Below are 57,671 nucleotides of genomic sequence, written 5' to 3'. Positions count from 1 at the left end.
TTAATTCTAGGCTGAATTTGTTTTGAGGTTTTTGGTATTTTGTGTTTCCAATTATCTTGCGTTGCACCTTGCATAAGTAGTAGGCTTCCATGCGCTAACGGAATAGAAATCCGTTTTAAATCATGACGTGTGGCGTGTTTTAATTGAAACGGTCTTGTGGCTCCAAAAGTCACCGAACCAATAACGGTATTTTTCCGTTGACTTTCTTCATAATCTTGATGCCAATCGACACTATCCTTTCCGTCTCTGTAGTAATTAAGTAAGCAGCGTGTAAATTTAACATCGACCTCCTGCTCTATGCGTTCCTTAATTTTTATTAACTCCGCAGTCCAAGGACGTAGCTTTGCTTTTTTTCCAACATAAGCGACTTCTAAATCCGTATCGCCATACCATGCCGTAAGTCTTGGTAAATTTACTTGTTTGCCATAAATGGTCATGGCATCTTGCTCCCAAGCGGTGTGGTTTAAGAGAGCTGTATATAGCGCATTGCTTTCTGCTTTAGTGAAAAAGTTTTCAAATAACGTTACATCAGCACCTGGTAAATCAAATGTTGTTTTACGAATTTCATCAGTAGAAAATAAATCGGTTTGATGCAATAGATCCATGTTAATACCCTCCAAATAGTTGGTCTGTTAATCGCATAAAAAGTCAAAACCTAACAGAAAAGAGGTGTTATTTTCTTTCTTGAACGTTATGTGTCCTAAGATCTTTAATAAAAAAGGCAAACATAATAATGATAAAAAAGGCAAAAGGTAATGAGGTTATAATTAAGAGGCGCTGTACAGCTTCTAAAACATTAATATTAGCTTTTACATTTCCTAATAAGACTAAAGCTATGGTAGCTAACAAAATGAAAATAGACCAAATGATACGATGTGTTTTACTCGGGTTTTTAGCTCCCTTATCCGTAAACATACTTAATACAAATACGGCAGAATCTACTGAGGTGATTAAAAAACTGATTAATAAGAAAACCGATGTTATGTTTAAAAAGGTTGCATACGGGTAGTGTTCAAAAAAGACAAATATGGAAGAAAATACGTTACCGAATTCATTGTTATAGGCTCCCCATCCTTCAATTAAATTAAAAGCAGCAGTCCCAAAAACAGAAAACCAGAAAAAGGTGCCTAAACAAGGGATAATTAAAACCCCTAATAGCAACTGCCGTATGGTGCGTCCTTTAGAAATGCGAGCAATAAAAATGCCTGTAAAAGGTGCCCAAGATAACCAGAATGCCCAATAATAGAACGTCCAACTTGTTAAAAACTCTGTTCCGGGATTATAATCGCCGATCGCCAAACTCATAGGGGTAAAATCTATGATGTAATAAAAAGTAGCAGTAGCAAAAGACGTTAAGATAGCGCTCATATCGCTGGTAGCAAAAATAAATATGAGGATGGCAAGCGTGACTATAATATTTAATTTAGAAAATATTTGAATCCCTTTGTTAACCCCTTGCCAAGCAGAATAACAAGCCACAGCAGAAATAAGTACACAAAGTAAAATAGTTGTTGTTAAGCCAAAGTTGGCATCAGTTATATGATTAATACCTCCTTTTATTTGCGTTGTTCCCAAGCCTATGGCGGCAATTAGGCCAAAAACGGTTGTTATAATAGTGATGACATCGACGGTATATTTAACAGTATTACTTTTAACATGATCTTCTATTGTGGCACTGATGCTTACTTTTCTTTTTTTAATATACAAGCCGTAACCAATAATTAAGGCAAAAAGACCATAAAAGGCCCACGCAGTTAATCCCCATTGGTAAAACGTAAACTCTAGTGCTAACGTATCTGCGGGTAAATTAGAACTGTATGGTGAGTTTTGTTGCATATAAACAGGCTCTTGTACGGCTCGCAATAAAATACCAGACCCCATGCCCGCACTGTATAACATGGCCGTCCATGCCCAAAGCGAATATTCAGGTTGGGCTGTAGGTTGACCTAATTTTAGGTTTCAGTAACGCGAGCAGGCTATTGCTAACAAAGCTAAAACACAAGCAAAACCTAAGTAGAGGTAGAAATATCCAAAATAATTCCGTACCCATAAGGATGCAATATCTATGGCGTTGTAACTTGCTTCAGTAGCAAAAAATACCAATACAGTGCAGGTGAAAATAATGGCTATTGAAAAGGATAAAATGGAGTGTTTTTGAATGAATTTAAACATTAGAGATCCGTTGTGTTTTTACAAAAATAGGAATTAGAATGTGAATTTTAAGTTCAGAAGAATACATTATAAAAACCAAACTTAAATTATTAGAAGTCCGTTTATTAAATGTCGTTTTTACATTATCCCACATTACAATTACCATCCGTAAATTAACAATAAATTATTAAAAAGATTTTTTGAATTGTTATCTTTGCAGTACGTATGAAACAAGCTTTCCATAAAATAATGTCTTTTGCAATGGCTTTTGTAGTGTTATGCTCTACGATGTCGTTTACTTTGAACATGCATTATTGTGGAGATACTTTAGTAGAGACAGTATTATTCCATAAAGCAAAAGGTTGTGGCATGAAAATGGAAAAACCTTTAGCTGAAGGTTGTGCCATTACAAAAAAAGATTGTTGTAAAAATGAACAGTCTGTCGTTGATGGTCAAGATGAACTGCAACTGTCTTTGGAAAAGGTGACTTTAGAACAACAGCTTTTTATTGCTTCATTTGTTTACACTTACATTAATATTATTGAAGATCTTGAAGAAAAAACACCTTCTTACAAGACTTATAAACCGCCATTGGTCCGAAAGCAACTCTTTAAGCTAGACGAGACTTATTTAATCTGATTTTTTAAACAATAGACTGTATTATCCTGTGATGTATTTCATTAGGATGATGTCGCTGTATTCGGTGTTTTTCTAACACTACTTTCTAATTGTTTTAAATATCAAGCGTCATGCTAAATAAGATTATTAAATATTTAATAGAACATAAAATCGTATCAGTTTTATTATTGGTCCTTTTTATTGGATGGGGAACTGTAAACGCTCCTTTTAATTGGGATACTGGCTTTTTACCAAGCAATCCCGTAGCTGTAGATGCGATCCCAGATATTGGCGAAAATCAACAAATTGTATTCACAAAGTGGGATGGTCGTTCTCCACAAGATATAGAAGATCAAATCACCTATCCGCTCACCACTTCCCTATTAGGAATTCCAGGAGTTAAAACCATTCGTAGTTCATCGATGTTTGGCTTCTCTAGTATTTACATCATTTTTGAAGAAGACATCGAGTTTTATTGGAGCAGAAGCAGAATTTTAGAAAAACTAAACTCCTTACCGAGTAATTTATTACCAGAAGGAATAAATCCTGCTTTAGGGCCAGATGCCACAGGTTTAGGACAGATTTATTGGTACACTTTAGAAGGTAGAGATAAAGACGGAAACGTAACTGGTGGTTGGGATTTACAAGAATTACGCAGCATACAAGATTATTATGTAAAATATGGTTTGTCTTCTGCTAGTGGGGTTTCTGAAGTGGCTTCTATTGGTGGGTATGTACAAGAATATCAAATTGATGTGAATCCAGAATTGATGCGCCAATACAATATTGGGTTAAACCAAGTTGTAAAAGCGGTTAAGGATAGTAATACAGATATTGGTGCACAGACATTAGAAATTAATAAAGTTGAATATTTAGTTCGTGGTTTAGGTTATGTAAAATCAATTGAAGATATAGAAAATGCAGTCGTCACTTCTAAAGATTTTACGGCTATTAAAATTAAAGACATTGCTAAAGTTTCTTTAGGACCTGCCGCTAGACGCGGGATATTAGACAAAGAAGGCGCAGAAGTTGTTGGTGGTGTTGTCGTAGCAAGATATGGCGCAAACCCAATGGAAGTGATTACGAATGTAAAAGCCCAAATAGAAGAATTAAAAGATGGTTTACCTTCTAAGGTTTTAGCAGACGGACGTACATCGCAATTAACAATCGTTCCTTTTTATGATCGTTCTGAACTGATTGTAGAAACCTTAGACACGCTTAGTGAAGCTTTAACCTTAGAAATTTTAATTACCATTTTGGTGATTATTGTAATGGTCTTTAATTTAAGAGCTTCTCTTTTAATTTCTGGCTTGTTGCCTGTGGCTATTTTAATGGTGTTTGTTACCATGAAACTCTTTAATGTGGATGCCAATATAGTGGCATTATCTGGTATTGCCATCGCTATTGGAACCATGGTTGATGTTGGCGTCATACTCGCCGAAAACATGATTCGCCATCTCGACGAGGAAAGTGAAAAGTGGAAAGTGAAGAGTGAAAAGGTAAAAGTGGAAAGTGAAAATGAATACGATAATGTCATTCCGACAGAACGAGGCACGAGCGACGAGGAATCTCAGAACAAGAAATTATCCACAAACGAAGTTATTTACAATGCTACTGCAGAAGTTTCTGGCGCTATTTTAACAGCGGTTTTAACTACTATTATCAGTTTTGTGCCTGTATTCACAATGATTGGTGCAGAAGGTAAATTGTTTAGACCTTTAGCGTTTACAAAAACGATGGCATTATCAGCTTCTTTAGTGATTGCTTTGTTTATCATTCCGCCTTTAGCAGCTTTTTTATTCCGTAAAACAACCCTAAAAAACGCGTTTAAATACATTGTAAGTGCTGCTTTAGTTCTTGCAGGAATTGTAATTGTGATCAGCGGATTTTGGTTAGGAACTATTTTAATCACCTTCGGAATTTTGTCTTTATGGAGTTTGTATTTTAATAAAACTGAAATTAACTTTTCATTTTTCACTTTTCATTTTTCGCTTTCTAAAAACTTTGTAAATATCATTATCTCATCAATTGCCATTGTATTTCTATTGGCAGAATATTGGAGACCTTTAGGTTTTAATCGCAGCATCTTTATCAACCTTATTTTTGTGTCTATTATTTGCTTCGGAATTTTAGGAATATTCTCTGTTTTCAGAAAATATTACGGCCGAATATTACAATGGGCTTTAGCGAACAAAATGTTGTTTTTAATGATTCCGATAATGGTTCTTATTTCTGGAATATACATTATGAACAACACAGGAAAAGAGTTTATGCCTTCTTTAAATGAAGGTTCTTTTCTACTCATGCCTACTTCTCTTCCGCATGCTGGAGTTGAAGAAAACAAACGTGTGTTGCAGCAATTGGATATGGCGGTTGCGACCATTCCAGAAATTGAAACAGTGGTTGGAAAAGCGGGTAGAACAGAATCGCCTTTAGATCCTGCGCCTTTATCGATGTACGAAAACATGATTCAGTATAAACCGGAATACATGCGTAATTCCGAAGGAAAAAGACAACGTTATAGAGTAAATACTGATGGTTTGTTTGAGTTGAAAAACGGAATGTCATTGCGAGCAGAACAAAGTGAAGCGTGGCAATCTCTTAATGCAAAAGAACAACTTATCGAAGATAACAACGGTGAATATTACAGAAACTGGCGACCAGAAATTAAAAGTCCAGATGATATCTGGAAAGAAATTATTAAAGTTACCAAGTTACCAGGTGTTACTTCTGCTCCGAAATTACAGCCCATAGAAACACGATTGATCATGTTACAAACTGGTATGCGAGCGCCTATGGGAATAAAAGTAAAAGGACAAGATTTAAAACAAATTGAAGCTTTTGGTTTAGAGTTAGAACGCTTTTTAAAACAAGCGGAAGGTGTTAAAGTAGAAGCTGTTTTTGCGGATAGAATTGTTGGGAAACCTTATTTATTAATAGACATTGATAGAGAAAAAATAGCACGTTATGGCATTTCTATAGAGGATGTACAAAGTGTGCTAAAAGTTGCTATTGGTGGTATGGATTTAACCCAAACGGTTGAAGGCCGAGAACGTTACGGCGTTCGCGTACGTTACCCAAGAGAATTACGTGGCAATCCAGAAGACATTAAAGATATTTATATTCCTGTAGAAGAGGGAAATCCTGTTCCTTTAAGCGAGTTAGCGACGATTAAATATGAACAAGGTCCGCAAGTGATTAAAAGTGAAGATACTTTTTTAGTAGGTTATGTTTTGTTTGATAAAATAGATGGTTTTGCAGAAGTAGATGTGGTAGAAAATGCGCAAGCTTTGTTTCAACAAAAAATAGATTCCGGAGCATTAACGGTTCCTAAAGGCATCAGTTATAAATTCACGGGTACTTATGAGAACCAATTGCGAGCAGAAAAAACACTAGCAGTTGTAGTTCCTTTAGCATTAGCTATTATTTTCTTGATACTGTATTTTCAGTTTAAATCGGTAACCACTTCTTTAATGGTATTTACCGGAATTGCGGTTGCATTTGCCGGTGGTTTTATTATGATTTGGTTGTACGGACAAGATTGGTTTTTCAATTTTAGTGTCTTTGGCGAGAATATGCGAGATCTTTTCAATATGAAAACCATCAATTTAAGTGTGGCCGTTTGGGTGGGGTTTATTGCCTTATTTGGTATTGCAACAGACGATGGCGTTGTCATGGCAACCTATTTAACGCAAACTTTTGATCGTGAAAAACCATCAGATAAAATGAGCATTAGAGTTGCTGCTTTAGAGGCTGCTAAGAAACGTATTCGTCCGTGTTTAATGACAACGGTAACTACTATTTTGGCATTATTACCCGTTTTAACATCCACAGGAAAAGGAAGTGATATTATGATTCCGATGGCAATACCGATTTTTGGAGGTATGGTAATTGACATTACCTCCTACTTTATCGTTCCGGTGTTATATAGTTGGAGAGAGGAAATGAAGTTAAAAGTGAAAAACTAATAATGAAAAGTTTAAAGTGAAAAATTAATAGTAAAAACTAAAATTATGGCTAAAAGTATTTTAAAAGATAAAAGTTATGCCTTTGCTATTTTAATTGTGAAATTATCTCAATTATTAGTTACAGAAAAAAAGGAATATGTGTTAAGTAAGCAACTTTTAAGAAGTGGTACTGCTGTTGGTGCATTAATTCGTGAAGCGGAATTTGCACAGAGTAAAGCCGATTTTATTCATAAAATGAGTATCTCTCTTAAAGAAGCGAATGAAACTTTGTATTGGATAGATTTATTAAAAGACACCAATTATATTGATAAACAACAACATGAAAATCATTATCAATTAAATAAAGAATTGGTAGCTATGTTGGTGAGTTCCATAAAAACATCAAAATCTAGATTGTAATGACGAATTCTATAAAAAAAGTACTGTATTTCATTATTGTTAGTTTTTCACTTTTCATTATTCACTCTGTAAATGGTCAAGAACTAGAAACCTACATTAATATCGCTTTAAAAAACAATCCTGAAATTCAAAAATTCGAGTTGCAATATAGCATTGCTTCAGAAAAAATAAATGAAGTCAACACCTTACCAAACACCGAATTTAGTGCTGGGTATTTTGTATTAGAGCCAGAAACACGAACAGGAACGCAACGTTTTAAAGTATCTGCAAAACAAATGCTACCTTGGTTTGGAACCATTACTTCTCGTGAAAATTATGCGAGTGCTTTGGCAGATACCAAGTACGAAGACATTGTAATCGCCAAACGAAAACTGATGGTTTCCGTATCACAATCATACTATAAATTATATGTAAACAAAGCCAAACAAGCTATTTTAGTTGAAAACAGCAAACTCCTTAAAACCTATGAAGCCTTAGCATTAACATCGATTGAAGTCGGTAAAGCCTCCGCAGTAGATGTTTTAAAATTACAAATGCGTCAGAATGAATTAGAACAACTCAAATTGGTTTTAGAACAACAGTATTTAGCAGAACAAACTGCTTTTAATAAGCTTTTAAATAGAGAAAATACGATTAAAATTGATGTTGTAGATGCTTTGTTAATGTCTTCTAAAGATTTTGACATCAACACTAATAATTTAGACTTACACCCTGAATTATTAAAATACGATAAACTGTTTCAATCCGTAGCACAATCCGAATTAATGAATCAAAAAGAAAGTCAGCCTTCCTTTGGTTTCGGATTCGATTACATCAATATTAATGCAGGACCTGACATCACTTTTAGTGAAAAAGGAAAAGATATTTTGATGCCAACGGTGTCGTTATCCATTCCGCTTTTTAATAAGAAATATAAATCGAAAACGAAGCAAAACGAATTACAACAACAAGAAATTGAAGCGCAAAAAAAAGAACGTTTAAACACTTTAGAAACCTTTTTAGACAAAGCAATAAACGATAGAATTTCGGCAAGAATTAGTTATAATACACAAGTTAAAAACTTACAACAAGCTAAGGCCGCAGAAGACATTTTAATTAGAAGCTATGAAACCGGAACGATTGATTTTAATGACGTTTTAGATATTCAGGAATTGCAATTAAAATTTCAAATGAACCAGATTGAATCCATCTATAATTATTATATTCAAACCACAAATATTAACTACTTAATTCAGTAAAAATGGGACATACATTACTTATAAAAAATATGGTTTGTGCAAGGTGTAAATCAACAATTGTAGACCTTTTAAAACGATATAATTTTGATATTGAATCCATCGAATTAGGAAAAGTGGTTGTAAAACAAGAGTTGAAAAACAACTATGATGCGATTAAAACGGGACTTAAAGATTTAGGCTTCGAATTGATTGAAGAGGAATCTAAAGTTTTGATAGAAAAAGTTAAACTAGTGGTTATTCAGTGTATTTCAGAAAATAATGTCGACCATATTATTTCAAAAATCACAAAAGAAATTGGCAAGAATGATTCGGCTATAAGCAAGCTTTTTAGCAAATCAGAAGGCATCACACTTGAGAAATATATCATCAATTTAAAGATTGAAAAAGTCAAAGAATACATTCAATTGAATCAATTAAACTTTTCTGAAATCGCATACAACCTCAATTATAATACGAGTAGTCATTTAGCAAAACAATTTAAATCAGTAACAGGAATGTCGATGTCTGAATATAAAAAAATACAAAATTGGGATCGGAAAGAGTTAGACCAAATTGTATAAAATATAACCAGAATTAGAAAAACTTATGCTTTAAAACAGCAATACATTTGTTGCTAAATTATAAAGAACACATAAAATGAAACATACATATCACATACACGGAATGACTTGTAACGGTTGCCGCGGTCATGTTGAAGAAACACTTTCTAAAATCAACGGTGTTGTAAAAGCAACCGTAGATTTAGACAAAGCAGAAGCGACTATAGAAATGGAATCTCATATTTCTTTAGAAACCTTCCAAAACGCGTTAAAAAACGATGGTGACAGATATAGCATTCATAAATTAGGCGATCATAAACATATCGAGAAGAAAGTTTCCACTTCCGAAGAAACCGGAATGAAACACAGCTATCACATACACGGAATGACTTGTAATGGCTGTCGCGGTCATGTTGAAGACATCCTTTCTAAAGTCAATGGTGTTATAAAAGCAACCGTAGATTTAGAAAAAGCAGAAGCGACTATAGAAATGGAATCTCATCTTTCTATTGAAAAATTTCAAGACGCGTTAAAAAAGGATGGTGACCGATATAGTATTCATAAATTAGGAGAACATCACCATATTAAAGAAGTAAAAAAAGAGCTTCCAAAAGGAAAAGGAACCGGTGTATTTTATTGTCCCATGCATTGTGAAGGTGATAATACCTATGACAAACCAGGCGATTGTGCCGTTTGTGGAATGGATTTAGTGGAAGAGCAAAACTTAGCCATTAATACTGCAGAACAATACACTTGCCCCATGCATCCTGAGGTTATTAAAGACGAACCTGGGGACTGCCCTATTTGTGGTATGGATTTAATACCTATGAAACCAGATCTTTCTGCTGAAGAGAAAACCTATAATAAGTTACTAAAAAAGTTCTGGATAGCAGTCGCATTTACATTGCCCATATTTTTAATTGCGATGAGTGAAATGATCCCTAATAATCCATTGTATACCATATTAGAACAAAAACAATGGAACTGGATTCAGTTTGCACTCTCTATTCCAGTAGTGTTTTATGCCACTTGGATGTTTTTTGAACGCGCTTACAGAAGTATCAAAACTTGGAACCTAAATATGTTTACCCTTATCGGAATTGGTGCTGGGATATCTTGGCTATTTTCGGTATTCGGCATGTTTTTCCCTGATGTTTTTCCTGCGCAATTTAAAACAGAATCAGGTGCTGTACATGTTTATTTTGAAGCAGCAACGGTGATTTTAACATTGGTGCTTTTAGGTCAATTATTAGAAGCGCGTGCGCATAGCAAAACAAATTCAGCAGTAAAAGAATTGCTAAAACTAGCACCTAATAAGGCGATAAAAATAGTAAATGGAGAAGATGTAGCGGTCAGTATTGATAAAATAGAGTTACACGATATTCTAAAAGTAAAACCAGGAGATAAAATTCCTGTAGATGGAATAATAACTGAAGGAAACACCACTATCGACGAATCTATGATTTCTGGAGAACCGATTCCTGTAGATCGCTCAGTAGGCGATAAAGTAAGTGGCGGAACCATTAATGGAAATCAAGTTTTTTTAATGAAAGCAGAGAAAATTGGTAGCGATACCCTACTCTCTCAAATTATTAAAATGGTAAATGATGCGAGTAGAAGTCGTGCACCCATTCAGAATTTAGCCGATAAAGTCTCTGGTTATTTTGTACCAGTTGTGGTTTTTATTTCAGTAATCACTTTTGGAGTTTGGGCCATTTGGGGACCAAACCCTGTTTATGTGTATGCCTTTGTAAATGCCATTGCGGTATTAATTATTGCCTGTCCTTGTGCATTGGGTTTAGCAACGCCAATGTCTATAATGGTTGGTGTTGGTAAAGGCGCACAAAATGGTGTATTGGTTAAAAATGCCGAAGCACTAGAAAGAATGGCAAAAGTAGACACCTTAATTATTGATAAAACAGGAACTATTACCGAAGGAAAACCTACGGTAGAAAAAGCAACTGCTTTCAATACAATTTTAAGTGATAAAGAAGTGCTGCAATATATTGTGTCTTTAAATTCTAATAGTGAGCATCCTTTAGCTGAAGCTACTGTAAAATATGGGAAAGCCCAAAATGTAACTATTTTAAAATCGGAAGAATTTAGTGCCATTACAGGAAAAGGTGTTGAAGCGACTATAAACAGTAAAAAAGTTGCCTTAGGAAACCCTAAAATGATGGCTTATGTCCATGCAGAAATCACTTCTAAAATGGAAGAAGAAGTTAAAGCCTATCAAAAACAAGGTAAAACGGTTTCTTATTTATCAGTAGATAAAAAAGTTGTTGGTTATGTGGTTATTGGTGATAAAATTAAAACAACGAGTGCAAAAGCAATTAAAGCGCTTCAAGATAAAGGCATTGCGGTAATCATGCTTACTGGTGATAATTATGATACAGCACAAGCTGTTGCAACAGAATTGAATCTTGCCGATTTTAAAGCAAGTATGTTACCCGAAAATAAACTAGAAGAAGTGACCAAATTACAACAACAAGGAAAAGTAGTTGCGATGGCCGGAGATGGCATTAACGATGCCCCAGCATTGGCAAAAAGTGATGTTGGTATCGCTATGGGAACAGGAACAGATGTCGCTATTGAAAGTGCCATGATTACTTTAGTTAAAGGCGATTTACACGGTATTGTAAAAGCACAACATTTAAGTGAAGCGGTTATGAAAAACATCAAACAAAACTTATTTTTTGCCTTGATTTATAATACCATAGGAATTCCTATTGCTGCCGGTGTTTTATTCCCAATTTTCGGTATTTTATTATCTCCAATGATTGCAGCTTTAGCCATGAGTTTTAGTTCGGTGTCTGTGATTTCGAATGCCTTACGATTAAGAAGAATTAAAATATAAATAATGAAGAAATATAGCATTTACATAGCCATTTTAGCTATTGGTTTACTTTTAGGTTGGATGCTTTTTGGTGGGACATCAAAGACTCAAGCAGCACATCATCATGAAGCTGTTGAAGGTACAAGTCAAATGTGGACCTGTTCTATGCATCCACAAATTATGCAACCAGAGGCTGGCCCCTGCCCTATTTGCGGTATGGATTTAATTCCTGCTGCAAGCAGTGCAGAAGGATTATTGGTAGATCAATTTAAGTTATCTGAAAACGCGATGGCTTTGGCAAATATTCAAACATCCGTTGTAGGTAAAAGTGTTTCGAATGAAGATTCTGGTGTTATTTTATCAGGAAAAATTACCGAAAACGAAAATGAAACAGCCACTATGCCTGCCCATTTTGATGGAAGAGTTGAAAAACTATATGTGAATTCCTTAGGAGAACGTGTTAACAAAGGACAAGCGATTGCGCAAATATATTCACCAGCTTTAATTGCAGCACAGCAAGAATTAATTACAGCCTATAAATTAAAAACATCACAACCTCAATTGTATAATGCAGTTAAAAACAAGTTTAAGAATTGGATGATCCATGGTAAGCAATTAGAGGAAGTGGAACAAACCGGACAAGTGAAAACGAGTTTCACAATTTACTCCCATGTATCTGGTGTGGTTACCGAAATTGCTATCAATGAAGGGTCGCATATCATGGATGGAAAACCAATTTTTAAGGTTTCAAATCTAAATACGGTTTGGGCAAATTTTGATGTCTATGAAAATCAAATTAGCCAATTTAAAAAAGGACAAGATATCATAATCAATACAAATGCCTATCCAGATAAAACATTCAAAGGAAAGGTCGATTTTATTGATCCTATTTTAAATACCAAAACAAGAACGGTAAAATTAAGAGTCGTATTGAATAATAAAAACGAACTTTTTAAACCAGGCATGTTTGTAGAAGGTAAAATTAACGGCGTTGATCCTTCAATTAAAAAGCAAGTTTTATCCATACCTGCTTCTGCAATTTTATGGACGGGAAAACGCTCTGTAGTGTACATAAAAACAAATCCAAATGAACCTGTTTTTCAAATGCAAGACATAACATTAGGAAACCAATTTGGAGATAATTATCAGGTTTTAGAAGGTCTAAATAATGGAGATGAAATTGTAACCAACGGAACCTTTACTGTAGATGCGGCTGCGCAATTACAAGGCAAAAAATCGATGATGAATAAAAAAGGAGGCAAAGTAATGACGGGGCATGAAGGACATTTAGGTATGGAAACAAATACGACTGATTTTAAAAAAACGTTAAATAAAAATGAGCGAATAGAAGTTTCTAAAGAGTTTCAAAATCAATTAAATACCGTTTTTAATAGCTATATTGAATTGAAAAATGCTTTGGCAACAGATAATACTCAGAAACTTAAAACACAATCTAAACAATTAATAGCTAATTTAGGGAAAGTGGATATGAAGTTATTAAAGAGTGAAAATGCACATCAGCATTGGATGCCATTAGAAAAGGAACTAAAAACAACTACTAATTTGATTTCAAATACAGACGATATTAAAGTTCAAAGAACCTATTTTAAGCATTTATCATCAAATATGGCCACCGCGTTAGAAGTGTTTGGTGTCCATGAAAAAGTATATCATTTATACTGCCCAATGTCTGATAATAACAAAGGGGCTTATTGGTTAAGTAAAGAAGAAAAAGTAGTGAATCCCTATTTTGGAGGCGCCATGTTAACCTGCGGAGAAGTAAAACAAGTCATAGAATAATTAAAAACCAAATCATAATAATTAAATTTTAAAAGAATGAATAAAGTAATTTTAAGTCTAATAGTAATAGCATCGATAGGTTTTACAAGTTGTAAAAATGAAGACAAACAAAAAACAGAAACAGCAACGACAGAAGTTTCTAAAGAAACAGCTACCGCAGATATTTCTTTTGGAGTAAGAGGAAACTGTGGTATGTGTAAAAGTACCATTGAAAAAGCGGCTAATAGTGTCGAAGGTGTTGCTAACGCAACCTGGGATGTCGATAAAAAGAAAATAGATATATTTTTCGATGATAGCAAAACAGATGCTATGGAAATTCATAATGCCATTGCCGCATCGGGTTATGATACTGAAAAGGTTGAAGGAAGCGAAGATGCTTATAAAAGTTTGCCTGAATGTTGTAAATATGAGCACAATATGGTCATGAATCAATAAAGTGTGATAAAAAAGTCAAACGATTTAACTTGCTGTTTATGAAAAATAATTCATTAAAATATGTGTTATAATGGGGTCTTCTTTGTTGAAAGCATGAGCATATATTTTTATTTCAATACACTTAGTGCACTATTTTAAGATTTATCATTTCAAAATAATAGTATCATTAGGTATGTTTATCTATCACCTCTACCCTATAATTTCTAGTTTAATGAACAAAACCCTATATTTTTTTATTATAAAAGTGCGTAATTTTGTACCTTGGTATAATAATTGTTTTATAAAACATATAAAACCATAACATTATGAAAAACACCATTTATACTGCCATCTTATTTTCTTTAGTAAGTTTTATTGGCACTGCACAGGTTAACGAGGAATTAGTACCAGATCAAAATCCTAATTATAAAGTAAGTTTAGATAAATATGCAACAGCAAATAACGTTGATAATCTTACGTTAAAACAAGGGACAACAGTACAGGATACTTATACAGCCATTGATCCTATGGAAGCTAAAAGAGAACGTAAAGAATTAAGACAATACTACAGATCTCAAAGACCCTTATGGAGACAAGAAGTGAGGCTTGAACGTGCTAAAAACACAAGATATTATAGCGGAATTAGCAGCAACTTTGGTGCAAACTACTATAATAACCTTCATAGTAACTATCATAGATCGTATTACAACCTTAGCAATAGAAGATTTTACGCACGGTCTTTATTTAACTTTGGCATAGGAGGATCTTTTAGATTTAGATAATTTAATCAAAAAAATAAAATACATATATAATAGAAAGATGAGAAAACAAATTATTATTCTAGGGTTAATTTTAGTAGGTACAATGAGTTTTAATTCTTGTGCACGAAAAATTACACGTGTAGAGTCTGACACACAAATAGATATTAGTGGACGATGGAATGATACGGATTCTAGATTGGCTGCAGAAGCACTTACAGAACAAATTTTATCTGGAGATTGGTTAACCGATTTTATGCAAGCTAATGATGGTGAAAAACCCGTTTTAATTGTTGGTTTGGTAAGAAACAAATCTCATGAACATATTGAAGCCGAAACCTTTACAAAGGATATAGAAAAAGCTTTGATTAAAAAGCAATTAGCAAGAATTGTTTCTGGTGGAGAAATGCGAGAAGAGTTAAGATCTGAACGTGCTGATCAGCAAAACAACGCATCGAGTTCTACTATAAAAAAATTCGGTTTAGAAACAGGTGCAGATTATATGCTTCAAGGAAACATTAACTCTATAGTTGATGCTTACAAAAAAGAAAAAGTAACTTATTATCAAATCGATTTAGAGCTAACTAATATTGAAACCAATGAAAAGGTTTGGATTGGAGATAAAAAGATAAAAAAATACATTAAAAACTAACAAGAGTCAAAGCTTCCCTAAAATAAAAGGACGAAAACGGAATGAAAAATATCTTTTATTGTGTCTATACATTTCTAATCCTTTCCTTATTTAATAGTTGTGCGACTTATAATACCAAAGCACAAAAATTTCAATCTGCTATTCAACGAGGAGATTTTAAGGAAGCTTCTACTTCTATAGAATCGAATAAATTTTTACACAAAAAAAGAAATCTTCTTTTATATTATTTAGAAAAAGGTAAAGTCGCCTACTTAAATAAGGATTATGAATTAAGTAATTCTTTTTTTAATAAAGCAGATGTTATTATTGAAGATAATAAAGCTAATTTAGGAGGAAAAGCTTTGGGTGTACTTTTAAACCCGGAAGCAGAAACTTATACTGGTGAAGATTTTGAAAAAGTAGCCATTCATTATTATAAAGCCTTAAATTATATATTTCTTAATAAGTTTGATGATGCCTTAGTAGAAGCAAAACGAATTAATTTACAATTACAAGCTATTAATGATAGCTATCCTCTAGGTAAAAAGAACCGGTATACTTCAGATGGATTTGCTTTAAACCTTCAAGGTTTTTTATACGAAGCTTCGGGCGATATTAATAATGCCTTTATTTCTTACAGAAATGCTGTTGATCTCTATTTAGAAAACCAAGGCTCTTTCTTTGGTGCACCTCTACCCGATCAGTTAAAGCAAGATGTATTAAGAACTGCTGCTGTTTTAGGTTTTACAAATGAACTTGAACGCTACGAAAAGCTATTAAATACAAAATACATTGCCCCTCAAACAACTCATGAAGGAGAACTTATTCTTTTTTGGGAAAATGGTTTAGTACCTTATAAGGACCAAACATTTTTTAATTTTATTGTGTTGCCAGGGAGCAATAACGGAATTGTATCTATTTACAATGAAGAATTAGGATTAACATTGCCCATCCCTATTCCTAGTGGGAATGGAAATAAAAATGACTTTTCGGATATTAATGTTTTTAATGTAGCCTTTCCTAAGTATGTTGAAAGATCTCCAGCTTTTTCAAAAGCTACTATTAGCTCTGATGCTATTGGTCGTACTGATTTTCAATTGGCGCAAAACTATGATGAAATAGCTTTTAAAACCCTAAGAGACCGTACACTACGCGAAATAGGAAAAGCAGCGATAAGGTTAGGTACTAAAAAAATATCAGAGTCTTTAGTTAAAAATCAAAACGCAGATATAGGTGCTGCATTAGGTCTATTTAATGCACTAACAGAACGTGCTGACACACGTAATTGGCAAAGTCTTCCTAATCGTATTTACTATGCTCGTATCCCTTTAAATAAAGGAGAAAATACCATCCGTGTTTCTATACGTTCTTCTAATAATACGTCTAAAGAAGAAGTGATTACTATTCAAGGTAAAAAAGGCATACAGTTTAGAAACATATCAACTTTTCAATCTTTATAATCTTATTATCATAATATCTTTAGTGATAATGGGGTGTAATTCTATTCAATTTATTCAGAATAGAGTTTACAGATCAGATCTAAGTAATTCCTCTTATTTCACAAGTAAATTCTTCATTTAACTCATTTAATAGCTTGAAGGCTATTATTTTTTTTTACTAAATATGAAACAAAATAAGTATTTTTGTTAACTACCGATATATGAGTTATATAGTATGAAATTATGCTTTGTTCCTCATAATCAGACTTTTTAAAAAAGAATACATTGCTTTAGTTTTATATAAAACTGAATAATTTAGGGCTATTTAATAATAGTTCTATTTGTGGTATAAAAAATAATAAGTCCATTTATTGGTGATTATCTTTTTTTATGTCAATTTTTTTAATAATATTTGAAAAAAATAAACTAAAAAATAACAAATTGATAATTATGAAACAATTAATATTATTATGTGCAGCCTTATTAATCGGCTCTGTGTCTTACGCTCAATTTCAAATTTCGGCTAGTGGTGGTTATGCTATTGGTAGTGCAGGAATGAAAACAGGAGAAACAATAAGTACTACACAAACAGAAAATGCTTACGGTAGTTACGGAGAAGGTTTTAATGGTCAAATTAGAGGAACTTATTTCTTTAATGAAACTTTTGGTGCTGATTTAAGTCTTGGGTATTTACATGGTTCAGATCAAACAATCTCTGAAGTTAATGTACCAGGAACAGAAATAGATGCTGTTGCTAGAGCTCGTGCTTTTGGTGCAGCGATATCTTTAGTATATAAATTTAACAATAACATTTATGGTCGTTTAGGGGCTTTAGTAAAATTAGGAGGTAAAACAGAAGCTGTTGTGAGTCAAAAACAAACGTTATCAGATGGAGAAGCTGCTGCTTTTGGTTTAGATCCAGGAGCTTATTCTCAAACTAATTATGTAGAAGATTTTCATGGACAATTTCCTTTAGGTTTTGTTGCTGCTATTGGTTATGAATATCCTATAAATGATAATTTTAGTGTTTTTGCTGAAGCAGAATATTATGGAATTAGCTTAAAACGTAAAGATTCTGAATTACAAGAGTTCAATACTAATATCGTTGCAGCAGACGGTACAGTAGCTTTTGAAGGTTTTTACTCTTTAGATAATTTACCAGAAGGTAGAAACAAAAAAACAACTTATGTTGATGAATTGTCTCATGCAAATACAGATGATTCAAAAGAATTAGCCGTAAAAGTACCTTATTCTTCATTCGGTATTAACTTTGGAATTACTTACAAATTCAAAGGTTCTAGTTCTAAAGACATGTAGTACTAAAACAAGTTTTATAAAAAAGCTCTCATTTTATTATGAGAGCTTTTTTTATGTTCATTTTATAACTGATAAAGCAATCCTATAACGGAAAAATAGGTCTATTTCGTCTCCTACTCAGTGCTGTAGTTTCAATAATAAATTATATATTTTTCCGCTTATTCGATGACTGACACATAATTGTTGCTTAAATTGTTATTTTTGTTAGACTTAACCTACAAATCAAAAATAATGAAAGCAAAAATTGTACTATTCAGTTTAGCGGTCGGCTCCTTATTTGCAAATGTTACCAATAATTTGGAAGCCCAAACATCCCCAATTAATCCAACGGTAGCAGCAAATAACTTTAATGTCTTTACCTCTGGCGATGCTATAGCTATAAAAACAGAATCGGAAGGTTCTTGGGCCGTTGGTGGAGATTTAACTTTAGACGGTACCCTAAATATTTTTGGCGGTATAAATTATTATAACGGCGACTCACAAGCAACTGCTCTTGTTGTTAACGGAAAAGTAAATTACAACTCAGGTAAATTACAGATTCTACAAAGCAATTATATTAAAATAGGTGATCTATCTACAAGTGCTGTTTTTGAGTTAGACCAAAACAATGTACTTAGTAATACTAGAATTACTCCTATTGATGGTAATTTTGATACTAACCCTAGGATTGAATTATCTACAAATCAAACTATCACTTCAATTTCAGGAAATCCTCAAATAGATTTTAATGAAGCTTTTAATCAGTTTGAATCTATTTCTAATTATTTAGGAAATCAAATCACCAATGTAACTTGGAATGCTGATGAGTTTACTCAAGGAAAGTTATGGATCAATTTAATTCCAAATACAACTAACGTTATTAATTTAACAGTTGCAGAATTCAATGGATTTAGTGAAATAAAATTCAATGACTTAGTGCCTTCAGAAACAACTCCATTAATCATTAATCTTACAGATATTAGTGTTACTCCAGATGTTGTTTCAATTCATAGCTGGCCAAATATCGTTGGAAGTTCATTAAGTTACGCGCCTTATATCTTATATAATTTTGCTAATGTAAGTTCTACCATTAATTATACTGGTGGTGCTCAAGTTTATGGAACTATTTATGCACCAAATGCTCGTTTTAATAACCGAAGTAATTTTAATATTGATGGACAAATTATTGCTGAAGTATTTGAGCAAAACTCAGGGGAAGTTCATCCTTATTTATTTGATACGACTATAGATTTTCCACCAACACCTTCAGAAGAAATTTGTGATGGTATCGATAATAACGGTAACGGTGTTATAGACGAAGGTTTTACAGATACAGATGATGATGGTGTGGCTGATTGTATAGATAATTGTCCTGAAGTTGCAAATCCAGATCAAGCAGATTTAGACGGAAACGGTATTGGTGATGTTTGTGATGAACCAGAAGTTGAAGAAATTTGCGATGGTATCGATAATAACGGTAACGGTCTTATAGACGAAGGTTTTGCAGATACTGATGGTGATGGTGTTGCAGATTGTGTAGACAATTGTCCTGAAGTTGCGAATCCAGATCAAGCTGATTTAGACGGAAACGGTATTGGTGATGTTTGTGAAGAACCAGAAGTTGAAGAAATTTGCGATGGTATCGATAATAACGGTAACGGTCTTATAGACGAAGGTTTTGCAGATACTGATGGCGATGGTGTTGCAGATTGTATAGACAACTGTCCTGAAGTTACAAATCCAGATCAAGCTGATTTAGACGGAAACGGTATTGGTGATGTTTGTGAAGAACCAGAAGTTGAAGAAATTTGTGATGGTATCGATAATAACGGTGATGGCGTAATTGATGAAGGTTTTGCAGATACTGACGGAGATGGTGTTGCGGATTGTGTAGACAATTGTCTTTATTATTACAATCCAGACCAATCAGATACTGATGGTGATGGTATTGGAGATATTTGTGGAGGAGCAGGACCTTCTTACAGAAGTAGTTTAGGTATGGATGTATATCCAATCCCTTTTAGTGGTACAGTAAATGTAAAATATACCACTAGCCTAGACACTAGCAATGCGACTATAGAAGTATTTGATATTAGAGGAAGTATATTAAAACGTGTAAATAAAAAGATTAGTAAAGATGATGAGAACTCTGTTATAGAGCTTGATTTATCTAGAGAATCTAAAGAAAATAAAATCTTATTTGTACGATTTATTACAAGTGAAGGAACTATTGTAAAACAAATTATGTCTAAGTAATACGAGACTTATTATTTTATAATATAAAAAGCCAGATGAAATCTATTCATCTGGCTTTTTTGTTTCATCTACAGCGTCGTTTAATCTGTTTTGTAATTTTTCAACATCTAAGTTTTTCAAAAGAATTAATAAATGCGGATACATCTTAAAATGATAACCTAAGTTGTCATTCTGAAATTCTTCAATAGCAAGTTCCTTAGACCAATTCTCAACAACCATTCTATAAGCTGCTATAATGGTGCCTGTTCTATCAGAGCCATGCCAGCAATGGACTAAAACAGGTTGTTCTGAATTTTGAATAACCAGCAAGGCGTTTAAAATATCGTCTTTATTAAGTGCTTTTGTTTTAATAGGTTGATGCACTAAGTTAAAATTGAAATCTTTGGCTTTCTTTTTATTATTCCAACGGCGTCTTAAGTTTAAGATGGTCTTCACTCCTATTGAATCTATGTCCTTAAACCCTTTTTTACTAGGCTGTTCTGATCGATACAAAACAGAATTCACTTTATAAAGATTTTTAAAATGTTTAGATTCTATTTGCTTTAATGCTACTTCTTGTGCATAATTAAAGCTTATAGCACTTAAATAAAACATTATGAATATAGTTGTTCTTTTCATTTTGTTAGTTTCTAAAAGTTAATCAAAAGTAATATTATATAATATATTAATGATCTACTTTTTCTTATTATAAATGCATAAAAATGCATCAGTTTATTAGCGAAAGCTTATATCATTCATATTATAAATTTATCTTTAATTGTGACTATATTTACAATAAAATAATACCAATATATTTTGTTTTTATTCTTAACAATAAGAAAAGATAATCACTCAATATTTAAATGAAAGTTTTTGAATAATATTGTCATAAACATCAGATTTAACGAATAATTCAATGTTAAAACCTCTAAAAGTAATTGTGTTTTTAAAACCCTTTCTATTAATTTTATTAATGATTGGAGTTTCTCCAATTTTTGCTCAAAATAAAAAGCCTAAAGTTGCTTTAGTTTTAAGCGGTGGTGGCGCCAAAGGTGTTGCACATATCCCTACATTACAAGCCTTAGATTCATTAGGTATTGTACCCGATTTAATAGTTGGTAATAGTATGGGGAGTATTGTTGGTGGTTTATATGCCATGGGATATTCTGGTGATAGCATTGCAAGCATTGCTTTAAATGCTAAATGGGATGAGCTTATTGGTGGAGGTGTTTCTTTAAAAGATGTTAGTGTTGAAGAAAAAAGTGAATACAATAAGTATTTAATAAGCTTAGATTGGAAAAAAGGAAAAATTAATCCAGGAGCTTATTTACTCAATGATCAAAATATAAGAGAATTTATATCATCGCTCACCTACCCTAGTTACAACATTAATAATTTTGATGATTTATCTATTCCATTTAGAGCCATAGCAACCGATATTGTAAATGGTAAAGAAATCATATTTAACAAAGGTTCCTTGGCTTTTGCTATGAGAGCGAGTATGTCTATACCCGGAGCTTTTTCTGCAGTTCCATACCATAATACACTTTTAGTAGATGGTGGCTTATTAAACAATTTCCCTGTAGATGTAGCTAAAGCATGGGGAGCAGATATTATTATAGGAAGTGATGTAGGAAGTGGTATGGTAACCAAAGAAAAACTAAATAATATTAGTGCTTTACTTTTTCAGGCTGGTATGATGGGAAGTAATCTTAAAACACCAGAAAATCGTAAACTGTGTGATATTTTAATCGATCACAGTAATAATTTAACTTATACTACCGGAGATTTTTCTAAAATTAATCCAATATATGAAGAAGGTAAATTAGCAGTCAAAGAAAATATTGCTGCTTTATCTGCTTTATCAGAGCGCTTAAAGGGATTTAAGCAAAGGACACATGAATTACCTGAAATAAAAGATGAATTTGTTTTAAACAATATTACTTATGGTGGAATAAGTAAAGAAAATCTCGCTCTTGTTAAAGCAAGAATGAATATAAAAACGAATAAAAAATATACACGTAAAGAAGTTGTTAGTGGTGTAAACAGAGCAATGGGAACGACTATTTTTAGTCAAGTTACTTTTTTACCTATAATTAAAGGAGATAGTTTAAGGTTAAAAATTAACGGTCTTGAAAAATCGAAGCATCAAGTTAAAGGATCTCTTCATTATGATGATACTAATGGCGTTGGTCTTATTCTTAATTATACAGGAAGAAATATTATAGGAAATGCTTCTCGATCACTTGTTACCATTGATATTGCAGAACAGCCAAAGTTTCGTTTACAACATCAGAAAAATTTCAGTCACGATAGAGATTGGTGGTGGCGATCTGAAGCTTTTGGGCAACAATTAAAGCAAAAGGTATTTATTGGAGGTGAAAATGTAGATAATTTAAAATATCGGTATTTCGAATTTGATAATCAAGTCAATAGAAACATCAATTCTTTAAAAAACTATATAGGAATGGGTGTTAAATATCAAAACATTACTTTGAAACCTACAATTGATCCTGAATTTAACGAAAATATATTTAGCCTAGAAAAGTATAATTTTAATGATTTTGAGGTTTATTTTCATTATGTCTATAACACCTTAAATGCTGTTTATTATGCTTCAGATGGAAGTTTTTTTAAAGCAGCTTTAAATAGATCATTAAGCAATAATATAAATATTAATTTTTCAGATGAAAACATTTCTGATATTAATGGCTCTACCAATAATTTCACGAAAATAAATTTAGATTTTGAAAGAAGATTTCAACTAACCCCTAAAACTGTAGGTATCGTTGGCTTTAATACTGCTTTTATTATTGAAGATGCCGTTAGTGCTAATGATATTACGCTTTCTGAATTTGGTATCGGTGCTAATTACTTTCTTGGTGGTAACATCTCTAATCCAAGAAATGACAGTTACATTTTCCCTGGATTAAACGAAAGTGAGTTAAATGCAAGTCAATTTATGAGAGTAAATTTAGGGTTACAAATAAATACTATGCATAAATTTTATGTAACCCCTCATATAGATATTGCTTCCGTTGGATTTGGTAATTTTGAAGATTATGCAAAAGAAGCTTTTTTATCTAAAGGAAATTGGTCTGATTCTAATGAAGCTAGTATACTAGTCTCTGCGGGTACTACATTCTCTTACAATTCAATTTTAGGACCTGTAGATTTTGATGTTTCTTGGGTTAATAATACTAATAAAGTTCGATTTTTTATTGGTATAGGCTTACATTTTAATCGTACTAATTAAGCTTAAAATAAGATTTTTATATCTCTTTCCTTTTACTAAGAAAGCTATTCTGGGGTTTCAGAATAGCTTTCTTAGTAAAAGTACATGTCTTTATAAATTGATATTATTCATTTAGCTCATTCATTATTTCTGCAAACAATTCATAGGATCGAATACGACTATCAATATCGTAAATATGTGCTACAGCTATTAATTCATCCGCTTTAGTAAGTGCTAAAAATGATATAATCTGATTTTTCACAGAGGCTTTAGTTCCAATAAATGCATATTTAAGCATTTCACTAACCTGTGGATTTCTCATAATATCTTTTAGATCCTCGGTCATCTCTGTTGGTGGTTGTACTTTTGCACGTCTACCTGTAAATATACCAACAATCATTCTTATTAAAGAGGTTGCTAATCTTTGTGCTTCCTCGTCTGTTTCTGCAATAATAATATTAACACCAGCCATAACATATGGTTCTTCTAATATTTTAGAAGGCTTAAATTCTTGGCGATAAGTTGTTAAAGCTCTCCATAAATGTGTCGTTGCAAAATGACTTGCAAAAGCGTAAGGCAAGCCTTTTTTTGCTGCTAAATGTGCACTGTCTGTACTAGATCCTAAAATGCAAAGTGGTACATCTACACCTTCTGCAACTGTAGCTCGTATTTGAGCATCTTCATTTTCTATAGAAAAATAGGTTTGTATTTTTTCTACTTCATTCGGAAACGAATGTGCAGCTTGCATAAAGTCAGAACGTATTGCTTCGGCTGTTTCTCTGTCTGTTCCTGGAGCTCTTCCTAAGCCTAAATCGATTCTATTTGGGTATAATACTCCTAAAGTTCCAAACTGTTCAGCTACAATTAATGGCGAATGATTTGGTAACATAATACCTCCGGAACCCACACGAATTGTTTTTGTGCCTTGAGCCACATAACCAATCAATATAGAAGTGGCGTTACTTGCTATGTTTTCTGCATTATGATGTTCTGCTAGCCAATAACGTTTGTACCCATAGGTTTCTGCGTGTTGTGCTAATTTTAAAGTATTACCAAAAGTTTGCTTTAATGTATGTCCTTCAGAGACTAATACAAGGTCTAATATGGAATAAGCAGTCGCTTTGGTTTTCATGATTATCTGTTATTGAGAAGTTTAAATTAAACTAAAGAAGCTTGTAGTTTCTTAGTCGCTTTTCTTAAAAGATTTTTACAAAAATACAGACATTTCTGAGATAGAGGTTCGTTATAATAATAAAAAAATAGTGCCAATTAAAAAAGATTTTATTAAACGCACTTTGATTCTTATAATTTGGTTTGGGGTAATAATAGCACAAAAAAAGACGATCTGAAAAGATCGTCTTTTTTATAATTTATTTAAAAAACTATTTAAACATGTAATGCTCTATCATCTGTAGCAGCTAAAGCAGCTTCTTTTACAGCCTCTGCAAATGTTGGGTGTGCATGAGACATACGTGAAATATCTTCTGCAGATGCTCTAAATTCCATAGCAGTAACTGCTTCTGCAATTAAATCAGCACAACGTGCGCCAATCATATGTACACCTAAAACTTCGTCTGTCGTTTTATCTGCTAAGATTTTTACAAAACCATCAATATCTCCACTTGCTCTAGCACGACCTAAAGCTCTAAAAGGAAACTGACCAACTTTGTATGCAACGTTATCTGCTTTTAATTCTTCTTCTGTTTTACCAACAGCAGCAACTTCTGGCCATGTATAAACAACTCCAGGAATTAAATTATAATCAATATGAGGTTTTTGTCCGGCTAAAGTTTCAGCAACAAATGTTCCTTCTTCTTCTGCTTTATGAGCTAACATGGCTCCTTTAATAACATCACCAATAGCATAAATATTAGATGTAGAAGTTTGTAAATGATCATTGACATCTATTTGGCCTCTATCGTTCATTTTAACGCCAGCAGCTTCAAGATTTAAACCAGCTGTGTAAGGTTTACGACCAACTGAAACTAAACAATAGTCACCTTTAAATTCTACAACTTCACCTTTTTTGTTTTCAGCTTTAACAACAACCTCTTCACCATTACGCTCAACAGATTGTACTTTATGAGAAAGCATCATTTTACATTTTGCTTTCTTAAATACTTTATTTAATTCTTTAGACAAACCAGCATCCATAGTTGGTATAATTCTGTCCATATATTCAATAACAGTAACTTCTGCACCTAAACGACGGTACACTTGTCCTAACTCTAAACCGATAACTCCACCACCAATAATAATTAAGTGTTTTGGAATTTCTTTAAGTTTTAAGGCTTCTGTAGACGTAATAACACGTTCTTTATCTAAAGTGATAAATGGTAAGTTAGAAGGTTTAGATCCTGTTGCAATAATAATTTTCTTTGCTTCAATATCTTGGGCATCCTTCCCTTCTATCTTAATATGTGTAGCATCTATAAAAGATCCTAAACCTTCAAAAACATCAATGTTGTTTTTTTTCATTAAGAAATCAATTCCTCCTGTAGTTTGATCTACAACAGCTTGCTTACGACCAATCATTTTTTCTAAATTCACTTTGATCTCTCCAGGAATTTCAATTCCGTGATCTTCAAAATGTTTTGTTGCTTCTTCATAATGATGAGAAGAACTTAGTAAAGCTTTACTAGGAATACAACCTACGTTTAAGCAAGTTCCACCAAGTGTAGAATATTTTTCAATGATTGCAGTTTTCATGCCTAATTGTGCGCAACGTATTGCTGCTACATATCCACCAGGTCCAGAACCTATTATTGCTACATCGTATGATTTCATGAGATTTTTTTTTCGTTGATTAAAAACGCTAACAAAAATACAATTTAGATTAATATTTTACGAATTTTAAAACATTATTAAGTCAATCATTACTCACTTTTTTGATTTAAATCTTCTAAAACCCATTCTAATTCAGGATCGTTACCATTTATTCGGTCTTTATAAGTCGGTATAATTTCAATATCAGGCTTTACACCATAACCATCTGGTGTGCTTTTATATTGTGCACCAATATGTGCGAGTCCTATTCTAGCTACTACTTTGGTATTTGGCATTTCGTAGGTTTTATAAAAACCAGCGACTGTACCATTATAGGCTCCACCTGTTTCTTCTCCAATAAAAGTAGCACGGTGATTCCCTTGTAATTTTGTAGATAGTATTGAAGAGGCTGAAAATGAATTACCATTAATAAGAACATATATTTTACCTTTAAAGTTTAAAGGTTTAGGCTCTTGTTCTTTTGATGATTTAAATTTATAATATAGTTTTCCGTCGTGCTTACTTGTCTTTAAAATATCTATCGTTGCCACAACAGGTGAAAATAAACCTAATAATATTTTAATCCCCGTAGGTGTTGTATTAGCCATAGAACTTTTTAAAATTGGAAATCTTCTATTAATTTCACTGCGATCAATTAATGTAAAATCTTGATCTGTTAAATACGAGTATAAATAGGTGATTTCATTCAATCGTCCTCCAAAATTATTTCTTAAATCAATAATTAAAGCTTTTGATTTTAATGAATCTATTTTTTTAAAACTCTCGTCATAGAATTCTTCATAACTCCCTCTAGAAAAACCTCTGATTTTTAATAAGGCAACAGTACTATCTTTTCCTATAAAATTAAGATTTCTGGTGTATTCTTTTCTAATATAATCATAACCATAATTCCAATTATGTTTTCGCTTCGCTTTTGATTTCTTTCTTTTTGCTTTGCGTTCTGCCTTGGTTAATTTGGCAATTTCCTTGTTAACAGTATTTATGGAATCTTTTCTCAGAGAATCTTTTTTTATTGCGGCAGCAGTGGTATCTTTTTTTAAAACACGTCTGTACATTTTTACAAATGTTGAATCTGATGTTTTCAATTTTAAATTAATACTGTCAAAACGACCTTTATCTTTTACGTAATAATTCATAAAACGGAAACCAGCCACTCTTTTATGAAAAGTGGTATTATAACCGTCTGATGCAATTATTTTAGTGTATTTATTAATTAAATTTTCTGTCTTTTCTCCATCAACTTCAAGAACTTCTGCATGGGTTAAAAGTGAATCTTTTCCTCTAGCATTAACTATTAAAAGTTTATTATTTACATATTCGAAATCAAGATTGTTAATCTCAAATTTGGTTTTTAAGAGTGCTTTTCTTTCTTTTTTGTTGAATTTTAAACTTGGTGGAGATACTGACATATGGCCTTGCCCAATATACTTAGTTACAGCAGCTAATTGCTTGTAAAATGTACGACTATCCATAGGTTTAGTAATGGATTTTTTTAAGCTATCGAATTTAAAATCTAAAACTTCTTTTGAAGTAAACTGATATAAATGTGGGTGATTTTTTTGCAATTGTTTATAAACATCATCGATATCATCTTGTAAATCTTCAATAGAATGCAATTTTGTAATTTGCTTATTATGCTTTTCTACTGTAGCACATGATACTAATAAAAATGAAAGACCTAAAACAAATAGTAGACTTTTGTTTTTAATAAAGTTGTGTAATTTAAGGTGTGTGTAATTTTGCAATTTCATCCAAATATTAATTAAAGGTTTATATTAACAAAGACGTAAAAATATTAAGAATGGTTGCTTATGCGTTATAAAATATCTTTTATTTATTGAATTTCAGGACTTCAGAAATAGAATAAAAAACTATTATAAACATTAAAAATAAACTTATTCATTTCATTTTATGGCAAAAAAAACAGACTAAATTTAGGCGTTGTAATTAAACAAATATAAGAATGGACATACACTATCTTCTAAAGTATAATAGCAGTTCTAAATTGCGATTTAATTAATAGATCGATCTACAGTACTCAATTTTAAGTATTTCTTGTTGCTTTAAGATGTTTTTTCAATGTGTATCAACAGTATTAAGGTATATGGTTAATTTATAATGAAATCTCTGTGGTGTGTTTCACTTCATTGATCATAAACATACTGTGTGTGCTTCCTATATGATTAATTTTAGTCAATTTCTCGACCATAAAAATCCTAAAAGCTTTTATATCTTTTACTAAGACTTTTAATAAATAATCGTAATCGCCACTGATATGGTAACACTCTAAAACTTCGTTAAGTTCATTTACTTCCCGCTCAAAACGTATCACATAATCTTGTGTATGCTGTACTAATTTAACATGACAGAAAGCTACAAAATCCTTTTCTACTTTAGTCTTATCTACCAAAGCAACATAGTTTTTTATAATCCCACTTTTCTCGAGCTTTTTAATACGTTCATAAACCGCAGTAACAGATAAATTTAAATGGTACGCTAAGGCTTTGTTCGTTTGTTTACTATCGGTTTGAAGTAAGTGAAGGAGTTTTTTATCAATAGCATCAAATGTCATACTTATATTTTTTCGGAATAAACTTAATTATGATCAAAATTAAAGAATTAAAAACTATTTAATTAATAAATAATAGTTATATAATCTAAATATTATGCTTAGTGTTGATTATAAGTCTAAATCTGTCGAGATTTGAAAAACAAAAATCAATAGAACATTATGGCATTTAAACCTGCAAATAATATACAAGACTTACAATATTTTGGTGAATTCGGAGGTGTTAACCCTTCAATTTCAGACTCATCAACTTATACTTTTTTATCCGCAAAAACTATGTTCGATACTTTTGAGGGGAATGCCGAAGGCTGTTACCTGTATTCGCGTCATTCATCGCCTTCAAATTTATATTTAGGTGAAGCTTTAGCTGCTATGGAAGGTACAGAAACGGCAACAGTTACAGCATCTGGTATGGGAGCAATTACAGCTGTTTTACTTCAGCTTTGTAGTGCTGGCGAACATGTTGTTAGTAGTAGAACAATCTATGGCGGAACTTATGCCTTTTTAAAAAACTTTACACCGCGTTTAGGTATTAACACCACATTTGTAGATATCACGCAACTTGATGTTGTAGAAGCAGCTATTACTCCAAAAACTAAAGTTTTATACTGCGAATCTGTTAGTAACCCTCTATTAGAAGTTGCTGACATAAAAGGTTTAACGGAATTAGCAAAAAAATACGACCTTAAACTAGTGGTAGATAACACCTTTTCTCCATTATCTATTTCACCAATTATTTTAGGTGCCGATGTTGTAATTCATAGTTTAACTAAATTTATAAATGGATCTTCTGATACCGTTGGCGGTGTGGTTTGTGGGACTAATGAATTTATTAATGACCTACGAAATGTAAATAATGGTGCTGCCATGCTGTTGGGGTCTACAATGGATAGTTTACGTTCGGCTTCCGTATTAAAAAACTTAAGAACATTGCATATTAGAATGATGCAACACAGTTATAATGCCACGTATTTAGCTGAAAAGTTTGAAAACGACGGTTTAAAAACAGTGTATCCAGGGCTTGCCTCTCACCCATCACATGAGTTATTTAAATCTATGATGAATGACAAATATGGTTTTGGTGGAATGCTAACCATTGATGTAGGATCATTAGATAAAGCCAATGCGCTAATGGAATTGATGCAAGAAGATAATTTAGGCTATTTAGCGGTGAGTTTAGGCTTTTATAAAACCTTATTCAGTGCTCCAGGAAGCTCTACATCTTCAGAAATTCCTGAAGACGAACAAAAATCAATGGGATTAAGTGATGGCTTAATTCGTTTTTCAATTGGGTTAGATGCCGATATTGAACGTACATACATGATGATGAAAGCTTGTATGAAGAAATTAAATATTTTATAATTTTAATATTTTAGTGTTAATTATATTGAGGGTTAGGTTTTTCAGAAATGAAAACCTAACCTTTTTATGTTCAAAAGTTATCAAGCAATCATAATCAATTTGCAAATGAGTTAACAAAATCGTAACATTACGACACTAAACTCAACTAAAATGCCAGATAAGCCCGCTCAAATAGACTTAGAAGATCAAAACATAATAGATAATAAAGAACTAAATCTACTTGAAGCCCTTATCCCAGTGATTATTTTAATGGGGATGTTGGCTTATAATATCTTTTTTGTAGAAAGCCAAGAATGGTTTGGTGCTTATACCAATCAAATTATCTTATTATTAGGAGGTGCTGTTGCTGCAGGTGTTGGTTTCTTTAATAAAACAACATTAAAAACCATGCTTACAGAAGTATGGGAAAACCTTAAAACGGTTTTTGTTCCTGTACTTATTTTATTTTTAGTTGGTGCACTAGCAGGTACTTGGTTAGTTAGTGGGGTTATTCCTGCAATGGTTTATTACGGATTACAAGTTTTAAGTCCTGCAATATTTTTACCAGCCTCAGTGATTATTGCCGCTATTATTTCGATTGCAACTGGAAGTTCTTGGACAACTTCTGCTACCGTAGGTATTGCTTTAGTGGGGATCGGTACTGCCTTAGGAATTAATCCAGGTATGATAGCAGGTGCTGTTATTTCTGGTGCTTATTTTGGAGATAAAATGTCACCTTTAAGTGATACAACAAATTTGGCTCCGGCAATGGCAGGGACAGATTTATTTACACATATTAAATACATGGCCATTACCACAGTGCCAACACTTATTATCACTTTAATATTCTTTGGGATTTTAAGTGCAAATATTGATACCGCTGGTAATTCTGATACTGGTTTTATTTTAGATACTATAGATAATTATTTCAATATAACACCATGGTTATTTTTAGTTCCTGTAGCTGTTGTTGGTCTTATATTATTAAAAACTAAACCATTAGTAGCTTTGGTTTCAGGTGTTGTTTTAGCAATTGTGTTTGCTTTTATCTTTCAACCAAAACTTATAAACTCTATTACAGACTCTCCAGTTAATACAATAACGACCTCAGTATTAACGGATATAAATATTACGATTTCAGAAGACAAATATCTTACGGCTTTATCTAAAGCTGATATAGAGAGAATAAATAATGATGAGAATAGATTAGAAAACCTATTCTCTGATGACGATTTAAAAGGAATATATACTAAAGACGATTTAAAAAAGTTTTTCGCAGCAACATATACTCAACCTGAAATTATTAAAACTAAAGTTGATAATTTAGATAAATTAATCACCATTAAAAGACTTAAAAAATTATTTAGTTCTACAGGTATGAATGGTATGCTTTGGACAATCTATTTAATATTATGTGCCATGATTTTTGGAGGTATTATGGATGGCATTGGTGCACTTGCCAGAATTACTAAAGCCCTACTCTCTATTGCAACTTCTGTGTTTGGATTATTTGCAAGTACTGTTGCCAGTTGTTTAGGTTTAAATATTGTAGCTTCAGATCAATATTTAGCCATTGTAATTCCTGGGAAAATGTTTAAACAAGCTTTCCATGATAAAGGCTTAGCTCCAGAAAACTTAAGCCGTACCTTAGAAGATTCTGGGACAGTAACTTCAGTTCTTATTCCTTGGAACACTTGTGGTGCTTACCAAAGTGGTGTTTTAGGTGTTGGTGTTGGCGAATATTTTATCTACGCAATTTTCAATTGGTTAAGTCCAATTACAACCTTAATTTTTGCAGCTTTAAACTTAAAAATAAAGATGCTTAAGGATAAATAATTTTTATTTTTTAATCTAAAAACTTTTACCATAGCTAAAGTCTATTTACTTATAAAAAATTAGAATTTGATTAACGTTTAAATCTACTAATGAGAAGTATCTTTGCCATAGAAATCAATTAATAATCTTAAAAATTATAATAACATGGCATTAGTAGGAAAACAATTCCCTGATTTAGACGTAAACGCAATGAACGATATGGGCGACACTTTTAAAGTGAACGTTCTTGAAGAAGCGAAAAACAATAACAAAAAAGTAGTTTTATTTTGGTACCCAAAAGATTTTACTTTCGTATGTCCAACAGAATTACACGCTTTTCAAGCGGCTTTAGGTGAGTTTGAAAAAAGAAATACAGTTGTAATCGGTGCTTCTTGTGATACTGCTGAAGTACACTTTGCATGGTTAAGTACGTCTAAAGATAATGGTGGAATTGAAGGTGTAACTTACCCAATATTAGCAGATTCTAACCGTAATTTAGCTTCTGCATTAGGAATTTTAGATATTTTTAATGAGCAATTCGATGAAGAAACAGGACTTGTAACTGTTGAAGGTGATAACGTAACGTTTAGAGCAACTTACATCATTGATGAAGAAGGAACTATTCAACACGAAAGTGTTAACAACATGCCATTAGGTAGAAACGTAAATGAATATTTAAGAATTGTTGATGCTTTAACTCACGTTCAAAAAAACGGTGAAGTTTGTCCTGCAAACTGGGAAGAAGGAAAAGATGCAATGCAAGCTAACGCTAAAGGTACTGCAGCTTATTTAGCAACGCACTAAAATCTTAACGTCATTGCGAACAGAGTGAAGCAATCTCAAGAAACCGACAGATTACGGTGCTTTGATCGCAATGACTTATAAAATACAAAACTTATGATTCAAGAATTAGAACAAGACAATCTACAAGAGATTATTAATAGTAATGATACTGTTGTAGTTCAGTATTCAGCGACATGGTGTGGCAATTGTAGAATTATGAAGCCTAAATTCAAGAAATTAGCAACAGAAAACGAAGGTGTTTCTTTCGTTATTGCAGATGCTGAAAAATTTCCAGAATCTAGAAAATTAGCAACCGTAGATAATCTACCAACATTTGCTACTTTTAAAGGTGGAAAATTAGTGAAGCAAGTACAAACTAACAAGTTCGATGTTCTAAAAGAACTTGTAGGAGAAGCTATATAATACAAGTTGAAGACCTTTCCGCGAAAGCGAAACAAAAACCTATAATAATGAAATTACCAGTAATAAAACATTTAACTCAATTTATTGAAGATAACGACGAAGATTACGTTGTTGAAACTATTGAAACATTAGAAGCTTTAACCGAGGTTCCTTCTCTAAAAGATGAAGAATTAGATGTTATTGGTGAGCTTATTTCTAATATGTACGGCGCTATTGAAGTGACTAAAATGATAAAAGAAGGCACACCTAAGAAAGAAGCCGTAAATGGTTTTATGAAACGTGTTTTAGGGTCTATCGACAAATAAAAAAGAAAAAGAAAAATTACCAGAAAAAACCACTTTGCGAAAGCATAGTGGTTTTTTTGTTTATAGAAACTGATGTCTTAATTGAAGCGCTATTTGATGACCTCTATAAATAGCGCCTTCCATATAACCTCCATAACTTGGAGACGTTTCAGAACCTGCAACAATAAATTTACCATTCAAATACGCCTTTTGAAAAATAGGATGGCCATTATTGGCATGCGGCGTTAAATACGTGTCAGTTGCTGTAGTCGTTAGTCGCTCTTGACTCCAAACCTTGTCTTCGTAAGACAAGTAGTTTTCACCATCGTCTCCAAAAAACTTTAATAGCTGGGTTTTAACCAGTAATTCCCTTTGAGCTTTGGTTTGTGCAGCTAAGTTCCCATTCAAAAACCCCATGAGGGCAAACCTTTTATGTTCTATATCAGAATGATCGTAAATTTCTGTAAACGGACCAACATGACTAAAGCCAGTGCCAGATAAGTCTTTCGTTTTCCAGAAGGGTGTGTTATAAACGACTGCAAATTTTATAGAATCTTTCATCCAAGTATGGCAGTGGTTAGCTACTTCTACAAGAGCTTTATCTAATGCTACAGGAAAATCAATAGAATGCACTAAAAGCTGAGGCGGTATTGTAGATACCACACAATCGGCTATAAATGTCGATTGTGCCGTAATAACCTCAATACTGCTACCCTGCTCCTTAATGGTATTTACGGTGGCATTCAGTAGGAGTTCGTCTTCAGAAAAATGAGCCGCTAATTGCTCTAATAGCACTGCCGTACCTCCTGCAATTCTATAACTGATGTCCTGATTTTCAGGAAGCTTAAAACGTTGCACAGTAGCTGCTACTGTGGCCTCAAACAAAGCTTCTCCAGCCATAGCTTGTTCAAATAGAGTCAGCTTTAACTCCTGGCACAACGCCATTAAATCCTTGTTATACCTCCAAAGCCAAGTGGCTCCTAATTCCACAGAGGTGTCATGGGGCTTTTTTGTAAAAATACGGCCACCAATGCGATCATTTGCTTCTAATATTTTAATAGTAAAACCTGCTTTTTTAAGAAGATAACCTAAGTATAATCCCGAAAGCCCTGCTCCTATGATAACGATGCTTTTATTCATTATATCAAAGATAGATAAGTTAATGGCAATCCATCAATAATTTTTATGGATGAACGTCTAGTCGTATGCAACCTAAACCTTATATATCAAAAATGTCTGGTTGAGCGCAGTCGAAACCTCTATAACAGGTTGAACACAGTCGAAACATATATGTCAGGTTGAGCATTAGCGAGATCAAAATATATTTTGAGTGAAGATAGCTTACAACGTAAGTCGAAACCTCTTAATAACACAAAACACCATCAACAAAGAAATGACCTGCAATCAAACACCTAAGATAATTCATAGAAAACACTTACAAAGACTATAGTATTGAAGCTACTAAAACGACGTTGCATAAACAAGATGAGTTTTAGTTTTTATAGGGTTTCTATTTTTATGAATTAGCTATTACGGGTTACCGTAAATGATTTAGAATAGAAGGTATTAACTTAGCCATTGACGAAGCGCAACTGTACGTAACCTTGCGTATAGATTTTTTTAGAAATAGAATTAACTTTGGGACTCGTGACTTTAAATATTTAAAACACTTGTTATTACGTGATTAATTTGTGGGATATGAGTGATAGAAGTTATAATATAACACGTTGTATGCAATTAAAACAAAAAATAATAATATGAAAAAAACAATTACAATTATCACAATGATTTTACTCTCTATGGGAATTTCTGCTCAAGAGAAAGCCGTAACTATGAAAGGAGATACAATTATTGTTTATGAAAACGGAACTTGGGAAAAAATAAACAAGGTAGAAAAAGTAGTTGACATTGAAAGTACAGTTGAGGCAACTGTAGAAGTTGACGAATTTTCTAAATCAAAAAAAACCAGAACTGAAAGTTGGACAAAATTTGGAAAAAATAAACTTGGCAAAACAATTAACGGAAGTTTAATAAAAGTTGACGACATAACTGTATTTACAATCTCATATTATGGAGATTTAGGTTGTTTATCAAAATATGATTCTACAATGAAAGTAAAACTTACAAACGGAGAAATAATAGAATTTTCTCAAATAAGTGATACTGACTGTGGAGATTATCCGACAGCAAGTTTTATTCCCATAACAAAAGAACAAACTAAAGACCCGAATTTTAAAGATTTACTCGCAGATAATATAGAAATACTAAAACAGTTTGATTGGGAAACAATAAGAATACAAGGAACAAAATATTATACAGATATTATTCCTAATGTTTCTCGAAAAATGGAAAAGCCTGAACAATTTTTTAGACAACATTTAATTTCAGCGGATAAAAAATAACTGCATACAACACCGTATATTATTTATTGCTAGTTCTAGCCTACTTACGAAAATCCTCGCGGACTTCATTTTCTATTCAGTTTTTATTTACTAAATTAGGTGTTTAAACCACGCAACAAACCATATACAAACACGGTAACAATAATTCCAAATGAATCTCAATAACGACATATTTAAAGCAGATTGCATTCATTTGAAAAATGAAAATTACTTACACATTATTCAAATTGATGAAATCAATGTAAGAATAAAGAAATTTATTGACGACAACATTTCAAAAATTTGTAATGGAGATATTGATGAAAACATTTCAATTACAAAACAAGAAATAATAAACTTCCTAGAAACTAAAAAAAAAAGTAATACCGAAAAAGGAGCTATTGCAGAATTTTTTATCCATTTATATCTTAATCAAAAAGGATTTAATCAAGAATTTCTATATTTAAACTTAGAGGAAAAATCTATTAAGAAAGGTTTTGATGGCTACTATACTTTTAATAATAAAGAATGGGTTTATGAAAGTAAATCAAGTTCAATTTCTACAAAGAATACATCTCATAACGCAAATGTTAGTGAAGCCTATAACGATTTAAAAAATAAAATATCAGGAAACTCAACATCTAAAAACAATCCATGGAAAAATGCATGGCAACATGCAAGAATTGTAAATACGGAAAAAGATGTATTAAACAACATCAAGAAGCTATCTGATTCTTATGTTAAAGGTATCTATCACAAAATAGATGATTTTAATATAATACCTAGTTCAACTATATTTTTAGAAAATACATTTATAAAGAATGATTCAATTGAGTTGAAGAAAAAAATTGAGTCACTAATTACAAGGTATGCTTTCAAAAACATGAACATTATTTGCTTAAATAAAAAATCTGTCAATCTATTTTGGGAATATTTAAAAAAAAATAATTAATGTTAACAGAAGCTCAAAAAAAATTACTCCATGTTGGAAAAGACAAAAAATTTAATTCTGTCTTTAAAAAACTATGTATAAATGAGGATTTAAAGTTTGAAGATAAATCTTATATTTTATCTACTGGCATTTTATTTTTAAAGCATTTTCAAAAAGATAATAGACATACGACATATGCCGATTTAGCATATTTTATAATCTTGAAATACTCTTTAACATATAAGGACTTCTATCCATTATATGATTTTTCATTAAATTTTGGCTTCTACCCTATTTCAAATTCGTTAATAAAAGAAAACCTTATTGAAATAGAAAATATTCAAAATGCTATTTCAAATTCTAACATCATAAAGTTTAAGAATAAAAACAATTACATAGAAACTCTAGAGCAAAATCTTATAAGTAATAGCTTTTTAAATGATTCTATTAATGAAAAAGGGTACTTAGCTCCTACTTCTTTTGGTAAAAGTAGTTTAATCTTAGATTATATAGAAATAGAGAAAAGTAATGAGAAAATTGTAATTATTGTTCCTACCAAATCTTTGTTAATTCAAACTTATCAAATGATTAAAGAATCTAAAATTAAGAGGAAAATAATTATTCATGAAGAAATGTATAATGATGAGAAAAATTTCATAGCTATTTTCACCCAAGAAAGAGCTTTGAGATTATTAAGAAATAAACAAATTCATTATGATATCCTTATAATAGATGAAGCACATAATATCCTAAAAAATGACAATAGAAGTATTTTATTATCTCGTTTAATTTCTAAGAACAAAAACAGAAATCCAAATTGCAAGATAATATACCTTTCTCCATTAATAAATAATATTAATAACTTGAAAATTGAAAATTCTCAAAATTTATCTTCACATATTATACATTTCAATATTAAAGAGCCTGAAATATTTGAATTTACACTTAATAATGAAAAACGTTTATATAATAGATTTATCAATTCATTTTTCAAAATAGACACTTCAGAAAACATCTTAGACTATATAATATCAAATTCTAATCACAAAAATTTCATTTACAATTATCGCCCAATTAAAATTGAAGAAACTGCTAAGAGAATTTCGAGTAAATTAAAAGACATTGAAAACTCCCAGAATATAAATTCTGTTATTAGAATACTAGAAAAAGAAGTTCATCCTGATTTTTATGCAATTAATTATGTAAAAAAAGGACTTATATATTTACATGGTAATATACCAGAAATAATAAAAGAATACTTAGAACATAAATACAGAACTTTAGATGAGTTTAAATTTATTGTGGCTAACTCTGTAATTTTAGAAGGAATAAACATGCCTATTGATTCTTTATTTATTTTGAACACATATAATCTTCATGGTAAAGAATTAATAAATTTAATTGGTAGAGTAAACAGGTTAAATGAAGTTTTCACACAAAAAGGAAGTAATCTGGAAAAATTATTGCCTCATGTTCATTTTGTAAATAACAAAGAATATAATGGTGAAAAATCAGATATGTCAAATAAAATTCAAATTCTAAGAAGCAGAATATTTGAAGATAAAATTGACAATCCTACACTAGATTCATTTGATATAAATGACTTAAAAGGTAAAGAGGAAGAGTTAAAGAAAAAGAAAACAAAAATTGAAAAGATAATTGAAAATGAAAATTTCATTTCTAAAACTCATACTAATCAAATTGATTCTTTAAAACAGTATTTAATCGAATCAAATATCTCTGATATTTATAATAATATAGATAAAGCTGCTAATGAAATTCAGCAAATTCTAAACAGAATTGAAAAGAGTGAGGATTGGAATAATAATTCAGTTCTAGAAAAAATTAATTTATTGTTTCTATCTAATATAGAGAATATTAATGATTTTGAAATAAAAAGGCTGAACTCAATTGAAGCAAGGAATTATTATCAAAATTATATTTTGGTAAGTCAAAAAAAATCACTTCCAGAGAATGTTGAAGATTTAGTAAGCTACTTTAATTCTCGTATAGAATCAAATACTGCATTATTTTATATCGGGAGTGCATATGGTGAAATCACAAAGGAAACGAATAACTACAATAAATCAAAAAGACCAAATAAGGTATATATCAATTTAAGCGACAATAAATCAAAAACCGAATTAGTTAATTTAGCAATTGTAAAATTAAAAATGGAAGACAATTTTATTAGCTTTAAATTGAATAAGTTTATTGTAATGTTAATGGATTTTAAATTAATTACAACTAATGAATATAATGAATATATTTATGGTACAACAGATGAAAAAAGAATTGCATTAACAAAATACGGTATGAGTATTAATTTAATCACAAGAATAATAAAAGATGCACAACTAGAAAATATTTATTTTGACGAGTATAATAATTTAAAAGGTAATGACAAATTTAAACACTTTTTAACTACCATTGACGACTTCTATAAATTTGAAATTAATAGACATCTAAATTAACAAAAGCACAACACCGCATATAATCCATTCCTAACCCTAGCCTACTTCAAAAAAACCTAACAGATTTTCTATTCTAGTCATATGCGCTCTATTCTTTTCAAATATGATTCACTAAATTAGAGCTTTACAAAAGCAGCACGTTCTAAACCAACCCACACAAAAAAATGAATATCAAATTAATAACAATTCTTTTCTTTGTATTGCTAACATCTTGTAATTCAAATAAAATAACAAGCATAGATTTTCATTACACGGAACCAGGAATATCATCACCTTCCCAGACTTCTTGCAGTAGTAATCTATTTGTGGACTTGGAAAATATACGTTACAAAAAAATCACCAATGAAAACTTTTTAAATAAGTTTGAACAACAACTGAATGAATTAAAAAAATCAAACGAATTTTCTATTAACAGCAGAATATTCGCGCTGATAAATTATAAAGATAAAAACATAGATACGCTCTGTATTGGAGAATATAGAGGAATATGTTTGAATGGAAACATTTTATCCCATAATGACGATTTTCATAATCTCATAATGGATGAAATTGATTTTTATGACAAGAAATTATACCATGAATTACGTCGGAATTAAAACGTTCGCAATTATAGTAAACTAAATATAGCCTTTTGCCAACACCATATACAATCCAATCCTAGCTCTCGCTCACTTCCAAAAATCCACACAAATCCCCTATACCATTTTTATTTACTAAATTAGGTGCTTAAATACACAACACCCGAGCGTAGCGAACAGACGAAATAAACCACATACAACAAATTCACACACAAGCTGATGACAGAAATATTTACAACAAAAAAACTAGAAAAGTTAATAAAAAAAAGAATTGAAAATAAAACTCTGAATGTTGAAAATATTTTCGGTAAATGGAATGCTTCTGTATTATATATTGCAAGAAAAAAATGTTTAATTTTTGTTAATTCTAAAAGTTTCTATTCTGTTATAATTCCGAGATTTTCGACGACTGAACTAGATAAACTTCATTTATTCTTCCTTGAAAATTTTTACGCACAATTAGATTTTGAAAAAATTAAGACTGATGCAGAATTTCTTGTTGATAATGTTGGAGAGTTAAAATTCTACGCGACTGATAACGATAAAAAAATGACAGGAATCATCAACTATAATATTTCAAAGATAGACTACCTTAAATATGACTATGAGGCTATTAATTCTACTGTGATTAGAGAATTAACTGAGAAATTGAATTTGACACCTTTTAAACAGTTGAATTGGAATCTACCGAAACAAGTAATGAGTGAAATTATAGAAAAAGCTAGTGTGTAACACGGTATATAAATTAGGGCTAGTTCTGGCCTACTTACAAAAATCCTTGCGGATTTTCTATCTGTGATTTATTTACTGAAGAGTTAATTTAAGTCCTAGCCTAATTTCAAAGTGCTATTCAAATATTATTCACTAAATTAGAAGCTCAAACACGCAACCCATCCTAAACCAACCCACATGAAAAAAATAATCGCCATCATCATCCTAGCAGTCCTACTCGTTGCTTTCAAGGATCAAGAGCTAAAAGGCTACATCACCTTGTTTGAAGATGGAAGCAGCGCCAAATATTACAAATACGGGGACAGCCATTATTTCGAATCGTTTGCCAACAACAAAGAAACAATTGGAGACAAGGAATACTATGTACGATACAGAAAATACGGTTGGGGAACTGTAGATACCACCTACTACAGAAAAGGCTCGGAAAACTACTACCATATAAATAAAAAGACCTTGGAAGAATCAATTATACTCCCTGTCAACCCTAAAGTGGGCGATCAGTGGCTAGAACATGATAACAGCTGGAGCTACGAAGTGATTGCCGACCAACAAAAGTTTAAAACACCAGCCAATAAATACAAAAACTGTATTAAAGTGCGCTGCAAACAACTCACCAACAAGGATAAAAGAAAAAATAAAGAATACCTACTCTACTATTCACCAGAATATGGATTTGTGGGTAATGTAGACAGCAAAGGCAAAATTTTAAGCTATCTGAGCGACGTAAAACTGAACGCCAAAGAAGGAGAGGTAATTGGAGATTTCAAATAGACCTTATAAACGCAAACAAAAAATAGGCAAAGTATGGTATAGCTTATATCTTATTTAATTAGCGGAATATGGGTGATGTGCAACACTGAAAAAATATGGAAAATTAAACAACAGTATATGAAAAAAATGACTAAAATTCTGTTTTTAATAACAGTAATTGGAATTACAAGTTGTAGTCCAAAAATCTCTTCAAACTTTATTAACCCACAACCAAAATTATCTATTGATGAAAAAGTGGCACTTTTGGATATAGAACACAATTTACCCAAAAATAATATTATTAAAGTTGGAGAATTAAGATTTCAAGATTCTGGATTTTCTACAGATTGTAGTTTTAACAGTTTAATGACTCAAGCAAGAAATGAAGCAAGAAAAAATGGAGCTAATATTGTGAAAGTTGTAGACAAAAAGAAACCCGATTTATGGAGTACTTGTTACCGATTAAAAATTGATCTTTATAAATACGATAAAGATGTTTCATCATTACCACAATACCAACTAAAACTGGACTAAACCATAAAAACAAATCAATGAAAACTATTTTTAAATCTATCCTATTTTTTTCTGTTCTATTACTTTCAAGTTGCGCAACAATTATTTCAGGTTCACGACAAAATGTTGAGATTACTTCAGAACCAAGTTCTGCGAAAGTTTACATAAACGAAATTGAAATAGGACAAACACCAGTTCAAAAAAATCTCAGAAGAAACCAAGAGTATCAATTAACTCTAAAACTCGATGGATACAAAACATACGAAACCAAATTAGAGAAAAAATTTAATGCTTGGTACATTGGAAATGTATTAATTGGTGGAATAATCGGACTTGTAATCGACCCAATTACTGGTGCAATGCACAAACTGAAACCCGAAGAAATTGATGGAAATTTAAAAAGTGGAACGACTTATGAAACGAAAAGTGGAAACATTTTTATAAAGATAAGTATGGAAATTGACAAGAATTCAGAAAAAGTTGGACAATTAGAAAAATCGAAATAAAGCCTGCATAGAACACCACGCATAATTAATTGCTTTAGAAAAAGCAGATTACACCTTATAGAACAAAATTAAACATAGAAATATATTAAATAGGCTATTTGAGAAATGAGCCTAATTGTTATCAGAATTTTAAACATGAAAAGTACAAAGCATTACAAAACGAATTGTAAATAATTATGAGAAGAATAATAACAATCATTCTACTAGTGTTTACGGTCATTTTAAATGCGCAAGACAATTCCGAAAAAGCAAAAGAATGGCTTAATACCCTAAATTCAGACAAAATAATTACCGAATATTATAACAACTACAAGAATAAGATTCTTAAAGGAACACATCTAGTTTTCGATGATTATGATTTAGACATAACAGATACGACCACCTTAAAAGCCTATAAAGAAGCGCTTAACAAAAATTTTAAGTTCTATATTCAAGAAGCCAAAGACAGAACCTTACTAATATATTCCAACTACGACATGGAGCGATTAGATAAATTTATCAACCTCGCAAAATCAGAACCAGATTTCAACAAAGTACTAGTGGAAACCAACTTTGCCAAAATTTTAGAAACCATTATCGAAGAACATAGCGAATACATCGTACACGATATACCTTTTATTGTAAGAAACATAAAAGCGCTGTCTCAACCTTTAAGGTTAAGGCTAATTATTGATAACGATACAATAGCCAACATCAGTAAAACGGACTTGAATTTAGTATTAGTGACAACCAACCAAAACTATAAACAAATACAAATTCTAAACAGAGAAACCTCAGTTATTGAGGTCCCAAAGGACCTTAAATACGAAGAAATGGAATATGTAATTTTAACCTATAACAATGAACAATATCCTTTTTTCGAAAATCACTATGAGAATTTACCGAAAGAATTAAGAGCCGTTATGAACGAAGAAGTAAAAGAATTACACAATCCTCTGGCTAAATCTTGTTTCGAGAACTTATTGTATTGGGAAATTAGGATTGACAATGACCCAAATACCAATCTAGACTACGAGTTAATAAAAAGACCAGGTGATAATAATAAAGGTTTAATAAGTTTTAAAACACGCAGCACATCCTTTGGAAGAATAAACTAACAACATACAAAGTATATAATTTAGGAAAAATACTAGCCTACTCACAACGTCTTTAATCTTAGTAGCCGTTATGGCACTTTTTACAGCATGCTATGATGATGATATTGAAAGTAGCGATATGGATACTACAAGAGGAACAGACACCTATACCTGTATTTTGGTAGTGGACCAAACAGGGCAAGGTGCAGATATAATTAATCATAATGGTGACGAAATATTTAGTTAGGACTTTGATGCCGCAATAGGAAATGATGCCAGTCTACTAGATGACGGTAGTATGGTTTAGACTCTCTGGAGGGTATTATATCCGGCATATTTCCATAATACTTCACCGCTATCGGAAACTTCCTAAACGGTGCCGTCTCTACCTTCTGCAATAAGCGTATATCACTTACCAGAAGTTGTTCCCATACCGGGAATATTATATTTCCATTAGATAAGTAATCTACATCATGATGGGCTGTTTGCGTGGTGGTGCTATAAGCTACCTCCCAATCTGTTGTTTGGTCGGCATTTATTTTTTGAAATACACCACCATACCCTTCAAAGGTAATGGCAGCATCGTAGACTTTTAGACATACCAACATACCTGTAGATGACGGGGTGCTGGTAATGTAAATTCCGAACAACGCACTCAACACTTTCCATATATAAAAAAACAATTTTCATTTTTTTTGTAACAATTTTTTGTTTCCAATACTTACCTAACGAATTAAAAAAAAACAAAATAATGAAACATCTTAAATCAATTATCGCAATATTAGTATTTACATTAACTTTTAGTTTTTCTCAAGCTCAAAATAAAGTAAATTTGGAAAATTCTGTGTTGTGGAAAATAGAACATTCAGAACTGAAAGAACCTTCTTATGTTTTAGGAACTTTACATGTGATGTGTAAAGACGACTTTGAAATTTCTAAAAAAATAACTCAAACTCTTCAGAATGTTGATGCATTAGTTTTAGAAATAAATTTATCTGATCCAAAAGAGATAAAAGCAATGCAAGAATTAATGAAAAATCCAAAGAAAATATCTCAGGAGCTATCTGAACAACAATTCGAAGAACTAGATACGCTTGTAACGAATGTAATGGGTGTACCTTTATCAAATTTTGACTCATATGGGCTATCTATTCTAAATACCATAATGATTCAAAAAATGCTACCCTGTAAAGAAATAAAATCTTTAGAAATGGAGCTTATGACATTAGCGACAGAAAAGCAAAAGTCAATTTATAGTTTAGAAAAGGTTGCAGAACAGATGGAAATAATGAGAACGGCTTATCCGACAGACTTTGCGTTAAAACAAATACTGTTATTTGAATCTTATAAAAAAGATTTTGGTGAAGCCATAATCGCCTATAATAATGAAGATATTACAACTGCAGTAGATTTAGTTTCTAAAGATATTTATATGGACGAGAATGCCACAACTATTATGCAAATAAACCGAAATAAGAATTGGGTAGAAAAAATGCCAGAAATGATGACCGAAAGAAGTAATTTATTTGCTGTTGGAGCCGCTCATTTAACCCACGATTATGGCATAATTCATCTTTTAAGACAAAAAGGGTATACTGTGACACCAGTATTTAATTAGACGGAAATTTATGCAATTAACGGAACAAGAATTTTTAGCTGCAATCAATACTCATAAAGGGATTCTTTATAAAGTATCTAGAATGTACTTTGATAATACTGAAGACCAGCAAGATTTATTTCAAGAAATCATTCTGCAATTATGGAAATCGCTAAGGACATTTAAAGGGAATAGTGCCTTTTCTTCTTGGATGTACAGAGTGGCATTAAACACGGCAATTGTATACTTTAAAAAAGAAAAAAGAAAACCAGACAACTATAATTCTAAAAAAATTGATCCTATTGCACATGAAGATTATAATAATGAAAAAGACCAACAGTTAGCAAGTTTTTATAAAGCAGTAAAGGAATTAAATAAAATTGAAAAAGCATTAATTATTCAATTTATAGATGGTTTATCAGGTAAAGAAATAGCAGATAACCTAGGGCTCTCAGAAGTTAATGTTAGAGTAAAATTAAATCGAACAAAAAGTAAGTTACAAGACATAATAAAAAATCAAGGATATGAATTTTGAAAATATTAAACAAAAAATGAATTCCGAAAGTATGGATGACAGTAAAATTCCAGTAAGTATGAAAGATATAGAAACTAGCAAGATGCCTATCCAAAAAGTAAGGAAGAGTATGAAAAGTGAAATTATCACACAACTCGTTTTAATTGTAATCTTTTTTGCCGTCCCAAGTTTTCTGGAAATGCATCGATTACCAAAAACTGTTTACTACATATTTATGTTCATAACCAGTCTTATTACTTTGGGGTATTTAGCAAAAATGAGTTGGTTTTTAACCAAATATATCAGTTTAAACAATAATAGTAAAGAAACTGTAGTAGCCTTTATTTATGACCTCAAATTAACACTAGAAGTATATAAGACCGCAATAATTTCAGGGAGCCTGTTACTTCCACTAGCTATGGCGAGCATATTTCTTGGTTCGGTAAAAATTGATGAGAAAGTATATAATGATTTAATTCTATTAAATATGTCAATTACAACACTTCTTCTTTATATTTTTGGATATATAGTAATAGCTATACTTATATATTTAATGACAGTATCTTGGTCAAATAAATTGTATGGTGTGCATATTAAAAACCTTGAAAAAATCTTGAAAGAATTTGATGTTGAATAATAAAACACCACCTACAACGAAGTACTGTGGTAAAAAACACGGTATATAAAAAATAGCAGTTAAGAGCTAAACCAAAAGTTTTGTTCTTAACTGCTACTTGTATTAAATCCGAAAAGCTACTGCATTTTAACTTGCTACTTCTCATATACGGAGACGTTAAACACCCCTACTCTATAAAATAAAAGGCCTAAAAAAGCCTTTGGTTATTTGTAAAAAAGGCATCTATTGTTTTAGAGCTTTAACTAACTGCTCTTTTAGAGGGTAATATGGCTTAAAAAGTGTTGTTTGCCTTTGGGTATTGAGGGGTAATTGCTATTATTGTTGTTGTATAACACGTTAGCACACATATGAAAAAACAAACTTTAGTCATTCTATTTTTTATCTGCTTCTCGACTTTTGGTTGGTCGCAGAATTACAAAAAAGCAGACTCTTTAGTTTTGACTTATCCTTCAAGATTCAGTTCTGCGACTAAACTTGCAAAAAGAATTTCTTCAGATTTTTCAACTGATTTTGATAAGGTTCGAGCAATTTATACGTGGATAGCGAATAATGTCGCTTATGACCCAGCTGAATATGGTAAATACAGTTTCTCATATTCCACCAAATCGGAATTTGAGAAAAAGGAAATCAAATTTGAACAAAAATTATCTTCAAGAGTTACTTCAAAAACTAAAGCAGTTTGTGAGGGTTATTCAGTCTTATTCAAAGTCTTGTGTGAAAATCTGAATATCGAATCAAAAATAGTCAAAGGCAGTTCTAAAACAGTCATTAACGATATTGGAAAAAGATACTATTCAGACCACGCTTGGAATATTGTAGAAATTGAAAACCAGAAATATTTAGTTGATGTTACTTGGGGAGCAGGAACTTATAGAAATGGTTTCGAGAAAAATATAAATTATTTTTTCTTTTTAACCGACCCGAATCAGTTCATAAAAAAACATTATCCAGACGAATATGAAAATTCACTTTTAACAGAAAAAATTAAAAAAGAAGATTTTCTAAATGGACCTCTGATTTACAACAATGATATTGAAGTAAGTAAACCAATTAGCGGAATAATAAAAAAAGAAGAAGTAAGTAATGCTAAATTTAGTTTCAAAACTGATATGGAAATAAATACTTTAACTTACTATATTGGAAAAGAAAATCACCGAGTAGATGTTTTTAAGAAAAATGGGAATTGGGAATTTGAGATAGACCTTTCGGAGTTAAATAGACAAAAGTCTTTGATTTTTTATTTTGACTATAAGCCAATAATCGGATTTAAAATAAAATAAATACGTGTGCTAACAATGTGTATAATTCATTGCTAGTTATAGCCTACTTACGAAAGTCCTCGCGGACTTTCTATCTGTGATTTATTTGCTAACTTTAGTGCTTAAATACGCAACGAAATCATACACTAGACCGTTAGCCACAATGACCTGGACTTTTATCTTAATTGCATTTATTTTATACATCTCTCTTTTCATTTACAACAAACACTCTAAAAGAAAATTTAATAGTTGGCAAAAAAATAGTAAAGCAGAATTTGTAAATAATGTTCGTGAAAACTGGAAAGAAATCAGAATTAAAACAGATGACTGTATTGTTATAAACTTTGATACTAAAGTGAACAAAAATTCTCCGACCTATTCATTGACAAACGAAAATGAAACTCTTTACGAATGGATAGAGAGAGATCCAAAAAGGATTGACCTAATTGATTTGTCAAGAAGTAAAATCTTATGCAAATACAAACTTAATGGTAAAACAACAACGGAATTTTCTACAACTGTCGATATGGATAAAACTGTAGTAGAATTTAAGCTAAGAATGAGAGATTTTGTAAGTGTATATATTTCGGAGGAATTTGATAAGGAAAACTATTTTATTGATTTAGAGTTTTTAAATGAAGAAATTGATTTGACTAAATTTAAATAACTGTGGCTAACAAAGTACTGTGGTAAAAAACACGGTATATAAAAAATAGCAGTTAAGAGCTAAACTAAAAGTTTAGTTTTTTCTGCTACCTTTTTTTCTAAAAAAAAAAGTAAAGCATTTTTACTCTACAACTTTCCATACACAAAACCGTTAAACACCCCCTACTCTATAAAATAAAAGGCCTAAAAAAGCCTTTGGTTATTTGTAAAAAAAGCATCTATTGTTTTAGAGCTTTAACTAGCTGCTCTTTTAGAGGGTAATATGGCTTAAAAAGTGTTGTTAGCCTTTGGGTATTGAGGGGTAATTGCTATTATTGTTGTTGTATAACACGTTGTAGATAATATTTAGCCTAAAATGAAGAAACATACTAATCAAATTATCGTATTACTATTTTTAATTTTTAATAACACATTATATTCTCAAAATATAGTTGACGACTGTTTTAATACAGTAACATCTGTAGCTTCTGGTGATTTTAATTCAAGTTCAGATTTAGCTAATATATTTAGCTCAGATGTCATTGAATGGGATGGAAATAATTGGATTGGTGGATATCCAGCCACTAATATTACAATTCCTCCACCATCAAATCAGATATCATGTAAAGCTATTTTTCTAGGTAATGGAACTACTTGGACAGCTGGGGGTGAATCTGTTGGGCTAAGGCTGGACGGTCCGCTTGTGGAGGGAACTACATACACATTTGATATTACGTATATTAGCCATGGTTTTGGCAGTAACGGTGTTTTTGAGCCTTCTTTTTATACAAACTCATCAGCTACATTAAGCAGTGCTACTTTAGTTGGTACTTTGATGCCTGTTGGCTTTGTTTGGGAAACAAATAGTTTTTCTTTTGTAGCTAGTTCAAGTCAAGATGGAGACACTTGGGTTATTTTAAAAACAGAAAGCTCTGGCACATCTGGTCTTATTAACTCTTTTTGTCAAAATTGTAATATCAACGTACCTAATTGTAGTGTTTCTGTAAATAGCGAAACGATTTGCGAAGGTTCTTCTGCAACTATTGCGGCTTCTTTATCTACACCAGGAAATTATACATTTCAATGGACTGTACCAACTGGTTTGCCTAATCCTGGTAATGTCAGTTCTTTTTCAACCGATATAGATGGTATCTATTCTGTTATAGTAACTAATGTTGATACTAATTGTAATGCAAACGCCTCTGGAGCCGTTTCTGTTAATCCTATTCCTATTGTCTCTGTAAATAGCGAATCGATTTGCGAAGGTTCTTCTGCAACTATTGCGGCTTCTTTATCTACACCAGGAAATTATACATTTCAATGGACTGTACCAACTGGTTTGCCTAATCCTGGTAATGTCAGTTCTTTTTCAACCGATATAGATGGTATCTATTCTGTTATAGTAACTAATGTTGATACTAATTGTTCTAGCAATAATGCTTCAGGAATGTTAGATTATTTTTCTGATTTTGATTTTACAATTGAACAATATTGTGATCAAAATGATTTTATTTTAGAAGTTGTACCTATAAATAATTCCTTTAGTATTCAAGATTCAAGTTTTATTTGGCAGCTAAACAATTCTAATATTATTGAAAGTGATTATATGATTAGCCTAAGCTCATATTTAAATTTCACTTCAGAAATTGAAGAATTACCTTTAAACATAAGCGTAAGTGTAACCACAAAAAATAATTGCACAAAAACTGGCTCTTTATTAATTGAGCAAGTTTTTTGTTCAATACCACAAGGTATATCACCAGACGATAATGGAAAGAATGATTTTTTTGATTTATCGTTATTAGGTATAAAAAAACTAGAAATTTTCAACAGATGGGGGACTAGTGTATACCAAAAGAACAATTATACAAATGAATGGCATGGACAGTCTAATTCTGGAAACAAATTACCAACTAGCACATATTTTTATATAGTAGAATTTAAAAATAACTCTAAACCTATATCTGGTTGGGTTTATTTAAATAGATAATGAATTAAAAATAATCGCGAAAATTAATACTATTTACAACACCGTGTATAATTAATGGCTAGGTTCTTCCCTACTTGCAAATATTCCTGCAGAATCTTCACGGGTTCGTAAATGTTTATTAACTTAATCGCTAAACCACGCAACACCCGAGCGCAGCATACAGACAAAGTAAACCATACACAACAACGTTAACAACAATTTGACAAAAATATGAGAATAACACTTTTATTATTATTTATATTAAATTCAATTACTGTAAAAGGTCAATCTAGTTATTCTGGAAGTTTAGGAGATTATCCAATAAAAATAATAATGTATCATTATAGCGATGGAGTTTCGCTTGCATACTATGTTTATGACAAATTTGACACACCTATCACAATAAATGGAAATTTAAAAAATGGAAATTTAAATCTTTTTGAAAAAGATAGTACTGGAAAAATTCTTGCTAATTTAACTTTCAATAATTTTAAAGAAAGTAATAAAAAAATTAACGGGAAATGGGTAAATGCTGACAAATCAAAAACTTATCAAATAGCATTAAAAAAAGATTTTGATATTGATTACGGAGATAATGTTGAGTGGAAATCTAAAGAATTAATTCAATCAAAATCTACAAAAGAACATTATTTTAAAACTATAATTACAAAAGAAAAAGGACAATTCTACGGAAGAATATCAGGGGTTAAAATATTTCAGAAAAAGACAGATAAGTTAATACAAACCATTGAATTAGATGCGCAACTATTCGGAATAGATAATGTTAGTATTGGAGATTATAATTTTGACGGAATAGAAGACTTTTCTGTTTTTGAATCTAGTTATGCTGGTCCAAACACTTCTAGCATCTATATTTTGTGGAATTCAAATTCTCAAAAATATCAAATAAGCAATTTTAGTGGAACTTCTTTAGACTTTGACTATGAATCAAAACTAATTTATGAACATAATCAATGTTGTGCTGGTAGAAGTCATATGAATGCTACTTATAAAGTAGTAAATAATAAAATGGTTTTAATAGAACAAAAATGTCTTGAATATGATGAAAAAAAAGAGGATTATATAGAAACAAAATGTGAATAAAAACGAGTACTAACAAAGTGTCTAATTAATTGCTTGGTCACTGCCTACTTACAAACATTCCTGCGGAATATTGCTTCGCTAGTTCGCTGCCCTCGGGTCTATCTGTGATTTATTTGCTAAATTAGTGGCGCAACCATGCAACACCCAAGCGCAGCATACAGACGAAGTAAACCATACACAACAACGTTGCCACCAATTATGAAACGAACTTTCTGCTTTACATTTTTCATTGTGTTTTTCGCTAATTCAGTTTTCTCTCAAACAGAAAAAATAAAAGAATTGGTTGAAAAAACGAGTGAATTGAATCTTGATATGTGGGATTTGACAACTTATGCAGAAGAAAATATCAAAGACAAAGAGCAACTTGCAAGATTTTTTTACTATTGGATTGGTTCAAATATTGAATATGATAAAGGAACATATCAGAAAATTGTAGATGGAACTATAGATAATGAAATATTTTGGAAAAGTCAAGAAGAGTCTGTTGTATACAACACAAGAAAAGGAGTTTGCGCTGGATATGCAAAATTATATCAATGGTTTTTAGACTGGATGGATATTGAAACAGTAGTTATATCTGGACACATTCGTGACGAAAGAAATCATTATGTTGAATTGGCATCTGATGACGTTCATAGACACGCTTGGAACGCCATAAAAATAAATAATAAGTGGATGTTAGTTGACACGACTTGGGGAACTTCAAATGAGGAATCACAATCTGAATTTTATTTTGATATTAAACCCGAACATTCTATTATTACTCATTATCCTGAAAATAGTGAATGGCAATTACTTAAAAAACCTTTGTCATTAGAAGAATTTAATAATTCAAAATTTATTAAACCAATTTGGTTTTTTTCAGGTTTTTCAGATATACCAAAATTGAAATCTGATAAAGATTATTACTATTTTGTATTTAAAAATAATCCAAATAAAGACTGGACAGTTGGGTTACAATTTAGTATTGATAATATCAATTTTAAACCTATACCTTTTATTAAACCTATAGTTCAAGATGGGTATACATATTTTCGATTTAAAAAAAGTCTAATACCAAAGACCGCTTTTTTTAAAGTTAAAATAGCTGAATTTAAAAACACAGAAAACTCATATTCATCGAAAGAATACAAAGATGTAATTAATTTCAAAATATAAATAACTGGTGGCAACAAAGTACTGTGGTAAAAACCAAGTAAAAACTTATTAATTTATGGCTAGCTTCTTCCCTACTTGCATAAATCCTCGCCCCCGCGTATAATTTATTGCTTAGTTCTAGCCTATTTATTAAAGTCCCTGCAGACGTTCTATCTGTGATTTATTTGCTAACTTTAGTGCTTAAAACAAGTAACACCCTAGCGCAGCAAACAAACAAACAAACAAACAAACAAACAAACAAACAAACAAAGTAAATCTTACACCTAACCTTGTGTGCAATCAAAAGAAGAAGTAAATGAAACAAAATTTAGCATTAATAGTCATGGCAAGTCTTGCTCTGCTGATTTGCGGATGTTCTCAATCGGAAACAACAGTAACAACAGAAAAAACAACAGTAACAACAGAAAAAACAACAGCAATAACAGAAACAACAGCAACAACAATTGAACTCAAAGACAATTGGTACTACCTTAATGGAGAAAAGTTTTTTATTAAAGCCATCGGTTACGAAATAGGTGCACGTCCAGGACAGCATCCTTATGAAGATGAAAAAAAAGAGCACTTGGACTTAATGAAATATGATCTCGAGAACATTAAAAAAGGAGGTTATAATACCATAAGAACTTGGAGTCAATTTTCTGAAGCACAATTAAAATTGGTACAAGAATCGGGTTTAAAATTAATTATGGGTTTAGAAGTTAATCCAGAAGAAGATTATGGAGACCCTAAATTTATAAAGCATTGCAAGACACAGCTCGAAAACATATTGAAATACGCACCAAACTATGATTGCATAATTACGTATCTAGTGATCAATGAACCGCAAACAGATCACATTCATAACGTTTCTGCCAAGGCATTTAAAGACTTGATGAAAATGATGATAGATATGATTCATGAGAGTCATCCAAATATACCTGTAACACTTTCTGCAAATGCTATGATTAGCGATTGGATGGATGAAAGTATGTATGATGTATACGCTTACAATTGTTACGGTTACAATGAAGGCCAAACAGCAACAATGGGATTTAGAGATTATATTAAAGGTTTAAATGAATTAAACGGATTAGATAAACCATTTATAATTACTGAGTTTGGACATTCCGTTTCTCCAAAAGGAGGCTTTGGTAGTTTTGGCTCACGAACCTTAAAAGAACAAAGTGAAGGACTAGTCTCTAATTACCGAGATCTTATAGATGCTGGAGCTGTAGGAATGTGCCCATTTTATTATGCAGATGGTTGGTGGAAAGGTGGAGAAAAAAACATACATAATAAAGAGCAACCCGAAGAATGGTTTGGTTTCTGGGGGTACAAAGATGTAAACGATAAATATGGTTCACCTCGTCCAGTTTGGTTTGCAATGCGAGATTATATGAAAGGGCTTATTATAAGTCCTAAAAACAAAACAGTACACACCAATACAACGATACCTATAGAGCTTTATAATGATGCAACGATTAAAAAAGTCGTTGTAAAAAACCGTGATGAAATTATCTATTCTAAAAACATAACGAAAGAAGGTTATTTTGCAGACCAATTAACCATTAACCCAATTGGCATAGAAGCAATGGAACTTGCTTTCGAGTTTTATGATAGTGAAAATAATGTAATCAAAAACGAATCTATTATAATCCTGGCTTCTAAAACAGCTATCGACTTACCAAAATTAACAATAGAAGTCACACCTGAAAAAGATTTAAACGACGCAAAAACGGGAAGCATTAAAACAACAATAGAAACCAATGAAAATTTTAAATTCATTGGTGATTTAATAGTCAGCTATAACACACATCTTGGATGGGATGTCGGTCCACAACAATCTGTTTCTGTTAATGATCAAAGCGATAAAAACATAATTACTTCTGAAAATTTATTTACCATTCCAGATAATTGTTGGGTTGTAAATGCCTCTGCCGGAATAGCTGTTAGGTATGGCAAATTCACCTTTAAAATTCATGACCAAAAAATAATTTACAGAGGAGATTGGGCTAAAGAAATCAGCAGATAGGAAACTAACACACAACAAGATGCATAAGTAATGGCTTTGTTCTTCCCTACTTGCTAAAATTTCTGTAGAATTTTATCGCGTTCGTTTTTGTTTACTAAATGAGTAGCACAAACACACAACATCCAAACGCAGCGAATAGCCCCAGCAAAACAAAAACGTTAGTAAACATATGAGCCAAACGCTATGAGAATATTTAAAAAAGCATTGAAATGGTTTATATATTTCTTAATCATCCCTACCGCTTATAGTATGGTTGCTTTAATTCTAACTGCAATAACAGTTGACCGAAAAGTAAGTGATGAGAAATTTAATAAAGTGGTTTACTTAACAACAAACGGAGTTCATTTAGATATTGTAATTCCCAAAAAAAATATGGACAGTCTATTATTGAATGGAATACATCAAAACGAAAATGAACAATATTTATCTTTTGGTTGGGGTGATGAAAACTTCTATATAAATACGCCAACTTGGGGAGATTTAACGGTTGAAAACGCCATTAAAGCTATGTTTTTGAAAAGTTCTACATTAATGCACGTAACGCGATATCAAAATAAACGTTCAGATTGGATTGAAATAAAAGTGACAGAATCTGAATTACAAAAATTGAATTTTTATCTGTTAAATACATTTGAGACAAACGAAAACGGAATGAAAATCAGTCTTGAGAATAAAGGTTATACTTCAACAGATGATTTTTATAAATCAAAAGGAAGTTATTCTTGCTTTAAGACTTGTAACAGTTGGGTAAATATCGGATTTAAGGAAAGTGGATTAAAGTCTTGTTTATGGACACCTTTCGATTTTGGATTAATGAATAAGTATCAATAAAACACGTTTGCTAACACCGTGTAGAATTAATGGCTTTGGTCGTTTTCCTTACTAAATTAGTGGCACAACCACGTAACACCCGAGCGCAGTAAACAGACGAAGTTAACCATACACAATTACATAGTAAAATAGCATCTAACAAACAACAATAATTAAGCGTTTGTCTTGTTGGCAAATTTAAAAATGACGAGACAGCGAAAAACGACACGTAAGCAATTGAAAAGTAATGACTAAGAGTTTCTATTTATAGGTGTTGCTAATATAAAATAACCGAAATTTGTGTAAGTAGATGACGAGCCAACTTATTTATAATTAAGCTAGTCGTTAGGATATAATTAGAGTCTTAAAAAATTGAAATATGCGTTTACGTACAAGTTGTGACCTAAAGTTTGAGATTTTTGAGCCTACCCCATTTATTCTCATGTTAAGGCCACGCAGTGGTAGCCAACAATGGGTAGAAAGAGAGGACTATAAAATAACGCCAAGTACACCGGTTTTTGAATTTACGGACAATTATGGCAATCTGTGTCAACGCTTAATTGCCCAACCTGGAATATTCTCAATTTCTACCGCTTCAGAGGTTATAACCTCTAATTTTATAGATCAAGGCTTTGGTGCTCCATTTATTGAAATCCAGAATTTACCAGACGCCGTACTAAGTTATCTATTACCAAGCAGATACTGTGAGTCAGATCGTTTTAATGAAATGAGTGCAACGATTACCGAAGGTCAATTAATGGGCTACAACCAAGTGTCTGCAATTACAAATTGGTTACGCCAAAATATTGAGTATCTGCCTGGCAGTAATAATCAACCCTTATCAGCCATTCAAGTTAATGATAGACAGTTTGGTGTATGTAGAGATTTGGCCCATTTAGGTATTGCGCTTTGCCGTAGTTTAAGCATCCCAGCGCGTATTGTTGTGGGTTATTTACACAACTTGGAACCAATGGATATGCACGCTTGGTTTGAGGCATATATTGGTAACCGGTGGTATACGTTTGATGCCACTCAAATAGGCTCTCCAGGAGGTTATGTTATTCTTGGTTTTGGTCGTGATGCTGCCGATGTTGCTATTTTTAATCAATTTGGCGCTTTGGTGAATCCATTTGAATATCTTGTTAAAGTTGAACAGCACCCTTAATCTAAATGCGAAAAGTAACGTAACGATTAGAGTGAAACAATAGAACAAACGATAATAGAAGTCAAGAATGATTTTATAGATTTCGCAAAAATAATACGCTGCACAACAATGTGTATAATTTATGGTTAGTTCTTGCCTACTTACAAACATTCCTTTGGAATATCTATCTGTGATTTATTTGCTAACTTAGTTCCTTAAATCTCGTAGCTAAACATACATAACAACGTTAGCATACATATGAAAAAAGGCATTCTAAATATGAAATTTACTCCATCTCAACTAATGGAGGTGTCAAGAAAACTTGAAACGAAAGCAGCCTTAGATTATACTGCACATGAGACATTAAATAAAGCACATGTAAATCTCAAAGGCATACAAATGGCTTTTGAGGCTACTAAATTTCAAATAGAATTAATTAACGCAAACATACATTAGACATAGTTCAGCTTAGATCCTGTTTAATTTGCGAGATATGGGCTATAAAATCTGTTTTATAACGAGTTACCTGCAAGCAAAACAAACTGAAATGAATAAAAAATATTACAGAACGTATTACATTTTAATTTTGGTGATTCTTTTTGGCTGTAGTTCAAATTTTGAAGCTGTTAATGAAAAACAAGACATTGAAAAACAAATTGAGTTAATACCTACTTCTCAATCTTTGAAATTGACAAATAATATGGATTTAACTAAGACTTATGATTCTATATTAGAAATAAAAATAGGTTTTGGGTTTAGAAAAATTTATAATTTATCAAAGTCTTATTCTGTATTCCCAAATATTATTCATATTGATATTGATTTTTCTTCTGAGCAATTATCGGAAAATAAAGAAAGAAGTAGTATCATAAAAGAACTATTATTTTTAGATTTTACATCCTATAAGAACTTAAAAGCAATTACCATAACATGTTTTGATAAAGAGTTTTTGGAGGTTTTAGTAAAAAAAATGGCTGAACTTCCAAAAATTGAATTATTAACACTTAACTTAAATCCTAGTTCTCATTTATTTTGGGATAAAGAGAATAAGGTTACAGAATTATATGCACTACCAGACGATTTTTGCTTATTAAAAATTAACACATTAAAAATTACAGGTAAAAGAAGTAATTTCGCGAATCCTTATCAGTTATTTTCTTATACAATTCCTTTTTATACAAGTATAACACTACCAGATTGTTTTACAAATGAGTTACAAGTCTCTAGAATTATTTACGAACAGGACATTCCAGAAAAATTAAAAGAAAAAGATTTTAAACAATTCAGATTACATAAAAAGAATAAAACAAGTATAGATTCATC

General features: G+C 31.7%; 49 protein-coding genes and 1 pseudogene (2 of these 50 running past the window's edge). 42 read left to right on the top strand and 8 right to left on the bottom strand.

Annotated features, from left to right (window positions below; translation table 11 throughout):
* Positions 1-620, bottom strand: the 5' portion of a protein-coding gene (locus tag H0I32_RS18005) for an alpha-ketoglutarate-dependent dioxygenase AlkB family protein (RefSeq protein WP_246293581.1). 25 nt of this gene lie to the left of the window's left edge; only the first 620 of its 645 coding nucleotides appear in the window; it begins with the start codon at positions 618-620; its stop codon lies beyond the left edge, outside the window.
* Between the two features lie 52 nt (positions 621-672).
* Positions 673-1,947 (bottom strand): annotated as a pseudogene (locus H0I32_RS18000) (BCCT family transporter); the annotation flags it as partial.
* A gap of 429 nt (positions 1,948-2,376) precedes the next feature.
* Here H0I32_RS18000 and H0I32_RS17995 point away from each other — a divergent pair.
* The 13 genes from H0I32_RS17995 to H0I32_RS18110 all read left to right on the top strand — a co-directional run bounded on the left by H0I32_RS17995 (position 2,377) and on the right by H0I32_RS18110 (position 20,343).
* A complete protein-coding gene (locus H0I32_RS17995) occupies positions 2,377-2,790 on the top strand; it encodes an HYC_CC_PP family protein (protein ID WP_246293583.1) in 414 nt (137 codons plus the stop codon).
* 110 nt (positions 2,791-2,900) lie between these two features.
* Positions 2,901-6,737, top strand: a complete 3,837-nt coding sequence (locus H0I32_RS17990) for an efflux RND transporter permease subunit (protein WP_179313135.1) — start codon at positions 2,901-2,903, stop codon at positions 6,735-6,737.
* 45 nt (positions 6,738-6,782) lie between these two features.
* Positions 6,783-7,136: a four helix bundle protein gene (locus tag H0I32_RS17985; protein ID WP_179313136.1), complete on the top strand. Its 354-nt coding sequence runs from the start codon at positions 6,783-6,785 to the stop codon at positions 7,134-7,136.
* Entirely contained in the window at positions 7,136-8,374 is a 1,239-nt protein-coding gene (locus H0I32_RS17980) for a TolC family protein (RefSeq protein ID WP_179313137.1), read from the top strand. Before H0I32_RS17985 ends, H0I32_RS17980 begins: the two co-directional genes overlap by 1 nt.
* Positions 8,375-8,376: 2 nt before the next feature.
* Positions 8,377-8,934: a helix-turn-helix domain-containing protein gene (locus H0I32_RS17975; RefSeq protein WP_179313138.1), complete on the top strand. Its 558-nt coding sequence runs from the start codon at positions 8,377-8,379 to the stop codon at positions 8,932-8,934.
* A gap of 76 nt (positions 8,935-9,010) precedes the next feature.
* Positions 9,011-11,770, top strand: a complete 2,760-nt coding sequence (locus H0I32_RS17970) for a heavy metal translocating P-type ATPase (RefSeq protein WP_179313139.1) — start codon at positions 9,011-9,013, stop codon at positions 11,768-11,770.
* Between the two features lie 3 nt (positions 11,771-11,773).
* Positions 11,774-13,549 (top strand): efflux RND transporter periplasmic adaptor subunit, encoded by a 1,776-nt coding sequence (locus H0I32_RS17965; protein WP_179313140.1) that lies wholly within the window; start codon positions 11,774-11,776, stop codon positions 13,547-13,549.
* A 36-nt stretch (positions 13,550-13,585) separates the two neighbouring features.
* Entirely contained in the window at positions 13,586-13,984 is a 399-nt protein-coding gene (locus H0I32_RS17960; RefSeq protein WP_179313141.1) for a heavy-metal-associated domain-containing protein, read from the top strand.
* A gap of 305 nt (positions 13,985-14,289) precedes the next feature.
* Positions 14,290-14,745, top strand: a complete 456-nt coding sequence (locus tag H0I32_RS17955) for a hypothetical protein (protein ID WP_179313142.1) — start codon at positions 14,290-14,292, stop codon at positions 14,743-14,745.
* Positions 14,746-14,782: 37 nt separating this feature from the next.
* The gene (locus H0I32_RS17950) at positions 14,783-15,373 is read left to right on the top strand and encodes a penicillin-binding protein activator LpoB (protein ID WP_179313143.1); all 591 of its coding nucleotides are present in this window, start codon (positions 14,783-14,785) and stop codon (positions 15,371-15,373) included.
* Positions 15,374-15,414: 41 nt separating this feature from the next.
* Complete coding sequence (locus tag H0I32_RS17945; RefSeq protein WP_179313144.1) at positions 15,415-16,812, top strand: COG3014 family protein; 1,398 nt, start codon at positions 15,415-15,417, stop codon at positions 16,810-16,812.
* Between the two features lie 429 nt (positions 16,813-17,241).
* Complete coding sequence (locus tag H0I32_RS17940) at positions 17,242-18,108, top strand: outer membrane beta-barrel protein (RefSeq protein WP_179313145.1); 867 nt, start codon at positions 17,242-17,244, stop codon at positions 18,106-18,108.
* A gap of 231 nt (positions 18,109-18,339) precedes the next feature.
* Complete coding sequence (locus tag H0I32_RS18110; protein ID WP_179313146.1) at positions 18,340-20,343, top strand: collagen-binding domain-containing protein; 2,004 nt, start codon at positions 18,340-18,342, stop codon at positions 20,341-20,343.
* A 42-nt stretch (positions 20,344-20,385) separates the two neighbouring features.
* On the opposite strand, the gene H0I32_RS17930 is transcribed toward H0I32_RS18110, so the two are convergent.
* Entirely contained in the window at positions 20,386-20,961 is a 576-nt protein-coding gene (locus tag H0I32_RS17930; protein WP_179313147.1) for a fused DSP-PTPase phosphatase/NAD kinase-like protein, read from the bottom strand.
* A gap of 277 nt (positions 20,962-21,238) precedes the next feature.
* Here H0I32_RS17930 and H0I32_RS17925 point away from each other — a divergent pair, with 277 nt between their 5' ends.
* Positions 21,239-23,578, top strand: a complete 2,340-nt coding sequence (locus H0I32_RS17925) for a patatin-like phospholipase family protein (RefSeq protein WP_246293584.1) — start codon at positions 21,239-21,241, stop codon at positions 23,576-23,578.
* Between the two features lie 103 nt (positions 23,579-23,681).
* Here the strand turns inward: H0I32_RS17925 and H0I32_RS17920 are convergent, their stop codons facing one another.
* The 4 genes from H0I32_RS17920 to H0I32_RS17905 all read right to left on the bottom strand — a co-directional run bounded on the left by H0I32_RS17920 (position 23,682) and on the right by H0I32_RS17905 (position 28,916).
* Positions 23,682-24,689, bottom strand: coding sequence for an LLM class flavin-dependent oxidoreductase (locus H0I32_RS17920; RefSeq protein WP_173589502.1), 1,008 nt, complete (start codon positions 24,687-24,689; stop codon positions 23,682-23,684).
* A gap of 254 nt (positions 24,690-24,943) precedes the next feature.
* Positions 24,944-26,344, bottom strand: a complete 1,401-nt coding sequence (gene lpdA, locus H0I32_RS17915; RefSeq protein ID WP_179313148.1) for a dihydrolipoyl dehydrogenase — start codon at positions 26,342-26,344, stop codon at positions 24,944-24,946.
* A gap of 89 nt (positions 26,345-26,433) precedes the next feature.
* Positions 26,434-28,095 (bottom strand): S41 family peptidase, encoded by a 1,662-nt coding sequence (locus tag H0I32_RS17910; RefSeq protein ID WP_179313149.1) that lies wholly within the window; start codon positions 28,093-28,095, stop codon positions 26,434-26,436.
* A 362-nt stretch (positions 28,096-28,457) separates the two neighbouring features.
* Entirely contained in the window at positions 28,458-28,916 is a 459-nt protein-coding gene (locus tag H0I32_RS17905; RefSeq protein ID WP_173589505.1) for an Lrp/AsnC family transcriptional regulator, read from the bottom strand.
* A 159-nt stretch (positions 28,917-29,075) separates the two neighbouring features.
* On the opposite strand from H0I32_RS17905, the gene H0I32_RS17900 reads away from it, so the two are divergent.
* The 5 genes from H0I32_RS17900 (at position 29,076) to H0I32_RS17880 (ending at position 33,580) form a co-directional block, all read left to right on the top strand.
* Positions 29,076-30,275, top strand: coding sequence for an aminotransferase class I/II-fold pyridoxal phosphate-dependent enzyme (locus tag H0I32_RS17900; RefSeq protein WP_173589506.1), 1,200 nt, complete (start codon positions 29,076-29,078; stop codon positions 30,273-30,275).
* Between the two features lie 150 nt (positions 30,276-30,425).
* Positions 30,426-32,090: a Na+/H+ antiporter NhaC family protein gene (locus H0I32_RS17895; RefSeq protein WP_179313150.1), complete on the top strand. Its 1,665-nt coding sequence runs from the start codon at positions 30,426-30,428 to the stop codon at positions 32,088-32,090.
* Between the two features lie 144 nt (positions 32,091-32,234).
* A complete protein-coding gene (locus H0I32_RS17890) occupies positions 32,235-32,873 on the top strand; it encodes a peroxiredoxin (protein ID WP_173589508.1) in 639 nt (212 codons plus the stop codon).
* A gap of 93 nt (positions 32,874-32,966) precedes the next feature.
* On the top strand, positions 32,967-33,275 hold the full coding sequence (locus tag H0I32_RS17885; RefSeq protein ID WP_179313151.1) for a thioredoxin family protein: 309 nt from the start codon (positions 32,967-32,969) through the stop codon (positions 33,273-33,275).
* Between the two features lie 47 nt (positions 33,276-33,322).
* Positions 33,323-33,580, top strand: a complete 258-nt coding sequence (locus tag H0I32_RS17880; RefSeq protein WP_179313152.1) for a DUF6952 family protein — start codon at positions 33,323-33,325, stop codon at positions 33,578-33,580.
* A gap of 60 nt (positions 33,581-33,640) precedes the next feature.
* Here H0I32_RS17880 and H0I32_RS17875 read toward each other — a convergent pair whose 3' ends face one another.
* Positions 33,641-34,699, bottom strand: coding sequence for a flavin monoamine oxidase family protein (locus H0I32_RS17875; protein WP_179313153.1), 1,059 nt, complete (start codon positions 34,697-34,699; stop codon positions 33,641-33,643).
* A gap of 617 nt (positions 34,700-35,316) precedes the next feature.
* Here H0I32_RS17875 and H0I32_RS17870 point away from each other — a divergent pair.
* The 23 genes from H0I32_RS17870 to H0I32_RS17760 form a co-directional block, all read left to right on the top strand.
* Positions 35,317-35,961, top strand: coding sequence for a hypothetical protein (locus H0I32_RS17870; RefSeq protein WP_179313154.1), 645 nt, complete (start codon positions 35,317-35,319; stop codon positions 35,959-35,961).
* A gap of 151 nt (positions 35,962-36,112) precedes the next feature.
* Entirely contained in the window at positions 36,113-36,892 is a 780-nt protein-coding gene (locus tag H0I32_RS17865) for a hypothetical protein (RefSeq protein ID WP_179313155.1), read from the top strand.
* Entirely contained in the window at positions 36,892-39,345 is a 2,454-nt protein-coding gene (locus H0I32_RS17860) for a DEAD/DEAH box helicase (RefSeq protein WP_179313156.1), read from the top strand. The genes H0I32_RS17865 and H0I32_RS17860 overlap by 1 nt, the downstream gene beginning before the upstream one ends.
* A 311-nt stretch (positions 39,346-39,656) precedes the next feature.
* Positions 39,657-39,941, top strand: coding sequence for a hypothetical protein (locus H0I32_RS17855; protein WP_179313157.1), 285 nt, complete (start codon positions 39,657-39,659; stop codon positions 39,939-39,941).
* 201 nt (positions 39,942-40,142) lie between these two features.
* Positions 40,143-40,655 carry a DUF6933 domain-containing protein gene (locus tag H0I32_RS17850; protein ID WP_179313158.1) on the top strand — a complete coding sequence of 171 codons (513 nt, stop codon included), beginning with the start codon at positions 40,143-40,145 and terminating at the stop codon, positions 40,653-40,655.
* A gap of 177 nt (positions 40,656-40,832) precedes the next feature.
* Positions 40,833-41,426: a hypothetical protein gene (locus H0I32_RS17845; protein WP_179313159.1), complete on the top strand. Its 594-nt coding sequence runs from the start codon at positions 40,833-40,835 to the stop codon at positions 41,424-41,426.
* Between the two features lie 117 nt (positions 41,427-41,543).
* Positions 41,544-41,939 carry a hypothetical protein gene (locus H0I32_RS17840; protein WP_179313160.1) on the top strand — a complete coding sequence of 132 codons (396 nt, stop codon included), beginning with the start codon at positions 41,544-41,546 and terminating at the stop codon, positions 41,937-41,939.
* A gap of 17 nt (positions 41,940-41,956) precedes the next feature.
* Positions 41,957-42,424 (top strand): PEGA domain-containing protein, encoded by a 468-nt coding sequence (locus H0I32_RS17835; RefSeq protein WP_179313161.1) that lies wholly within the window; start codon positions 41,957-41,959, stop codon positions 42,422-42,424.
* A gap of 176 nt (positions 42,425-42,600) precedes the next feature.
* Positions 42,601-43,521: a hypothetical protein gene (locus H0I32_RS17830; RefSeq protein WP_179313162.1), complete on the top strand. Its 921-nt coding sequence runs from the start codon at positions 42,601-42,603 to the stop codon at positions 43,519-43,521.
* A gap of 70 nt (positions 43,522-43,591) precedes the next feature.
* The gene (locus H0I32_RS17825; protein ID WP_179313163.1) at positions 43,592-43,747 is read left to right on the top strand and encodes a hypothetical protein; all 156 of its coding nucleotides are present in this window, start codon (positions 43,592-43,594) and stop codon (positions 43,745-43,747) included.
* Positions 43,748-44,251: 504 nt separating this feature from the next.
* Complete coding sequence (locus tag H0I32_RS17820) at positions 44,252-45,118, top strand: TraB/GumN family protein (protein WP_179313164.1); 867 nt, start codon at positions 44,252-44,254, stop codon at positions 45,116-45,118.
* Positions 45,119-45,128: 10 nt separating this feature from the next.
* The gene (locus H0I32_RS17815; RefSeq protein ID WP_179313165.1) at positions 45,129-45,632 is read left to right on the top strand and encodes an RNA polymerase sigma factor; all 504 of its coding nucleotides are present in this window, start codon (positions 45,129-45,131) and stop codon (positions 45,630-45,632) included.
* Positions 45,622-46,248, top strand: a complete 627-nt coding sequence (locus H0I32_RS17810) for a hypothetical protein (protein WP_179313166.1) — start codon at positions 45,622-45,624, stop codon at positions 46,246-46,248. Before H0I32_RS17815 ends, H0I32_RS17810 begins: the two co-directional genes overlap by 11 nt.
* Before the next feature lie 347 nt (positions 46,249-46,595).
* Positions 46,596-47,528: a transglutaminase domain-containing protein gene (locus H0I32_RS17805; RefSeq protein ID WP_179313167.1), complete on the top strand. Its 933-nt coding sequence runs from the start codon at positions 46,596-46,598 to the stop codon at positions 47,526-47,528.
* 142 nt (positions 47,529-47,670) lie between these two features.
* Positions 47,671-48,174, top strand: a complete 504-nt coding sequence (locus H0I32_RS17800; protein WP_173589523.1) for a hypothetical protein — start codon at positions 47,671-47,673, stop codon at positions 48,172-48,174.
* A 354-nt stretch (positions 48,175-48,528) separates the two neighbouring features.
* Positions 48,529-50,142, top strand: coding sequence for a gliding motility-associated C-terminal domain-containing protein (locus H0I32_RS17795; RefSeq protein WP_179313168.1), 1,614 nt, complete (start codon positions 48,529-48,531; stop codon positions 50,140-50,142).
* 210 nt (positions 50,143-50,352) lie between these two features.
* The gene (locus tag H0I32_RS17790) at positions 50,353-51,225 is read left to right on the top strand and encodes an XAC2610-related protein (protein ID WP_179313169.1); all 873 of its coding nucleotides are present in this window, start codon (positions 50,353-50,355) and stop codon (positions 51,223-51,225) included.
* 135 nt (positions 51,226-51,360) lie between these two features.
* Positions 51,361-52,383, top strand: a complete 1,023-nt coding sequence (locus tag H0I32_RS17785) for a transglutaminase domain-containing protein (RefSeq protein ID WP_179313170.1) — start codon at positions 51,361-51,363, stop codon at positions 52,381-52,383.
* Positions 52,384-52,678: 295 nt separating this feature from the next.
* A complete protein-coding gene (locus H0I32_RS17780; protein ID WP_179313171.1) occupies positions 52,679-54,394 on the top strand; it encodes a glycoside hydrolase family 2 TIM barrel-domain containing protein in 1,716 nt (571 codons plus the stop codon).
* A gap of 183 nt (positions 54,395-54,577) precedes the next feature.
* On the top strand, positions 54,578-55,225 hold the full coding sequence (locus H0I32_RS17775; protein WP_179313172.1) for a DUF2459 domain-containing protein: 648 nt from the start codon (positions 54,578-54,580) through the stop codon (positions 55,223-55,225).
* A gap of 421 nt (positions 55,226-55,646) precedes the next feature.
* Entirely contained in the window at positions 55,647-56,369 is a 723-nt protein-coding gene (locus H0I32_RS17770) for a transglutaminase domain-containing protein (protein WP_218747104.1), read from the top strand.
* Positions 56,370-56,606: 237 nt separating this feature from the next.
* Entirely contained in the window at positions 56,607-56,804 is a 198-nt protein-coding gene (locus H0I32_RS17765) for a hypothetical protein (RefSeq protein ID WP_218747103.1), read from the top strand.
* A gap of 91 nt (positions 56,805-56,895) precedes the next feature.
* A protein-coding gene (locus tag H0I32_RS17760; protein ID WP_179313174.1) for a hypothetical protein crosses the window boundary here: on the top strand, positions 56,896-57,671 show its start. Its footprint extends 1,690 nt past the window's final position; the window shows 776 of its 2,466 coding nt (coding positions 1-776); it begins with the start codon at positions 56,896-56,898; its stop codon lies off the right edge, out of view.

Origin of the sequence: Winogradskyella sp. HaHa_3_26, assembly GCF_019278425.1 — a bacterium.
Classification (GTDB): domain Bacteria; phylum Bacteroidota; class Bacteroidia; order Flavobacteriales; family Flavobacteriaceae; genus Winogradskyella; species Winogradskyella undariae.
Note: the sequence above shows the minus strand (reverse complement) of the source record. Positions and strands in the feature narration are given on the sequence as shown.

Excerpts from the sequence above, each read along its gene's own strand:
- H0I32_RS17785 (WP_179313170.1), top strand. The coding sequence starts at position 51,361 with ATGCAACACCCAAGCGCAGCATACAGACGAAGTAAACCATACACAACA.
- H0I32_RS17930 (WP_179313147.1), bottom strand. The coding sequence starts at position 20,961 with ATGAAAAGAACAACTATATTCATAATGTTTTATTTAAGTGCTATAAGC.
- H0I32_RS17835 (WP_179313161.1), top strand. The coding sequence starts at position 41,957 with ATGAAAACTATTTTTAAATCTATCCTATTTTTTTCTGTTCTATTACTT.
- H0I32_RS17775 (WP_179313172.1), top strand. The coding sequence starts at position 54,578 with ATGAGAATATTTAAAAAAGCATTGAAATGGTTTATATATTTCTTAATC.
- H0I32_RS17910 (WP_179313149.1), bottom strand. The coding sequence starts at position 28,095 with ATGAAATTGCAAAATTACACACACCTTAAATTACACAACTTTATTAAA.
- H0I32_RS17805 (WP_179313167.1), top strand. The coding sequence starts at position 46,596 with ATGAAAAAACAAACTTTAGTCATTCTATTTTTTATCTGCTTCTCGACT.
- lpdA (WP_179313148.1), bottom strand. The coding sequence starts at position 26,344 with ATGAAATCATACGATGTAGCAATAATAGGTTCTGGACCTGGTGGATAT.
- H0I32_RS17875 (WP_179313153.1), bottom strand. The coding sequence starts at position 34,699 with ATGAATAAAAGCATCGTTATCATAGGAGCAGGGCTTTCGGGATTATAC.
- H0I32_RS17880 (WP_179313152.1), top strand. The coding sequence starts at position 33,323 with ATGAAATTACCAGTAATAAAACATTTAACTCAATTTATTGAAGATAAC.
- H0I32_RS17765 (WP_218747103.1), top strand. The coding sequence starts at position 56,607 with ATGAAAAAAGGCATTCTAAATATGAAATTTACTCCATCTCAACTAATG.
- H0I32_RS17955 (WP_179313142.1), top strand. The coding sequence starts at position 14,290 with ATGAAAAACACCATTTATACTGCCATCTTATTTTCTTTAGTAAGTTTT.
- H0I32_RS17900 (WP_173589506.1), top strand. The coding sequence starts at position 29,076 with ATGGCATTTAAACCTGCAAATAATATACAAGACTTACAATATTTTGGT.
- H0I32_RS17840 (WP_179313160.1), top strand. The coding sequence starts at position 41,544 with ATGAAAAAAATGACTAAAATTCTGTTTTTAATAACAGTAATTGGAATT.
- H0I32_RS17945 (WP_179313144.1), top strand. The coding sequence starts at position 15,415 with ATGAAAAATATCTTTTATTGTGTCTATACATTTCTAATCCTTTCCTTA.
- H0I32_RS17970 (WP_179313139.1), top strand. The coding sequence starts at position 9,011 with ATGAAACATACATATCACATACACGGAATGACTTGTAACGGTTGCCGC.
- H0I32_RS17850 (WP_179313158.1), top strand. The coding sequence starts at position 40,143 with ATGACAGAAATATTTACAACAAAAAAACTAGAAAAGTTAATAAAAAAA.
- H0I32_RS17890 (WP_173589508.1), top strand. The coding sequence starts at position 32,235 with ATGGCATTAGTAGGAAAACAATTCCCTGATTTAGACGTAAACGCAATG.
- H0I32_RS17870 (WP_179313154.1), top strand. The coding sequence starts at position 35,317 with ATGAAAAAAACAATTACAATTATCACAATGATTTTACTCTCTATGGGA.
- H0I32_RS17980 (WP_179313137.1), top strand. The coding sequence starts at position 7,136 with ATGACGAATTCTATAAAAAAAGTACTGTATTTCATTATTGTTAGTTTT.
- H0I32_RS17990 (WP_179313135.1), top strand. The coding sequence starts at position 2,901 with ATGCTAAATAAGATTATTAAATATTTAATAGAACATAAAATCGTATCA.
- H0I32_RS17795 (WP_179313168.1), top strand. The coding sequence starts at position 48,529 with ATGAAGAAACATACTAATCAAATTATCGTATTACTATTTTTAATTTTT.
- H0I32_RS17800 (WP_173589523.1), top strand. The coding sequence starts at position 47,671 with ATGACCTGGACTTTTATCTTAATTGCATTTATTTTATACATCTCTCTT.
- H0I32_RS18110 (WP_179313146.1), top strand. The coding sequence starts at position 18,340 with ATGAAAGCAAAAATTGTACTATTCAGTTTAGCGGTCGGCTCCTTATTT.
- H0I32_RS17830 (WP_179313162.1), top strand. The coding sequence starts at position 42,601 with ATGAGAAGAATAATAACAATCATTCTACTAGTGTTTACGGTCATTTTA.
- H0I32_RS17810 (WP_179313166.1), top strand. The coding sequence starts at position 45,622 with ATGAATTTTGAAAATATTAAACAAAAAATGAATTCCGAAAGTATGGAT.
- H0I32_RS17995 (WP_246293583.1), top strand. The coding sequence starts at position 2,377 with ATGAAACAAGCTTTCCATAAAATAATGTCTTTTGCAATGGCTTTTGTA.
- H0I32_RS17940 (WP_179313145.1), top strand. The coding sequence starts at position 17,242 with ATGAAACAATTAATATTATTATGTGCAGCCTTATTAATCGGCTCTGTG.
- H0I32_RS17865 (WP_179313155.1), top strand. The coding sequence starts at position 36,113 with ATGAATCTCAATAACGACATATTTAAAGCAGATTGCATTCATTTGAAA.
- H0I32_RS17825 (WP_179313163.1), top strand. The coding sequence starts at position 43,592 with ATGGCACTTTTTACAGCATGCTATGATGATGATATTGAAAGTAGCGAT.
- H0I32_RS17885 (WP_179313151.1), top strand. The coding sequence starts at position 32,967 with ATGATTCAAGAATTAGAACAAGACAATCTACAAGAGATTATTAATAGT.
- H0I32_RS17905 (WP_173589505.1), bottom strand. The coding sequence starts at position 28,916 with ATGACATTTGATGCTATTGATAAAAAACTCCTTCACTTACTTCAAACC.
- H0I32_RS17770 (WP_218747104.1), top strand. The coding sequence starts at position 55,647 with ATGTTAAGGCCACGCAGTGGTAGCCAACAATGGGTAGAAAGAGAGGAC.
- H0I32_RS17975 (WP_179313138.1), top strand. The coding sequence starts at position 8,377 with ATGGGACATACATTACTTATAAAAAATATGGTTTGTGCAAGGTGTAAA.
- H0I32_RS17920 (WP_173589502.1), bottom strand. The coding sequence starts at position 24,689 with ATGAAAACCAAAGCGACTGCTTATTCCATATTAGACCTTGTATTAGTC.
- H0I32_RS17960 (WP_179313141.1), top strand. The coding sequence starts at position 13,586 with ATGAATAAAGTAATTTTAAGTCTAATAGTAATAGCATCGATAGGTTTT.
- H0I32_RS17820 (WP_179313164.1), top strand. The coding sequence starts at position 44,252 with ATGAAACATCTTAAATCAATTATCGCAATATTAGTATTTACATTAACT.
- H0I32_RS17790 (WP_179313169.1), top strand. The coding sequence starts at position 50,353 with ATGAGAATAACACTTTTATTATTATTTATATTAAATTCAATTACTGTA.
- H0I32_RS17860 (WP_179313156.1), top strand. The coding sequence starts at position 36,892 with ATGTTAACAGAAGCTCAAAAAAAATTACTCCATGTTGGAAAAGACAAA.
- H0I32_RS17965 (WP_179313140.1), top strand. The coding sequence starts at position 11,774 with ATGAAGAAATATAGCATTTACATAGCCATTTTAGCTATTGGTTTACTT.
- H0I32_RS17985 (WP_179313136.1), top strand. The coding sequence starts at position 6,783 with ATGGCTAAAAGTATTTTAAAAGATAAAAGTTATGCCTTTGCTATTTTA.
- H0I32_RS17895 (WP_179313150.1), top strand. The coding sequence starts at position 30,426 with ATGCCAGATAAGCCCGCTCAAATAGACTTAGAAGATCAAAACATAATA.
- H0I32_RS17925 (WP_246293584.1), top strand. The coding sequence starts at position 21,239 with ATGTTAAAACCTCTAAAAGTAATTGTGTTTTTAAAACCCTTTCTATTA.
- H0I32_RS17815 (WP_179313165.1), top strand. The coding sequence starts at position 45,129 with ATGCAATTAACGGAACAAGAATTTTTAGCTGCAATCAATACTCATAAA.
- H0I32_RS17950 (WP_179313143.1), top strand. The coding sequence starts at position 14,783 with ATGAGAAAACAAATTATTATTCTAGGGTTAATTTTAGTAGGTACAATG.
- H0I32_RS17845 (WP_179313159.1), top strand. The coding sequence starts at position 40,833 with ATGAAAAAAATAATCGCCATCATCATCCTAGCAGTCCTACTCGTTGCT.
- H0I32_RS17780 (WP_179313171.1), top strand. The coding sequence starts at position 52,679 with ATGAAACAAAATTTAGCATTAATAGTCATGGCAAGTCTTGCTCTGCTG.